This is a genomic window from Salinisphaera sp. (assembly GCF_002729955.1).
Taxonomy (GTDB): Bacteria; Pseudomonadota; Gammaproteobacteria; order Nevskiales; family Salinisphaeraceae; genus Salinisphaera.
In genome coordinates, this window is the sequence record NZ_PBYA01000053.1 from 1 (window position 1) to 55482 (window position 55482).

The following is a 55482-nucleotide window of genomic DNA, read 5'->3' on the forward strand; positions in this document are numbered from 1 at the left end:
CGCCACCGAAGTGTCGAACATGTCCAAGGCCCAGATCCTGCAGCAGGCCGGTACCTCCGTGCTGGCCCAGGCCAACCAGAGCACCCAGGGCGTTCTCTCCCTGCTCCGGTAAATCCTTGGCTAAAAGCCTTCGCTATACGCGAAACACAAAGGGCGCCTGCGGGCGCCCTTTTTTTGCCCTGGTCTATTGCCCTGGCATGAAATTGACTATTTATCAGCGTTAATAGCGCGCGTAGGCATACGTATGTGTATTCGCACAACGATCAAGAAGTCGTTGTAAACAGCTTATAAGGCCGACTGTTTCGGCGCTGGGTTCATTGCGTCAGAAACCCAGGAACAGCATATCCAGCGCAGCTGAAATGGCGTGCTGTTGCTCGGCAAGGCTGCATACCGTCGGGCCTAGCTCGGACTCGGGCACGGCTGCCATGTACTGCGTGGCCATGACCACTTGGGTTCGTTTGATTTCGAACTCGGGATTCAACCTTTCGGCAGGACGCGGCGCCGCGGCTTTCGGCAACAGGGGCACGACCATACGGGTATTCAGGCCGCTGAGAAGATCCGATTGAACGTCCAGCAGATACCCGCTTCCACCTTGGTTTCGGCACACCTCGAAACGCGCCATTAGAACTGGCGATGTCGGGAGAGCGGCAGCCCATTCAATGCAACATATTCGTTGGAGCTATCCAATGCTGCTTGATTGGCCTGAAGCCACCGTTGCTGTTTCGACCGTCTCACCGCTTCAGCAATACCGGCCTCAGCGGATCGCGACATATTTACCCCCAGTGCCTTAGCCTCTTCAAGCAAGGCGCTATCCAAAGATAAGTTCGTCGGTCTTCTCGCGTGCTTGATCGATTCAGTCACGGGCGGCTCCCTACTTCCAACTGATTAGACACCCGCATACTCTACGCGCATGCAATATGCGCATCAATCTTCGCATCGTGCGAGCCTATCCAAAGTATCTAACGGGGCCAAACCCACTCAGAAGACCGCCGATCTGCGCTCGGATCTCGGTGCGGTCCAGAACCGTCTGGACTCGGCGATCAACAACATCTCCACCACCGAAATCAACATCTCGTCGGCCCGTTCGCGCATCACCGATGCCGACTACGCCACCGAAGTGTCGATCATGTCCAAGGCCCAGATCCTGCAGCAGGCCGGTACCTCCGTGCTGGCCCAGGCCAACCAGAGCACTCAGGGCGTGCTCTCCCTGCTCCGCTAAGCAGCGGATCGTCTCGCAGGAGACAAAAAAAGAGGGCGGCCCAGGGCGCCCTCTTTCGTTGCAGCGCGTGAACAGCGCTACACCTGCATGTTCATGATCTCGCGATACGCGCTTACGACACGGTTGCGCACCTGCACGCCCATTTCGAATCCGAGACTGGCCTTCTGCATATCGACCATCACATCGTTGATGCCCACCCCCGGCACGCCACGCTCGAAGGCATGCCCTTGCGCGTGTGCGGCCTGTTTCATGCCGTCGATACGGTCGATCGCTGCGACCAGCGCGTTGGAAAAGTCCACGGCTTCGGCCTTTTCGCCGCTCTTCGCGACCGCCTGGGGACCGGTCTGCACGCCAGGCTGCACGCCGCCCGGGCCGGCCTGATTCGCAGTGGACTGAAGCTGTTGCAACACGCTGTTGAGATTGACTGCGGAGATACTCATTAAGCCCTACCCTCGTGAAATGCGACCGGGGCACGTCGGCCGAATTGGCACGGCGCCCCATTTGACGAATTGCAGAGTAGCGCAGACGCAAGCGATCTAATCCGCTCAATTGCCGCCCAAAAAGTGGGCTTATTCCTCCTTTGATTTTTTCTCAGTGCTGAATAATGGCCTTCGTCCTGCTGGGGCTGCGGCGCACGTGTGCGGCATCATCGGCAGGTGGCAGGGGCCGGGCTCGACTACGACAAGCCGCGGCAATCGCACATCAAGCAACGAGGAAAGAGCATGGCGACAGCGGATACGGCAGTCGCAGCAGCCGAGGCCAAGCCCGGCGTGCTGGAGCAGCTACGCGCAAACCCGCGTCTGCCGTTGATCGTGGGTGTCGCGATCGCCGTGACACTGCTGGTGGCCATGGCGATGTGGTCCATGGGTCCTAGTTACGGCGTATTGTTCTCGAACTTGAACGATCGCGACGGCGGCGAAATCATCGCCAAACTCGAACAGATGCAGGTCCCCTACGAGTTCGCGGGCAATGGCAACACGATCATGGTGCCCACGGACATGATCGACCGCACGCGCCTGACCCTGGCCGGCGAAGGCCTGCCCAACGGCGGCGGCGTGGGCTTCGAGCTGATGGACAACCAGTCCTTCGGCATCAGCCAGTTCGCCGAACACGTCAACTACAAGCGCGCGCTCGAAGGCGAGCTGGCGCGTTCCATCGAAAGCATGGACGCGGTGGCCAAGGCGCGCGTCCATCTGGCCATTCCCGAATCATCGGTGTTCGTGCGCGAGCGCGAAAAGCCGAGCGCCTCGATCGTGCTCGACCTGTATCGCGGCCGCGCTCTGGGCGACGGCCAGGTGACGGCAATCGTCAACCTCGTGGCCAGCAGTGTGACCAACCTGCCCACCGAAGGCGTCACCGTGGTCGACGGCTCCGGGAAACTGCTGTCCAACAACGCGGCCACAGCCGGCAACGCCACCGATGGCTCGCAGCTGGAATACGTCGACCGTATCGAGCGCAGCTATCGCGAACGTATCGAATCCATCCTCGCGCCCATCGTCGGCCGCGACAACATCCGTGCACGCGTGGTCGCCGACGTTGATTTCTCGTCGAACGAGCAGACCGAAGAACTCTATGCCCCGAACGGCGACCCGGCCCAGGCCGCGATCCGCAGCGAACAGCGCAGTGCCACGCGCTCGAACGGCGGCCCGGGGACGGGCGGCGTTCCCGGTGCGCTGAGCAACCAGCCGAGTCCGGAAATCGACTCGCCGATCAATAACAAGACCACCACCACGACCGGCAACAACAACGCGGAAGGCGCCAAGGGCTCCACGGTCAGCAACGCTACCATCAATTACGAGGTGAACCGCACCATTCGCCATACGCGCGAACAGAGTGGCCAGGTCGAACGGCTGTCGGCCGCGGTGGTGGTCAACTACCCGATGCAGGCGAACGCGGACGGCGAGATGCAGCCGATGCCGCTGGCCGAAGAGCAGATGAACCAGATCAAGAGCCTGGTACGCGAGGCGATGGGTTTTTCGGTCGCGCGCGGCGACTCGCTGGAAGTCATCAACATGCCGTTCACCGACCAGCCGGATACCGTGGTCGAACCCGGTATACCGTGGTGGCAGGATCGTCAACTCATCGCCATGGTCGAGACTGCGGTCAAGTATCTGCTGCTCGCCATCGCTGCCTGGATCGTATGGCGTCGGCTGATCAAGCCGCTGCTCGATCAGGTGCCGCGTGCTCCGGTGCGCCTGGCGGATGCGAAAGCCGAAGCCGGCGCCGTGGCCGAGGACTCGGACGAAGGTAATGAAGACCTGCGCGCGGCCATCGAAGCCGGCCGTGGCAAACGCCGCCAACAGGATGCGCTGCTAACCACGACCCGCGAAGCCGCCAAGAACGACCCGAAACTGGTCGCCGCCATCATCAAGAGCTGGATGCATAGCAATGCCTAGACAAATGTTCAACGAAGCCGGCAGCGAGCGCGGTGCCATCCTCATGATGACGCTGGACGAGGACACCGCGGCCGATGTGTTCAAGCATCTGTCCACGCGTGACGCCCAGGAACTGGGCACGCGCATGGCCGGCCTGCGCAATATCTCGAACGAACAGATCACCGAGGTACTCAACGAATTCCACGAGGAATTCGAGCAGGTCAGCGCGGTCAGCATGAACTCGAGCGAACATATCCGCTCGGTGCTGACCAAGGCCATGGGCGCCGAACGCGCGGCCAGCCTTCTCGAGGACATCTTCGACGCCCAGGAAGGCACCGGCATCGATGCGCTCAACATGATGGAGCCGACGGTCGTTGCCGAGATGATTCGCGACGAGCATCCGCAGATCATCGCCACGATCATGGTCCACCTCGAGCGCGCCCAGGCCGCGGAAGTGCTCATGCTCTTCGACGAGCACCTGCGCAACGACGTGGTACTGCGTGTATCGACCTTTTCCGGCGTGCAGCCGGCCGCGCTGCAGGAGCTCACGGAAGTGCTCTCCGGCCTGCTCGACGGCCAGAACCTCAAGCGCAGCAAGATGGGCGGCGTACAGACGGCTGCTGAGATCCTCAATCTGATGAACTCTGCCAACGAGGAAAGCGTGCTCGAGAGCGTGCGCGCCCATGACGACAATCTGGCCCAGAAAATCCTCGATCAGATGTTCGTGTTCGAGGATCTGGCCAGCGCGGACGACCGCACCATCCAGCGCCTGCTCCAGGAAGTCGACCAGAACAGCCTGGTGGTCGCGCTCAAGGGCACGCCGGAAGAGCTGATTTCGCGCTTTACCTCGAACATGGCCAATCGCGCGGCGGAAATGCTGCGCGAAGACATGGAGCTGCGTGGCCCGATTCGCGTGTCCCAGGTCGAGAACGAGCGCAAGGCGATCTTGCAGACGGTGCGCCGTCTGGCCGACGCTGGCGAAATCACCTTGAGCAAGGAAGACGACGAATATGTCTGATCGTTCCAGCGCGCGAAAGGATGCCTGGCGTCCCTGGCAGATGGGCGCGCTGGAACGGCGTATGCCGCGCCGGAATACGGGCGAGGGCGAAGACGCCCCCGCCCGGCGGCGCGAAGACGGCATCAGCTTCGCGCTATTCGAACTGGCCAAGGAAGAAGCCGTCGCCAAGGGCCATGAGGCCGGCTATGCCCAGGGCCTGGAACAGGGCCGTGCCGAAGCCAAGGCCGAGGCCAAGGCAGAGCACGAACAACGCTTGGCCGCCGAACTCGACACCCTGCTCGCGCCCATACGCGAGTTGAGCGAGGCCTATCGAGCGGCCGTGAACAGCCTCAACGACAAGGTTTCCTACGAACTGGTGGAACTCGCGCTCGAAGCCGGGCACCAGCTGGCCGGCCGCGCGCTGCAACTCCAGCCGGAACATATCATCGAGGAGATCGAAGCGTTGATGGCCGAAAACGCAACCATCGGCGGCAAGCCGACGCTGTACGTGAACATCGACGATCATGCGCTGATCGAATCGCATCTGGCACAGACGCTGGATGCCGCCGGCTGGGAACTGCGACCCGACATGGGCCTGGCCCGCGGCGACTGCCGGGTCGAGAGCGAACAGCGCGCCATCGATGCCACCGTGGGCGATCGCTGGAAACGGCTGTTGCACACCGTAGGTCACGGAGAAGACGTATGACCGGCAATCCCAACCCCGTGGCGCAATGGCTCGACGACCTGCGCGAGGCCCGCCAACAGGTCAGCCACCTGTCGCGCACGCGCCAGGGCGGCCGGCTCACCCGCGCCACCGGGCTGGTACTGGAAGCCGTCGGCCTGCAGCTGCCCCTGGGGGCCCACTGTATTGTCGAGATCCGCGGCGGCAGCGATTTCGCGGAGGCCGAGGTGGTGGGCTTCAATCAGGAAAAACTGCTGCTGATGCCGTTTGTCGACACCGCCGAGATGGTGCCGGGCGCGCGCGTGTGGGCCACGCTGCCGCCACCCGGCGCACAGGCGATCGGCAGCAAGCGCGTGCCCGTGGGCGACAGCCTGCTCGGACGCGTGGTCGATGCGCGCGGGCGCGTGCTCGACGGGCGCGGTCCGCTTCACGACCCGGCCCATGCAACGTTGGCAGCCCCGCGTCTGAACCCGCTCGATCGCGAGCCCATCCACGATGTGCTGGATGTGGGCGTGCGCGCGATCAATGCGCTGCTCACCGTCGGGCGCGGTCAGCGCCTGGGGCTGTTCGCGGGTTCGGGCGTGGGCAAGAGCGTGCTGCTGGGCATGATGGCCCGGTTCACCCAGGCCGACGTCATCGTGGTCGGGCTCATCGGTGAGCGCGGGCGCGAGGTCAAGGACTTCATCGACAACATCCTCGGCACCGAAGGCCTCAAACGCGCGGTGGTTGTGGCCGCCCCGGCCGACGACTCCGCCCTGCTACGCCTGCAGGGCGCGGATTATGCGACCCGTCTGGCCGAGGATTTTCGCGAGCGCGGCAAAAACGTGCTGCTGATCATGGATTCGCTGACACGCTATGCCATGGCCCAGCGTGAAATCGCCCTGGCCATCGGCGAGCCGCCGGCGACCAAGGGCTACCCGCCCTCGGTATTCGCCAAACTGCCCAAGCTGGTCGAACGCGCCGGCAACGATGCGCCGGGCAAGGGCTCGATCACGGCCTTCTATACCGTGCTCACCGAAGGCGACGACCAGCAGGACCCGATCGCCGACTCCGCACGTGCCATTCTGGACGGGCATTTCGTGCTTTCGCGCCAGCTCGCCGAATCCGGTCACTACCCGGCCATCGATATCGAAGCCTCGATAAGCCGCGCAATGACCGCGCTTATCGACGAAATACATCTGTCGCGTATCCAGTACTTTAAGCAAATGCTCTCTCGTTACCAGCGCAACCGCGATCTGATCAGCGTGGGCGCCTATGCGAAGGGTAGCGATCCGCTGCTCGACCAGGCCATCGAAATGTATCCGCAGCTCGAGGCCTTTTTGCAGCAATCGATGAACCAACGCGCCGATTTCGAACATGCCAGCCAGCAACTGGCCGAACTGCTACCGCAGAGGACAGCACACTGATATGGCCAAGACTTCCGCACTCGACACGCTCATCGATCTGGCAACCGACGACCGCGACGCGGCCGCCGCCACGCTCGGGCGTCTGCGCCGGGATCATCAGCAGACCGAACAGAAGCTCGAAGCCCTGCTGACCTATCACGCGGAATATCAGCGCCGTCTCGACGACGCCATGGCGATGGGCATGAGCATTGCCACCCTGCAGAACTACCAGCGTTTCATTGCTTCGCTTGAGCGTGCCATCGAGCAGCAACGTGGGGCGGTCAACCAGAGCGAGCGCCGGGTCGAGCATGGCAACGAGGATTGGCGCGACCGCCAGAAACGCCTGAATTCCTATGATGTATTGGCAGTGCGTCGACGCGAGGCCGCCCAGCAGGCCGAGGCCCGCCGCGAGCAGCGCCAGACCGACGAATTCGCCAGCCGCGCGCTCTCTGCCGGCCTTTATCAATAGCGTTCGCCGCGAACGGGTATCGTTTTATGAGTATTCAGCTTCTCACTGCCGTAAAAACCGCGCCGGCCGAGGCCGGTGCCAAGAATGCGGCGTCCGGCGACAAGCCCGAAGGCAAGCTCAGCTTTTCGGCCGTACTGGCCGATCGACGCCAGGCCAACAGCCAGAGCGATAGCGCCGCCGATACGAGCGCTGCGAACACCGCTCGCCGGCCCGGCCAGGCAGCATCCAAGCGCGACGCCGCCCCGGGCGTGCAGGCGCCGCAGCCCCTGATCGATGCCAAGCCGAACGCGCTCAAGGCCGGTTCGCGCATGGGCATCGATGCGCGCACCGCGCCGTTGTCGGATACCTCGAGCGGCGAGTTGCGAGCCACGGGCGGCGGGGAAACGAACAAGGCGCTCACCCAGGCCGGTCGCCAGGGCGACGCGCAACCGCTCGACGCGCGAACCAACGACAAAGCGGCCGCCGACCTGCGCGCGCTCGATCGCGGCCAGGCTGGCGACAAGGCGCTTGTCGCCGAGCCGGCCCTCGATAGCGCACCCGCTCGCGACGGCGAAACGCCGGCCGATAGCGAACGCACGGCCGAAGACGACGCAATCGTGTGTGCCGACATGCGCGGCATCGGTCTGGCCCTGTCGGTCCAGCAGCGTGGTGCAGGGTCGGCGGGCGCGAAGGCCGATACCGGCGCGACGCGTCTGGCGCCGGCTACGGCCGACGTGCAGCTTTCGCTGCAAACGGCCGGTCAGGCCCAGGCAGACACGCCCGCCACCGACGGCCATACCCGCCTGCTGGATGCCCGCGCTCTGCAGGCCGGCGACAAGAACGCCGACAACCCGCTACGATTTGCCGTCGACCGCGACGGGTTGGCCAAACAGGGCGAAGACGCCCTGGCCGGCGACCGGGCCCGCATGGCAGCCGCCGCACAGAATACGTCGACCGATATCCGCAATCCGGCGGCCTGGGCCGCTTTTGCCGGGGACACGTTCCAGCCCGGCCGCGGCACGCGCTTCATGACGGCAGGTAGCGAGGGCGAGTTGTCCGACAAACTCGATCTGAAATCGTTGCCGGCGGCGGCCGCCACCGTTCAAGGTGCCACGAGCACCAGTTTCGCCGTTTCGGCCCAGCCGGGTGCGCTGGCGGCACACGTGCAGGCACCGCTGGGCAGCGAAGCCTGGAAACAGGCGGTCAACCAGCAGGCGCTGCGCCTGACCCATGTCGGCGACGGCGCGGCCGAACTCACGCTCTATCCGCGCGAACTCGGCCAGCTTCACGTATCGCTCAAGATGGGTGAACAGGCCCAGCTGCACTTTACTTCGGCGCATGCGGACGTACGCGCCGCAGTCGAAGCGGCTCTGCCGCAGCTGCGCCATGCCTTTGCCGAAAGCGGTATCAATCTCGGCCAGACGTCGGTGAGCGACCAGGGCGCAAACCCGAATTCGTCGAACAACAATGGCAACGGTCGCTCTCAGGCCGGCGCCGGCGCGGCCGATAGCGGGGACGTTGCGACCACCGAGGCATTGACCGCGCCGGTCGCAGTGACGACGCTGGCCGGACGCACCCTCGACGGCGGCATCGACATTTTCGCCTAGTCCCCCACATGGCGGCCTCTGCCGCCGACCCGTTTTCAAGGATACCCATCGCTCATGGCCACTTCGCCCCCCAACGCTTCCGGCAACAACCGCATGCTCTGGCTCATCATCATGGCGCTGGCGCTTGTCATCGTCACCGGTGCGGCGATCGGCGGCACCTATTTCTTCATGAATGATGGCGACAAGGAAGCCGCCGCCCCGGCCCATGCGCCGGTCGTGCCCAAGCCCGCGCCGGTATTCGTGCAGATCGATCCGTTCACGGCCAACCTCAGCGACCCGCGTGGGCGTATCCTTTACGTGCGCATTGCGGTTAAGGTCGACGACAGCAAGGCCGCAGAAAAGCTCGCCGAACACATGCCCGAAGTCCGCAACCGTATTCTCATGACGATAGCCGATACACAGGCCGACAACCTCAGCAGCGCAAGCGGCAAGCAGTCGCTGGCCGAATCGCTGCAGGTGGCCATCGCCCAGCCCTTCTACGAGGACGAAGACGCCATCGGCGTGCAGGAAGTCCTCTTCACCGACTTCATCGTTCAATAGGCAGCGCTCGTGTCCAACGACGACATGCTTTCGCAGGACGAAATCGATTCGCTGATGCTGGGCGTCAGCGGCGACGATGAACCGTCCGCGAACAGCCAGGATGCCGGCGGCAAGCGAATCCGCGCCTTCGACCCGAACGACCAGCAACGGGTTGTGCACGGGCGTCTGCATGCGTTCGACATCATCAACGAGCGCTTCGCGCGGCGTTTTCGCATGTCGCTGTTCAACCTGATCCGGCGTAACGCGGATATCACGGTCGGCCGCCTCAAGATTCAGAAATACAAGGACTTCACCCGTAATCTGCCGGTGCCGACCAATATCAATCTGATCAGCATCAAGCCGCTGCGCGGCAATGCGCTGGTGGTGTTTCCGCCGAATCTGGTCTATCTGGTGGTCGACAGCCTGTTCGGCGGCGACGGGCGTTTTCTGACCCGTTCCGAAGGGCGTGAATTCACCCATACCGAGCAGCGCATCATCCGGCGGCTCATGTCGCTGGCGCTGGAAAGCTATCAGGAAGGCTGGAAGAGCGTTTACCCGGTGGAGCTGGAATATCAGCGCGCCGAAATGCAGGTGAAGTTCACCAACATCACCAGTAACGACAACGAGCTGGTGATCAGCTCGACCTTTCATGTCGAGGTGGGCGCCTTCGGCAGCGATTTCCAGATCTGCATGCCCTATTCCATGATCGAACCGATCAAGGATCTTCTGTCCGGGCCGCTACAGAAACGCGACCCTGAAGAGGAACGCCAGCGCACGCAGCAGCTGGCCGGCGAGATCAAGCAGAGCAACATCAGGCTGGTGGCCGATTTCACTGAAATCGAAACCACGCTCGGCCGTATCGCCCAGCTGGAAGTCGGCGATGTGCTGCCCATCGAACTGCCCCGTGCCATCACCGCCCGCGTTGACGGCGTACCGGTGCTCGAATGCGACTACGGTCGGCTCAACGACCGCAAGGCGCTACGCGTAACCCGTGTCATCAACCAAGAGGCTTCCAAGTCCAACCAGGGACCGAAAAAATGAACGACGACAAGGCCCAGAGCGGCGCCGACGACGATTGGGCCGCCGCCCTCGCCGAACAGACTGGCGAACAGTCGAACAACGACGGCGACAGCATGGAAGACGTCTGGGGCGATGCCATGGCCGAACAGGCCGAAGTCGAATCCGACAAGGCCGCTTCCTCCAAGGCCACGAGCGCCGGCGACAGCGTGTTCAAGCCGCTGGCCGACGAGGCCAAGGCCGGCACGCCGCGCGAACTCGACATGATCATGGAGATCCCGGTCACCCTGTCGGTGGAGTTGGGCCAGACCCGGTTGACCATCCGCGAACTGCTCGATCTGGCCCAGGGCTCGGTGGTGGAACTCGACGGCCTGGCCGGCGAACCGATGTCGATCCTGGTCAACGGTTATCTCATCGCCCAGGGCGAAGTGGTGGTGGTCGACGAAAAATACGGCATCCGCATTACGGAAATCGTCACCCGCTCGGAACGCATTCATAAACTCAACAAATGAACGACGACGAGACACAACAGACCCTGAACGCGGCACAGGATGCGCCGCGTACCGGTTCTGCCGACTGGCTCCACGGCCAGACCCAGACCGGCGCCGACATGCCGTCCACGGCCGTGCCGCGGGCCAATGGTTCGCTGGGCATGGAAAGCATCGGCCGCACCTCGCTGGGGCTGATCGCGGTCATCGCGCTGATCTTCATCTGTAGTGCCCTGCTCAAGCGTTTCGGCCCCTACCGCAACCGCGGCGGCCGCTCTCTGGACATCATCGCCAGTCAGAGCCTCGGCCCGCGCGAACGCGTGGTGGTGGTGGAAGTGGAAGACACCTGGCTGGTGCTGGGTGTCGCCCCCAATAGCGTCAACAAGCTACACAGCATGCCCGCGGGCGAGCGCGAGGTGGCCGAGCCCGGCAGCGGCCGCACAACAGACGCCAACCCGAGCTTCGGGGAAGCCCTGGCCGAGAATCTGCGCCGCGCCGGTTCGCGCTTCAGCCGTAACGATCGAGGCCGCTGATGGCGCGTTGGCCGATTCGCCTGCTGCTGGCATTGCTGGCGCTGAGCGCAAGCTTTGCCGTGGGCGCCCAGGAACCCGGTTCGCTGCCCGGCGTGGTGGCACGCCCGCTCGAGAATGGCGGCCAGTCGTGGACGCTGTCGGTCCAAACCCTCGTGCTGCTCACGGCCATGGCGTTCCTGCCGGCCGTGCTGCTGATGATGACCGGCTTCACCCGTATCATCATCGTATTGAGCCTGCTGCGCAGCGCGATCGGCACGCCGACCGCGCCGCCCAATCAGGTGCTGCTGGGGCTGGCGCTGTTCTTGACGTTCTTCGTGATGTCGCCGGTATTCGAGCGCATCTACGACGTGGCCTACGAACCGCTGTCGCGCGACGAGATCACCTTCCAGCAGGCGCTGCAGAACGGCGTACAGCCGCTGCGTGAATTCATGCTGCGCCAGACTCGCGAAAGCGATCTGGCCATGTTTGCCAACCTCGGCGATATTCCGCCCATGCAGGGGCCGGAAGACGTACCGTTGCGGCTGTTGCTGCCGGCGTTCGTGACCAGCGAACTGAAAACGGCTTTTCAGGTCGGCTTCATGATCTTCATCCCGTTTCTGATCATCGACCTGGTCGTGGCCAGCGTGCTGATGTCGCTGGGCATGATGATGGTGCCGCCAGCCACCATATCCCTGCCGTTCAAGCTCATGCTGTTCGTGCTGGTGGATGGCTGGACACTGCTGATCGGCTCGCTGGCCGACAGCTTCTTCATGAGCTAGGGGAAAGGCGCACATGAGTCCCGCAACTGTCATGGAACTGGCCTATCAGGGGATGAGAGTCACCCTGCTGATGGCCACGCCCCTGCTGCTGACCGCGCTGCTCGTGGGCCTGGTGGTGAGCCTGTTTCAGGCCGCGACCCAGATCAACGAAATGACGCTGTCGTTCATCCCCAAGATCCTGGCCGTGTTCGCCGTACTCATCGTAGCCGGGCCCTGGATGCTCGGCCTGATTCAGGATTTCACCCGCGATCTGTTTCTGAGCATTCCCGGCCTGATCGGCTAAGCCCCGTCTGCGATGATCGAGTTCACCACGAGCCAGATCACGCCCTGGGTGATGTCGCTGTTCTGGCCGTTCGTGCGCATCCTCGCCTTCGTCGCGGTCGCGCCCATCCTGGGCGAAAACAGCCTGTCACGGGTGGCCAAGGTCGGTGTCGCGGTGCTGCTGGCGTTCATCATCGCGCCCACGCTCCCCCCGCCGCCGGATATACCGCCGGTATCCTATGTCGGCATATGGCTGATCGTGCAACAGATCCTCATCGGCATTGCCATGGGTCTGGTCATGCGCGTGGTGTTCGCGGCGGTGCGCGCCGCGGGCGACTATATCGGCCTGCAGATGGGTCTTGGCTTCGCCTCGTTCTATTCGGCCGCCATGGGCGCCAATATCATGGTGCTGGCCCAGATCCTGAATGTGTTCGCCCTGCTGTTCTTCCTCGCATTCGATGGCCATCTGATGATGATCCGGGTGCTCGCCTTCACCTTCTTCGAGCTGCCCGTGGGGGCCGGTTCGCTCGATGCCGAGGGCTGGTACACGCTGGTGCACTGGGCCGGCACCGTATTCAGCGCCGGCCTGGGGCTCGCGCTGCCGCTGGTCACCGCCCTGCTCACCATCAATATGGCCCTGGGCATTCTCAACCGCGCCTCGCCGCAGCTCTCCATCTTTTCGATCGGTTTCCCGCTCACGCTGCTTTCGGGCATCGTGCTGCTGTTCTTCATGGTGCCCGAACTCGGCGGGCTGTTCGGCCAGATGTTCGCCAACGGCATCGACGCCATGGGTGCCGTACTGAGCGCGCTCGCGGGTAACGGCTAGCCGGGCGAGCACGGGGATTTTGTAACGGCCTCGGGCCTCGGCCAGGCCGTATGGATCGGCACAGGCTCACCAGGCAAGCATCGAGAGTACGGTCGCGCCTGCGCGCCGATGGAGGTAGCGGCCGGCCGGAACGAGTCAGCCAGGGTTTGTCGTTACGCGAGCGCGCACATCGCGTCCGGGCCGGCCCGCATCATTTATAGCGGTCGCATAAAAAAAGCCCGAGGCGTATGCACGCCGCGGGCTGTATACCGACGTTTGTCGATAACTAGATATTGAGGCTGAACATCGACAGCTTCTGAATATCGGTGAACGTCTTCTGAGAGAACTGCAGGGCCACCTGGGCGAGGCTGTAGTCCGAATAGGCCGACATATAGTCGAGATCCTCAAGCTGCGAGCGCGTCATGTCGTAGTTGAGACCGCGCGCCGCGCCGACTGTGTCAAGGGTATCCAGCTCGTTGAGGCGGGAACCCAGCGAAGCGCGTACCGTCAACACGTTGTCGAGCGAGTTCGCGACCTTGCGATGGGCGCTGTTCAAGCCGTTTTCCAGCGCCGCACGCGAGGCCGGTGTATCGGTGCCGGTCTTGAGTACGTCGATCACTTCGGCCAGCGTGTTGAGGATGTTGTTGTCCTCTTCGCGATCGCGGGCAAAGGTGAAACCATCGCCGTCGGCGGGCGTGCCCTTGATGGTCACGCGCATGCTCTCGCCCAGTTCGATCGGCTCGCCGGCGACATAGGGTTGATCCGCCACCAGCGTTTCGCCGGTGGTGGCATTGGCCACGCTATAGCGCACCTCACCGTCGGTTTCGCTGAAGCTGAGCTGGAACTCGTTACCGAAATCGGCGCTGCTCGCATCGGCCACGTTGATCGAACCGAACACGCCGGTGCCCGCATTGCCGCCATCGGCCGTACCCACGTACTGGGCGCTTTCGGTGACGGAGGTAAACACGCGGCTGCCGGTGTCGTTGATCGCCATCATGCGCGAGGCGTCCACACGCAGATTCTGCAGTCCCTCGTCGCCCTGATAGCTCACACGGCCACCGGACTCGACGAACGGCGTTTTGTCGCCGTCGTGACCGGCGAATATAAAGCGCCCGTTGCCGTCCTGTGCGTTGGCACTGCCGAGCATCTGGGCATAAATACCTTCGAGATCGGTCGCGATCGAGTTGCGATCGGCATCGCTGAGCGTGCCGTTGCCGGCCTTGACCAGCTGCGGCGTGACCGCCTGCAGCGCCCGAGTGACCTGGTCAAGCTGGGTCTCCTCCGCCGAGATACTGCGACGGGCCGAGGTCCGACTGGCTTCGAACTGGTCGTTGACCGCACTGGCCTGTGAGACCACGAGCGCCTGCGAAGCGGCGCGCGGGTCATCGGCGGGGGTTACGATCTTCTTGCCACTGGCGAGCTGTTGGCCGATGCCCGCGACCTGACCCTGCTGGCGCAAGATCGACTGCGTGCTCATGCTGTAGATCGAATTGGTGCTCAAGCGCATGACGTGTGCCTTTCAGTTAAAACTAGGCGTAAAACTAGGCGCGGATGCCGAGCAGCGTATCGAACAGGCTTGCCGCCGTTTCGATGACCTTGGCATTCGCTTGATACATTTGCTGGTAATACAGCAGGTTGACGCGCTCTTCATCGAGGTTCACGCCGGATACCGACTGCTGTGCGGTTTCGAGTTCGCTGGTGAGCATCTGCTGGGCGCTGCTGTTGACCTGGAGCGAGCGCGTCTTGTTGCCGATATCGCTCACCAGGCGTGCATAACCGCTGTTGAAACTGCTTTCGCCTTCGATCGCGGTTTCGTCCTGCAGGGCCGCCATGGCCAGCGCATTGCGGTTGTCGCCCGTACCGCCGCCCTGAGCGGCTGCAATCTCGGACGTGCTCTTGACCGCAACTTCCATCTCGGCCGCGGCGCGATCGAGCGGCTTGATGACGAACGCATCGCCATCGGCAACGGCGCCCTGCACCCGCACCTCGACGCCGTCGAACTGCAACGGCGATTCGTCACCGCCGAAAAAGCGCTTGTCGCCGTCGCTCGTGCGCGTCAATGCATAGGAGTTGGTGTCTCCGTTGTATTCCAGCCGGTAGTTGCTGGCACGCACTTCGGCGCTTGCGCCCTCGGTGAACGTTACCTCGAGCGTGGCCGTTCCGTTGTTGTTCGCGTCGCTGAAGCTCACCGGGCTTGCCGTTTCGAAGAACGCGCCACCGGCCTGGCCCTTGTACGTGGTACCGCCCTGGTGGACTTCGTTAATGCGCGCAGAAAGCGTATGCGCAAGCTGGTCCAGACGCTGCTGTGCAGGCTCGAGCGAGTCCTTGCGAAACGCCATCAGGCCGCCGATAGACCCGCCCTTGATGCTGTTCTCCGAGAGTTCGCGCAGCTGACCATTGCCGACATCGAAGGCGATCGCCGAACGGGTCGGATCCGCCGCCGAATCCACCAGCTTGAGCGATTTGGCGCCGTTGGCGTCGACCAGCGGCTGGCCGGCCACCATCACATGGTAGGAATTGCCGTCCTGAACCGAGAGCTTGACGTCGACCAGATCGCCCAGCGCGGAGACCAGCTGGTCGCGCTGGTCCAGCAGATTGTTCGGCGGCTGGCCGGTCTTGGCCTCGGCCTGCACGATCTGCGTATTGAGGTTGGAAATCTGTTCGGCGTAGTTGTTGACCTGGGTGATCCCGCCCTTGAGCTGCGACTCGACGCTTTCGCCCATGTCGGACAGATATTCCGAGAACGCGCGAAACTGCGCGGTCATGCTGTTGGCATCGCCCAGCAGCGACTCGCGCGCGGCGGAGTCCGCCGGGTTGGCCGACAGCGTCTGCAGGCCGCCGAAGAACTTCTGCATCAGCGGTGCCAGGCCGGCTTCGCTATCGCCCAGCAGGTTGTTGATCTGCGAGATCTGGCCCAGGTGGCTGTCCAGCGCGCTGGAGCGGCTCTGTGCATCGTTGAGCTGGCCGGTCAGATACTGCTGATACTGGCGCTCCACGCCCGTGGTGCGGACTCCGCCCCCCTGGCCATTGCCTTCCTGCGACGTGCTCAACCCCACCACTTGCCGGCTGTAACCCGGCGTTCTGACGTTGCTGATGTTGTTGCTGGTCGTGGAAAGCGCGGTCTGCGCTGCTCCCAGGCCACTCAAGCCGATGCCGAATAGATTGGACATGATCGCTCTACAAGTTTGGCATGCGCACCGACGGTGCTCTCATACCTGGAAATAACGGCCGAAGCGCGAAAAAGTTAAACCCCTCAAGCGCCCGTGTGGCCTAGGGCGTGTCGTCATAAGATAAGGCGGCGCATCGGCGGCCAAGCCGCGGCAAGACAAGGCATCGCGAGCGTCGCGTGGTTGTTCCACGTAAGCGAGCGATAACGATGGATTGCCGGGGCTTGGCCGTCGACCCGTCGGGTTGCCCGCGCCGGACGCGCCATGCGGCGTTGCGGGCCTTGACCGTGGCGCGCCACGCTCGGCGGCCCGCGCCTTGCCTGACACGCCCGGCGCGGGCAATGCGACGTCATATCTCATGACGACACGCCCTAGAAAAGACGGCTCAGATCAGCGCCTTCGGCCCGGGCGAACTGCGCGGGTTCAGAGGCGGGCGCCGGCATATCCGCCGGCAACGTCTTCATGATCGAAACCAGCTTGTTGGCATAGGCAGGATCAGTGGCATAACCGCAGTTCTGCAGCGCCCGCGCGGCGTGTTCGGCCGTGGGTGCATCCACCACCGGCTTGTAGCGCGGCGACTGGGTCAGAAGGCGGGCGTAATCCGAGAATGCCTGCTCGTAGGAGTCGTAGGCACGGAATTCGGCCTGCGTGGTATAGCGCTTCGAGCCGGCATATTCGGTGGTCGTTACGCGGGCGGCATCGCCGTCCCAGCCGGTGGCCTTGATATTGAATACGTTGAAGCTCGGACGGCCGTCGGCACGTGTGATTTCGTGTTTGCCCCAGCCGGTTTCCAGGGCGGCCTGGGCAAGAATCAGACGTTTCGGAATGCCGGTTTCGCGGGCGGCGACCGCAGCCGCGGATTCCATGCGATCCAGAAAATCGTTCACGTGATCCGGCAATACGGCACGGCGTACAGTTTCCGAGGCCGAGACTGAAGCCGAGGCCTGAGTGTCGGCCACACTGCGGCGCGGCGATACCGCCTCGTTCACGGCCGCCTGCAACGGCGGACGCGGAAATTCCTTGCGCGCCAGATCGTCCGCCGGAGCCTTATCGGCCCGACGTGCTTCGACCGGATCCGAGGCCCGCAGCGGCTGCGGCGTGGCGTTCGGAATCGAGGCCAGGAAGGAATCCACCGAATCCGCGGGCGCGGCCGAGGCACTGCCCTTGCCCTGCAGCTGCTGGGTCAACATGTCGGCCAGACCGATGCCGCGCTGCGACAGCGTCTGTGCCCATTGCTGATCCATGAGCGACTGATACATTTCCGAGCGCTGGCTGTTGAGCAGGCCGCTCTGCGGAATCGCGTCGCGCATCTGCTTGAGCATTTTCTGCAGAAAAACGGCCTCGAACTGCTTGGCGGCCTCCTTGATGCCTTCATCCGGCGAGTTGCGCGCCGAATACTTGAGCTTGGAGACGCCATTCATGCTCAGGGCGAAATCGCCGGTGTTGCCTGCGCCCGTCATCTAGATGATCTCCAGCTCGGCATTCAGGGCGCCCGCGGATTTGAGCGCCTCCAGAATGGCCATCAGATCGGTCGGCGTGGCGCCCAGGCGGTTGAGAGCATCCACCACCTGACGCAGCGACGCACTCTCGCTAATGGTATGCAGCGTGCCGCTGCCTTCCTGCACGGAGATATCGGCATTGGGCACGACCGCCGTCTGTCCGCCCGACAAGGCATTCGGCTGGCTGACGATCGGGTTCGAGTCGATGACCACCGACAGGCTGCCGTGGGCGATCGCGGCGCTGTTGAGCGTGACGTTGCGATTCATCACCACCGAACCGGTACGCGAGTTGATGACCACTCGCGGCACATCCTGGCCCGGCGTGACGTCCAGATCCTGTACACGGGCGAGAAACGCGACCTTGGCGCCCTCGTCCACCGGCGCGCGCAGTGTGATCGTGCGGGAGTTCTTGGCGGTGGCCACATCGGAGCCGAAGGCCTGATTGATGGCGTTCATCGTCCGCAGCGCGGTGTTGAAGTCGGCGCGCTTGAGCGCGAGATCGATTTCGCCGCCCATGGCCAGCTGCGTGGGTACGGTGCGCTCGATGGTCGCGCCTTCCGGGATACGACCGGCGCCGGTCTGGTTGACCTGCACGCTGCTGCCGCCCGCGCTGGCGCTGATGCCGGGGGCCAGGATATTGCCCTGGGCCAGCGCATAGATATTGCCATCTGCGCCCTTCAGGGGCGTCATCAGCAGGGTACCGCCGCTCAGGCTCTTGGCGTTACCCACCGAGGAGACGGTGACATCCAGCTGCTGGCCGGTACCCGCGAACGGGGGCAGTTCCGCGGTGACCATTACCGCAGCCACATTCTTGAGCTGCATGTTGGTCCCGGGCGGCACGGTCACGCCGAGCTGGGTGAGCATGTTCTTGAGCGCCTGACCCGTGAACGGGGTCTGCGTGGTCTGGTCGCCGGTATTGCCCAGACCCACGACGAGGCCGTAGCCGACCAGCGGGTTCGAGCGTACGCCGCTGAAGGTGGCGATATCGCCCAGGCGAGCCGCCTGAGCCGTGCCGACCATCAACAGCGCGCCGGCAAGCGCCAGCAGCAAGCGTTTGCAGTGGCCGATCTGGATCATGTCTTGTCTCGCTCGTGGAAGATGGAACAAACGATTCGTCAAACGCTTACAGCGGCGACAGGTTCAGGAACACGCGCTGCAGCCAGCCCATGCGCTGAGCCTCGTCGATATAGCCATCGCCGTAGTATTCGAGCCGGGCATTGGCCACCTGGGTCGAAACCACGGTGCTGTCGGCCGAGACCGTGCGCGGATTGACCACGCCCGAGAACAGGATGTATTCCACGCCCTGGTTGATGCCGATACGCTTTTCGCCGGCCACCTGCAGATTGCCGTTGGGCAGCACGTCCATCACGGTCACGGTGATCGTGCCGGTGAAGTTGTTGGAAGCATTCGCGCCGCCGCTGCCGTTGAAGCTGTTGGCGCCGGAAATATCGGTGCCCTGGGCTTCCAGCAGGCTTTGCAGTGCTTCCGGAATCTGGGTGGGCGTGAACTCGACCGAGCCGTTGCGGCTGGCCTTGGCCGCCGAACTTTTGGAGGCGCTTACCGCCTCGTCGAGCACGATGGTGAGAATATCGCCAACCTGGGTCGGACGCCGGTCTTCGAACAGCGGCTTGGTATAGCTGGCGCGGAAGATGGAGCCGTCCGCCGGCGGCGCCGGCGGCAGCTGCGGCGGTGCCGTGGTCGGACCTTCGACCACGTTCTTGCGCGGCAGCTGGGCACAGGCCGACAGCACGCCCAGCGCCGCCACGATGGCGACCAGACGTAGAATCCGCGAAGGCAGGCGCGTGCTAGACATTGTCGGCTCGTTACAGCTGGGCCAGACGCTGGAGCATCTGGTCGGAGGTTTCGACCGCCTTGGAGTTGATCTCGTAGGCGCGCTGGGTGGCGATCATGTTCACCATTTCCTCGACCACGTTCACGTTCGAGGTTTCCACGAACTTGTGCCGCAGCAGACCCGTGCCATTGAGGCCCGGAATGCTGTCGTTGCGCGGGCCCGAGGCCGTGGTTTCACGATAGAGGTTGTCGCCGATGCTCTGCAGACCGGTCGGGTTGATGAACGTGGTCAGCTGCATCTGGCCGACCTGAACGTTCTCGGCCGTGCCCGGCTGGGTCACCGACACGGTGCCGTCGGTGGCCACGCTGATCGACAGCGCGTTTTCCGGGATGGTGATCGCCGGCTCGACCGGAAAGCCGGTGGCGGTGACCAGCTGACCGTTCTGGTCGATCTGGAACGAGCCGTCACGCGTGTAGGCATTGGTGCCGTCGGGCATCTGCACGGCAAAGAAACCGCGGCCGTCGATGGCGACATCCTTGGAATTGCCGGTCTGCTCGAGGTTGCCCTGCGAGTGCAGGCGCTCGTTGGCCACCGGCTGCACGCCGGAGCCGATCTGCAGGCCGGAGGGCAGGTTGGTCTGTACCGACGACAGGGCGCCCGGCTGGCGCATGTCCTGGTAGAGCAGATCCTGAAAAACCGCGCGCGAGCGCTTGAAGCCGTTGGTCGACACGTTCGCCAGGTTGTTGGCGATGGTGTCGAGTTTGACCTGCTGGGATTCCAGACCGGTCTTGGCAATCCAGAGTGAGCGAATCATGCGTTTTCCCTCGTTGCGCCGGGCGGCGTGCCCGTGCGCGATTCGTATCTAAAAAAACCTAGCTCAGCGAGAGCAGCTTGTTGGCGCTCTGATCGTTTTCGTCGATGCTGCTGATCATCTTCATCTGCATCTCGAAGCGACGCGCGTTTTCGATCATCGACACCATGGCTTCCGTGGGGTCGACGTTGCTGGACTCGATCGCGCCACTGACCACGCGGACCGTGTCGTCAGCAGCGAACGGCGCGCCGGGCGTGCCGTCTTCGTTGTTACGCGGATGGAACAGATTGTCCCCGCCGCGTGCGATCTGATCGGCTTCCGGATTGACCAGCTTCAGGCGACCGATCTCGGCAATGGCATCGGGCTGATCGCCCGCACCGATGGCCGAAATCGTGCCATCCGGCGCGATCGTCACCTGGGCCCCGAGAGGCAGCACCAGCGGCGCACCGAACTCGCTGAGCACCACGTTGCCGTTGCTGCGCAGCAGGCCGGTGGAATCCATCTGCAGCCCGCCGGCGCGGGTATAGGCTTCCTCACCGTTCTGATCCTGTACCGCAAGCCAGCCGTCACCGTCGATGGCCACGTCGAGACTACGGCCGGTGTTGGTCATGTCCCCGGGGGTCAGATCGGCCCCCGGGGTGGTGCTGGCCGTGATCGCCCGCGTTGCCAGACCGTCGCCGTTGACCGGCACCGCCCGAAACATCGACAGCTGGCCACGAAAACCCGGGGTCGAGGCGTTGGCCATGTTGTTGGCCACGACGGCCTGGCGTTCCAGGGTCTGGGTAGCGCCGCTGAGAGCGGTATAAATCAGTCGATCCATGGCGTGACGTCCGGCGGTTGAAGCGGGCTAACGATCAGCTGCGACTAGCGCAGGTTGACCGCGGTCTGCAGGACCTGATCCTGCGTCTTGATGGTCTGCGCGTTGGCCTGGTAATTGCGCTGCGCGATGATCATCTCCACGAGCTGCTGGGACAGATCCACGTTGGAAGCCTCGAGGGTCGAACCCAGCAGGCTGCCGAACTGACCGGTACCGGCCACACCCAGACCGGCCTGGCCGGAAGCTGCGGTTTCCACCCAGGCATTGCCGCCCACCGGGGACAGACCCTGCTCGTTACGGAAGCTGGCCAGCGCGATCTGGCCGAGGTTGATGGCCTGACCGTTGGAGTAGCTGCCACGGATCATGCCGTCCTTGCCGACGTTGATCGCGGTCAGGTCACCCGACACATAGCCGTTCTGCTGCGGCGTGCTGGCCGAGAACTCCTGAGCGGTCTGCGAGGAGCCGCCGAAATCGAAGGTGAAGTCCATCGGCGCCGAACCGTTCTGCGCGTTCAGGCTATAGGCCACCGACGAGGCGCCCAGCGTATCGGCCTTGTTCTGCTGGCCGGCTTCGACCAGGTTGCCGTTGGCGTTGAAGCTCAGGGTGCTGGCCGGCAGGTTCTGCACATAACGGATCTGGCCGCCCGAGAAGCTGCCGTCCGGATTGGCGCTGGCGCCCGAAACATAGGCGGTGTAGTTGTTGCCATCCTCACTGAAGTTATAGCGGCCGTTGCCGCCCGCCACCGGGTCGAAGCCGTTGTAGGTTTCGTTGGCATCGACCGTACGCGGCAGGTTGGACTCATCGCCCAGCGCCATTTCGCCGTTCACGCTCCAGCTGTTGGACGCGGTCTTGGTGAAGAACAGGTTCACGCTATGCGCGTTGCCCAGCGAATCGAACACGGTATTGGGCGTGCTCCAGTTGTAGCTTTCGGCGTTGTCCGCATTGAACGGGCCCGCCTTGGTTTCGGCGCCGGCATCCAGCGCGGTGGCCAGCGAGGCTTGCGTGGTGGCCTTGGCATTCATGCGCTCGGTCGGGATGACCAGGGGCACCGGGTTGCCGCCGGCTTCCACGGTCGGCTCGGCCGCCGGGTTGTTGAAGTTGGTCACGTTGTAACCGGTCAGCAGCGCACCCTGGGCGTTGGCGATATTGCCGTCCTTGGTCTGCTGGAATTCGCCGTTACGCGAATACAGCGTCTGGGCACCGTCGGTCAGACGGAAGAAACCGCCGCCGTCGATCGCGATGTCGAGGTTACGGCCGGTGTTGTTGAGCGCACCGCCGGCGAAGTTCTGGGTGACGCCGGATACGGTGGCGCCCAGGCCGGTCTTGGCACCGGCATAGATGTCGGCGAATTCGCTGCGACCGGACTTGAAGCCCACGGTCTGCGAGTTGGCGATGTTGTTACCGATACTGCTCAGGCTGCTGTTGGCCGCGTTGAGACCGCTGACCCCTTGCGAAAAACTCATGGTGCTTCCCTCGTGGTTCGAGTGTTGAGTATTGCCCGATCACGGGCGTGATGATTGGTCGATTAGCGTGCGTTTACGCCCGCAATTCGTGATACCTGGAACTAGATGATCTGGCGGATGGCGTCGAGATCGACCAGGCCCTTGTGCGGGCCGAGATCGAGCTTGGCGCCGTTATCGCCGGCGACCACGCCACTGACATAGCCGGTCGACAACGGCTCGACCTTCACCGCCTCGCCGTTGGGCCCGACGGCCTCGATGGCAAAGCGGTAGTTACCCTTGGTCACGACGTTGCCGGAGGTATCCGTGCCATCCCAGGAGAACGACTGCGTACCGGCCGGCTGGTCCTTGTAGGAGGATTCGTGCACCACGGCGCCGCTGCCATCGGTGATGATGAGCTTGACCTGACTTGCCGGGCCGTCCAGGTCCATGCCGAACGGCAGCGACGAGCCCTGCTCGCCCACGCTGATGTCGTTGCCCGGCACCAGCACGCCGCGCCCGATCAGGGCACTGGCCTGGAGCTGCTGCGACTTGCCGATCTGGCCATTGATCGCGGCCAGGGTGTCGTTGAGGTCGTTGATGCCGCTCACGGTGTTGATCTGCGCGATCTGCGAGGTCACCTGCGAGTTATCCATCGGATTGAGCGGGTCCTGGTTCTGCATTTGTGCAACCAGCAGCGTCATGAACTGTTCGCTCATGTCTTTCGCGCGGGTGCGCGACGCCGAGGTATTGGCGCTCGCGCCGCTCGACGCATTCAAGGAACCCAGAATATCGGTAGCCATAGTGATTGGACCTTGTTGTTATTCGCCCAGCGACAACGTCCGAAGCGCCAGCTCTTTGCCGGTATTGAGCACTTCGATGTTGGCCTGGTAGGAACGCGACGACGAGATCATGTTGATCATTTCGTCGGTGGGATTGACGTTGGGCATTTCGACATAACCCTTGTCGTCGGCCAGGGCATGACCCGGGTTGTATTCCTGACGAAAAGGCGCATCGCTTTCGATGACGTTGGACACACGCACACCGCCGATGCCTTCGGCGCTGCCGGCATTGAGTTCGAACATGACCTGCTTGGCGCGATACGGCTCGCCGTTCGGCCCGGCCACGCTGTCGGCGTTGGCCATGTTGCTGGCCGCCACGTTCATGCGCTGGGCCTGGGCGGTCAGCGCCGAACCCGCGGTGTTGAAAAGATTGGAAATCGACATTCTTATCCCTCGTGGTTAGACGCTGATCAGCGCTCGGGCTGCATGGCGGCGCGCAGACCCTTGATCTGCGAGCCGAGGATCTGGAGGTTGGCGCGGTAGTGAACAGCGTTGTTCATGAATTCGACGCGCTCGACGTCCATATCCACGGTGTTGCCGTCCAGGCTCGGCTGGGCCGCATTGCGATAGGCCAGCTGGGTGCCATCCAGGCTGCCGGGGCTGGCCGCGCTCATATGCCCTGCCGAGGTGGTCTTCAACGCCACGGCCGGGGTGGCGTTATTGCCGGCGCTCCCGAGTACGCGGTCGAGTTCTGCCCGGAAATCGAAGTCCCGTGCCTTGTAACCGGGCGTATCGGAATTGGCGATATTCGCCGACAGCACGTCCTGGCGCTTGTCGCGCAGATCGAGTGCCTGTTTATAGAAACTCAGCGATGCTTCGAGTCGATCGAGCATGGTGGCTGCTCCCCTCATGGCCTGCAGATGGTTTTGCGAGGCTCATACTAAGAGGGCCTACGGCAAGGCCATGAGCAGAACAGGCACCAATTTGGGCTCTAATTCACCGGATGGTACGAACACGGCCGTCCGTAGAATTCGCCAACACAGGATCACCGCCCATACGAGCCACGACCGCATGAACCCGGCCCCGACCCGTCGCAACGCAGGCATTGCACTACGGCTTTTCGCCGTGGCGCTGTTCGGCTGTGTGGCGTGGACGGCCCAGGCCGACGATACGGCCATGCAGCAGCTGCTCACCGAATACCTGCGCAGCCAGGCGCCGGCATCGGGCCAGGTCGATGTTTCGGTCACCATGCCCGCGGTTGCCATGCCCGCATGCAACAGCCCGCGGCCGTTTCTGCCCGGGCGCAACCCGCGCATTGCCGGCAATATCACGGTCGGCGTGCAATGCCCGGGCGATCGTCCGGCCACGCGCTATTTTCAGGCACGCGTGAATGTGATCTCCGACTACTACGTGGCCGCGCGCGATCTCATGCCCGGCGATGTGCTCGGCATGAACGATATTCGGCGCGAACAGGGCGACCTGTCTCGCCTGCCCGGTAATGTCGCGACCCAGCCCGAGGCGCTGCTCGGCATGTCGGTCAGTCGGCGCGTGGCGGCCGGGCGCGTGCTCAGCGAATCCACGGTGCATGCACCGGTCGCGATCAAGCGCGGCGAGCTGGTACGCGTGGTGGCCGTGGGACCGGGCTTTTCGATTACGACCGAGGGCAAGGCCCTCAACGCCGCGCCGCTGGGCGGCGACGTGCGCGTGAGTACACGGGAGGGTTCGATTGTCATCGGCCGGAGCACGAACGAGAATACGGTAACGATCACGCGTTGATCCGTTGCGCGCGATATCGAGTTTTCGGATTAAAGAAATAAATCCGAGCGCCGATGTTTGCGCCATGGCACGCACAATCGTTCCCGGTAGGAACGTTCGAGGAATACAGCCGTGAATATCGACCCGACCCAGAACACACCGCGTATCGTCAGCACCGAGGTGCGCGACATCAAGAAAGCCGACGAGGCCAAACCCGGCGCCCAGGCGCCTGCCGCGTCGGCCCGTTTTCAGGCCTCCGGCATTTCGGATGCCTCGCAGGATATCGACATGGCCCGCGTGAACGAAATTCGTGACGCGATCAGCCAGGGCAAGCTCGAGATCCGTTCCGACAAGATCGCCGACGGCCTGATTGCCAGCGCCCAGGCATTGGTTTCCGGTAAGTCATAACAGGACAACATCATGAACGACCCCTTCGCGATCAATCTGCAACAGCATCACGACGCCCTGGGTGAGTTCATGACCGTGCTCGACAAGGAGCAGGCGTTGTTCACCGAGGCGCCGGTCGCCGTCGACGCGCTGTCGCGGCTGACCGAGCGCAAGGCTGCCCAGGCCAAAACGCTTGAGCAGCTCGACGGTCAGCGTCGGGCGATGCTGGCCGAGCGCGGCTACGATACCGGCCGCGAAGGCGCAAGCGAACTGGCCGCGTCGCTGGGCTGCGACGCCATCTGGCAGGCGCTGCTGGAACGTATCGAAGCGGCTCGTACGCAAAACCAGATCAACGGCCTGGCCATCGGCACCCGGCTGGATCACACCAACCGTACGCTGAGCTTCCTCCAGCGTGAGACGGGCCAGACGCTGTACGGGCCGAACGGGCGCACCCGCGCCTACGGCCCGAACCATAGCCTGCGCAACGGCGTCTAGGAAAGCTCTGCACAACCTGTCGCGGTCGCGCCGGCGTGCTTTGCGTGTGGCTGGCGAGCAAATGTGCGCGTAGCGTGCCAAAGCCAATAACAAGCGCTCGCCAGCGCGCCTTGACAAAGACCAGGCGCGCGCAAAGCCGGCGGCCCGAAGGGGTTCGGCCTCACAGACGCCGCGACTGCGTTGTGGAGCTTGACCTGCACATGAGGCAGGCGCTGCGCTCGCACGCCTTGCCGCATCGTCTGCGAGGACTCGAACGCGAACCGCGAGAGGTTACGCAAAGCTTCCCTAGCCGACGTTGCATTTTCAGCCGGGCAACGCAATGCCCGGCCCGGCTGCTATTCGCAGCCGCCTCGCCCGACTAACCCTGTACTACCTCTCGCGGATCGAGCTCGCATGCTCGAATGCGTCGATACAGCGCGTTCGAGCACAGTGCTTGACGCATTGGCACGCCCCGCTCCGCAAAGCGGTAGCGGCGCGTTTGACGCCGAACCGCTCGCGGGCCGCGGCTTAGCACGCGGCACTACCGCGCCAGGCCGTGCAGAGCCTGCCTAGCGGAAGTTGACCATCAGACTGAGCGCCCTGCCCTCGAGGGGCGCACGCGCCGCGGGCGGGCCATCGAGCAGAAACTCGAACCGGAACGCGGTCGCGACCGGCAGGCCGGCGAACGCCATGCTCTGCCCCTGCGCATTCGCGGCATCGATACAGCGACCGCCCCCGCAAAGCCGTACCCTGAGCTCACGCGGCCGCCAGCCGGCAAAGCCGTAGCGCCATTCGACACGCGTGATCGCCTCGCCTGCCAGCGGCGTATCCCGGTCCGGCGATAGCCGGTCGCTTTCATAGCGAAGCCCCTGCTGGCGCAGGGTGGGCGTCTGGCTTTCTGCAATCCAGCGCCCGGCCGCCTGGGCCGGCAGGCATGCGCCGGCGACCAGCAGCGCCAGGAGCAGCACGCCACGGCGTTTCGCGCGCATGCGGCCGCGCCTAGCGCCCGCCGATGAGCATGTTCACCCGCACGCTGCGATCGTCGGGGATTTCGTTTTGCGACAGCACCACGAGCTGACGCATGCGACGCCGCAGAAAACGGGTGAGCAACGGCCGCAGCTCGTGTTGAACCACAAGCACCGGCGGCAGGCCCCGTTCTTCCTGACGCGCGACGGAATTCTCGACCTGCTGGACGAGCGTGTCCGCCAGTCCCGGCTCCATGCCACCGCCGTTGTGCAGTGCCTGCATGAGCATCTGTTCGAGCTTGGCGTCGAGCGTCATGACTTCCAGCTGCGGGGCCGCCCCATACCAGTGCTGCACGATCGAACGGCCGAGCGCCATACGCACCATGGCCGTGAGTTCGTTGACGTCCTGGGTATGGCTGGCGTTGCCGGCCAGCACATCCAGAATACGACGCATATCGCGGATCGAGACATCCTCTTCGAGCAGGTTCTGCAGAATGCTCGTGATCGTGCTCAGGGGCACCAGCTTCGGCACCACGTCGTCGACGAGCGCCGCATTGTCGGTCTTGACCCGGTCGAGCAACGACTGGGTCTCGCTGCGCCCGAGCATGTCGCTGGCGTGCTGGGCGAGCAGATGATTGATATGCGTCGCGATCACCGTCGATGCATCGACCACGGTAAAGCCCTGCATCTCGGCCTGTTCACGATGGCCGTCCTCGATCCATACCGCCGGCAGGCCGAAGGCCGGATCGGTGCCGGCACGGCCTTCCAGCGTGCCGTGGGCCTGGCCGGGATCGATCGCCAGCCACTGGCCGGGATAGGCCTCGCCACGGCCGATCTCGACGCCGTTGAGGGCCAGGCTGTAGCTGTGCGGCTGGAATTCCAGGTTGTCGCGAATATGCACCACAGGCGGCAGGAAGCCGACTTCCTGGGCAAATTTCTTGCGCACGCCCTTGATGCGCTTGAGCAGCTCGCCGTCCTGATGCGCGTCCACGAGCGGGATCAAGCGGTAGCCCACCTCAAGACTCAAGGGATCGACCAGCTGGACATCGTCCCAGCTCGCCTCCTTGGTCTCGGCCGGAACCGGCGCGGCCGGGGCCTGCTGCTCGGCCTGGGCCTGGGCTTCGCGCGCCTGCTTTTGCAGGTACCAGCCCAGCCCGCCCAGCAGCGCGGTGAAGAACAGAAACACCAGGTTCGGCATACCCGGCACCAGGCCCAGCATGCCGAGCACGCCGGCCGACAGATACAGCACCTGCGGGTTAGTGAACAGCTGGGCCAGCATCTGCTGGCCGACATCCTGATCGGTGCTCACGCGCGACACGGTCACGCCGGCCGCGGTGGAGATCACCAGCGCCGGCACCTGGGCGACCAGGCCGTCGCCGATGGTCAAAAGCGTATAGGTACGGGCCGCCTCGCTGGCCGACAGACTGTGTTCGCCCATGCCGATGATCAGCCCGCCTATGAGGTTGATGACCATGATCAGGATGCCGGCGATGGCGTCACCGCGAACGAACTTGCTGGCACCGTCCATGGAGCCGAAGAAGTCGGCTTCCTGGGCGATCTCCTGGCGGCGCTCCTTGGCCTGCTGTTCGTTGATGAGGCCGGCGTTGAGATCGGCGTCGATGGCCATCTGCTTGCCGGGCATGGCATCGAGGGTGAAGCGCGCGCCGACCTCGGCGATACGCCCCGCGCCCTTGGTGATGACCATGAAGTTGATCACGATCAGAATGCCGAACACGACCAGGCCCACGGCGAAGTTGCCGCCCACGAGGAACTGGCCGAAGGCTTCGATGACCTGGCCGGCCGCACCCGCGCCGGAATGGCCGTTCATGAGCACCACGCGGGTCGAGGCCACGTTGAGCGACAGCCGCAGCAGCGTTGCGAACAGCAGCACGGTGGGAAAGGCAGCGAAATCCAGCGGCTTCTGGGTGAACATGGCGACCAGCAGCACCATGATCGAGAGCGCGATATTGAAGGTGAAGAACAGATCCAGCACGAACGGCGGCAGCGGCAGGATCATCATCGCCATGATCATGATGATCAGAACCGGCCCGGCCAGCATCTTGTACTGGCCGGCGCCGCCTGCCCCGAGGCGGCCGAACATGGTGTTTAAAGCGTTCATGCGTTGCTGTCTTCCTCGTCCGGGTCAAGCCCCGGCGGCACGGCGATCGCCGTGGGTTTGACCGGCGGCACACCGCCGCCCTGTTGATAGCGTTTGAGCTGGAATACCCAGGCCAGCACTTCCGCCACCGCGGTATACAGCGCGGCCGGAATTTCCGTATCCAGGTCGCCGTGGCGATACAGCGCGCGTGCCAGCGGCGGTGACTCAAGCAAGGGTACGCCGGATTCCGCCCCCAGTTCACGAATCTTGGCTGCAACATTATCAGCGCCCTTGGCCACCACGCGCGGCGCGTTCATCTCGCCGTCGCGATAGGACAGGGCCACCGCATAATGGGTCGGGTTGGTCACGATGACGTCGGCGGTGGGCACTTCGCTCATCATGCGCCCGCGGGCCATCGCCTGCTGCTGCTGACGAATCTTGGCCTTGAGCTGCGGATCGCCCTCGGACTCCTTGTGTTCGTCCTTGATCTCCTGGCGGCTCATGCGCAGCTTCTTGTGGTGGCTCCACAGCTGGTAGGGCACGTCGATACCCACCACCACCGTGAATGCCAGCAGCATCAGCGCGCAACAGGTCACGATCAGGGTCAGCGCATGCAGCAGCGCGCCGCGCCCCTGTTCCTGGGCCAGTGCGAGCAGCTGGTCGAGATGGGTATAGACGAACCAGACCGCCACCGCGCCGATCAGCACGGACTTGGCGATCGCCTTGACGAGTTCGATCACGCCCTGGGAGGAAAAGACACGGCCCAGGCCCTTGATCGGGTCGAGCTTCTTGGCATCGAACTTGATGGACTTGGCCGAGAACAGCCAGCCGCCGAGCAGCGTGGGTGCCAGCAGTGCCACCACCACCAGAGGCAGGGTAATCGGGGCGAGCGCGCCGAGGGTGGTCAACACCTGGGCCCATTGATGATCGAGCAGGCGGCTGCTGTCCATGGCCATGGCCGCATCGAAGCGCATGCTCGCCTGCATGACGGTCATCATCTGCTCGCCCATCCAGCCGGACATCAGCCAGAGGCTGGCCAGCCCGACGCACAGCAGCAGGAAAGTCGCCAGTTCGCGCGAACGCGGAACCTGGCCGTCCTCGCGCGCCTTTTCCAGGCGCCGCGGGGTTGCCGGTTCTGTTTTTTCGGCATCGCTTTCGTTGGACATGCGCTACTCGAGGGGCCGCTGCCCGTCAGAGCGGGCAACAGCCGAAGTTTCGAGTAGGCATTATGCAAAGCGCGCGCGCGATGCGATTGCGCGAACAGCGGCGTTAATGCGCGCTTATCGTCGGATGCTGGCGGTCGCGGGCGCCCTCGCGCCCGCCTTGATCAGAAACCGAGGCTGTCCAGCAGGTCGTCGACCTGGGCCTGATCGGTCACGATTTCAGTATTGCCTTCGGTCTGGATCTGCGGGCCGTTGAGCAACGAGGCGTTCTCGCCGCTCTTCTCGCGCATCTCGGCCTCGCGCCCACGCACGCGATCCTCCGGCAGATACTGCAACAGCACGTCGATGAGCTGCTTTTCGATATCGCGGATGACGACCACGAGTTTCTTGATCACCTGGCCGGTCAGATCCTGAAAATCCTGAGCCATCATGATGTCGTGCAGCTGGCCGCTGGTCGCCTGCGTCTGTTCCGGCACCCACTGCAGGTAGCTGCGGGTATCGCGCACGAGTTCGCGCGCGTCGGCCAGTTCGATCGGCGACTCGAACCACGACTGCCAGCGCTCGTCGAGCTTGACCGCACGGTTTTCTATTTCGCTTTGCAGCGGCTGTGCGACTTCGATCGACGACAGCGCGGTTTCTGCCGCCTGTTCGGTCATGGTGGCGATGTAGTTGAGCCGATCACGCGCATCCGGGATGGCGTCGGCCGCTTTTTCCACTTCGCGATCCAGACCCAGCTCGCGCATGCTTTCGTTGAGCGCGCGTGTCAGGTGACCGATACGATCGATCAGCTCCTCGGCCTGCTCGGGGGCGGCCTTCTCGGCCGAATTACTGTGTTCCATGATGCTGCCTTCTCCTGCCCGTCGGGCACGCGCTTACATGCCGAGTTTGTCGAAGATCCGCTCGAGTTTTTCTTCCAGGGTGGCCGCCGAGAACGGCTTGACCACATAGCCACTGGCGCCTGCCTGGGCCGCGGCGACGATGTTTTCCTTCTTCGCTTCGGCGGTGACCATCAGTACCGGCAGATGCTTGAGCGTATCACTGGCGCGAATACGCTTGAGCATCTCCAGCCCGTCCAGGTTGGGCATGTTCCAGTCGGATACCACGAACTGGAATTTGCCGGTGTTGAGTTTTTCCAGTGCCTCGGCGCCATCTTCGGCTTCTTCGACATTGTTGTAGCCCAATTCCTTGAGCAGGTTGCGCACGATGCGGCGCATCGTGGAAAAGTCGTCGACGACGAGGAAGTTGAGGTTCTTGTCCGCCATGGCGATATCTCGGTTTGTTACTGGCCTGTGGGTGTGGGAGCGATGGTGATGGGCCTGGCCCATGCTAGGTTCTAGATGCGCAAAGCGCGACTTTCCGGGCCGCCGAGCAGCGCCAGCGCATGCCGCGCCATTTCGTCGATCGGCACGACCGCCTGGGCTGCGCCGATGGCGATGGCCTCGCGGGGCATGCCGAAGACCACGCAGCTGGCTTCGTCCTGGGCGAGCGTGGCCGCACCGGCCTCGCGCATGCGCAGAAGCCCCTGGGCGCCGTCCTTGCCCATGCCGGTCATGAGGATGCCGATCGCGTTGCGCCCGGCGTGTTTGGCGGCCGAGTCGAACAGGACATCGACCGAGGGCCGATGGCGGTTGACCGGGGGCCCGGCTTCAAGGGCGACGACATAGTTCGCGCCGCTGCGCGCCAGGCGTAAGTGATTCTCGCCGCCGGGGGCGATATAGGCACGTCCGGGCAGCACCCGTTCGCCATGTTCGGCTTCCTTGACCTGGATACGGCACAGCGAATCCATGCGCTTGGCGAACGAGGCGGTGAATCCACCCGGCATATGCTGGGTGATCAGGATCGCCGGCGCATCGGCAGGCAGGGGCTCGAGAAATTCCCGAATGGCTTCCGTACCGCCGGTGGAGGCGCCCACGATGAACAGCTTCTCGCTGGAAACCCGAGGCGCGGTCAACGGCTGCGCGCCGGCAGGCCGGCTGGTGGGCCGACGCAGGGTCGCACGGGCAGCACCCCGGATCTTTTCCACGATTTCATGGCCGCTCTGAACCAGCCCGCGGCTGAGATCGAGTTTGGGCTTGGTCACGAAATCGACCGCCCCCAGCTCCAGCGCCTGCAAGGTGATATCGGAACCGCGGGCGGTCAGCGACGAAAGCATGATGACCGGCATGGGCCGCAGACGCATGAGCTTGCCGAGAAAATCCAGCCCGTCCATGCGCGGCATTTCCACGTCCAGCGTCAGCACGTCGGGGTTGTGCTGTTTGATCAGCTCGCGAGCGACGAGCGGATCCGGGGCGGTGGCCACCATTTCCATATCGTCTTCGTTATTGACGATTTCGGTCACGAGTTTGCGAATGAGCGCCGAATCGTCGACGCACAGCACGCGGATGGGGCGTTGAGCAGTCGTGGTCACGAGGCCGTCTCCTTGCGCCCAGTCTGGGTCGAGCCCTGCGCAGGGGCAACCCGGGCCGCGACCGGCAGCACCGGCACGAGCCTGTTGGCCAACAACACATCCTGCTGAACCATGCGGCGCTCGCCGCCGCGCAGGCGACGCAGCTGTACCCGACCGGTAGCCGGGAAATAATGCACCTGGCGTGCACAGTCGCCCTTGAGCTCCTGGGAGAGCACGGCGATACCGCAGTCGTCCAGGTACTCGAGAATGAATGCGGAATTGGCCTCGCCCACGCGTGCGCCCTGCACGCCGCTCATGAGCATGGCGCCGCCGAACACCTTCGCTTCGATACGCTCGCGGCGCGCGCCCTGGCGGTAGAGCGCCTCCAGCAGTGTATCCATGGCGTAGTCGCCATAGCGCATGGATCGCGCCTCGGCGGCGTTCACTTCAGCGCCCGCCGTGGGCAGCATGAAGTGGTTGAGCCCGCCGACGCCGGCAACCGGGTCGCGCAGACAGGCGGCCACGCAGGAGCCGAGCACCGTGGTCAGCACCACGTCTTCGCGGCTGATGGCGTATTCGTTGGGCAGCACGCGGATCGCGTCCATGCCGTGGCGCTGGTCGAAATAGGTATGCGTCGATCCCTTGTGAATCGACTGGCCCGTCAGACGCGCGCTCATGCGGACACCTTGGTCGCACGCAGCCCCTTGCCGAGGGCACGCTCGTAGACGGTATGGCTGCGCAGACGCAACGACTGGGTGATGTTGGAGAAGTTCTCGGAGTGGCCGGCAAACAGCAGGCCGTCCTCGCGCAGCAGCCCGGCGAAACGCTCCAGCAGGCGTGCCTGGGTGGCCTTGTCGAAATAGATCATCAGATTCCGACAGAAGATCACATCGAGCGGACCTTCGATATTCCAGTTCGCATCGAGCAGGTTGAGCGCACGAAAGGTGATGTTCTGGCTCAGGCTCGGCTGTACGCGCACCATGCCGGCGCGCTCGCCCGTGCCCTTGAGAAAGAACCGCTGCAGCCGCTCGGGGGTCATCTTGCTGACGTCGCTCATCGAATAGATGCCGCGGCGTGCGACTTCGATGGCACGGGTGTCGATATCGGTGGCGAGAATGCTCGGCGCACGCGCGCCGGTGCCCATGGCCTCGGCCAGCGTGATGGCAATGGAGTACGGCTCTTCGCCGGTGGATGCCGCACAGGTCCATACCTTGAGCGGCTCCTTACGTGCGTTCGCATGCGCCGCCAGCAAGGGGAAATGATGGGCTTCGCGAAAGAACGACGTCAGGTTGGTCGTCAACGCGTTGACGAACTGTTCCCACTCGGGATGATTCGCATCGGCCTGAAGCATCGCCAGATAGTCGCGAAAACGCGTATGGCCGAGCACGCGTACACGCTTGGCCAGCCGGCTGTAGACCATTTCGGTCTTGTGAGGGGCCAGTGAAATACCCGCGCGCGCATGAATGAGCTTGCGCACGCACTCGAAGTCCTCTGGGGTGAGTAGTAAATCACGTTCGGTCTGAACAGCCAGCACGGGCGTGCCTCCTTGCGATACATGGCCTGCATGAATCACCCGACGAAAACATGTGGCATCGACGGATGAGCAGGCCTGTAGCTAGGATCGACCGACAGCGGTTTTTCTTTAATGCGCTATTCATTCAAAAGGTTAGGAAATAAAAAAAGCGCCACGCCGAGACGGCGCAGCGCTTTGCAGCGATGCCATGAATAAACCGGCTTTACACGAGGTCGCGTTCAGGCGATGGCCTCGACCTCTTCGACGATCGCCAGTTCGCTGCTGCTCATCATGCGATCGATATCCACGAGGATGAGCATGCGATCGTCGACGCTACCCAGGCCGAGCACATGGTCGGTTGCCGCGGCCACGCCGAAATCCGGTGCGGGCTTGATCTGCTCGGGGCTGAGCGTGAGCACATCGGATACGCTGTCGACGACCACGCCGACGACCCGCTCGCCGACGTTGAGTACGATCACGACGGTGTGCTGATCGTAGGCGGCATTTTCCAGACCGAACTTGATGCGTGCATCGATGATCGGAACGATACTGCCGCGCAGGTTGGTCACGCCCTTGACGAACTCGGGCACGTTGGCGATGCGTGTGACCTGGTTGTAGCCGCGGATTTCCTGCACCTTGAGGATATCCACGCCGTATTCTTCGCCACCGAGAGCGAAAACCAGGACTTCCATGTCCGCAGCCGCATCACGCGCTGCGTCGTTAGCAATGACTTCAGCCATGTCGTTTACTCCGTGTAACGTCATGTATGTATGGGATCAGGCCAGCGCTGCCCGCTGTACCTGGGTTTCGCTCTGACGCCCTGCGCGAGACAGCGCAACCACGTCGAGAATCAGGGCGACACTGCCGTCGCCGAGGATGGTGGCGGCCGAAATGCCGACCACCTTGCGGTAGTTGGTTTCCAGATTCTTGACCACCACCTGGCGCTGACCGAGCAGCTCGTCGACGAGCAGCGTGAAATAACGGCCCTCGCTTTCGATCACCATGACGATGCCGCGCAGCACATCGGACTGGGCGTTATCGATATCGAATACGCGATGCATCTCCACCAGCGGCAGATATTCGCCGCGTACGTAGACCAGCTGCTTGTCCTGGGCAACGCGCTTGAGTTGGTCGGCCTGGACCTGCATGGATTCCTTGATCGCGCCGAGGGGCATGATGAACACTTCCTCACCCACGCGAATGAGCATGCCGTCCATGATCGCCAGCGTCAGCGGCAGTACGATGCGAATGGTGGTGCCCTGGCCAAACGTGGAACGAATATCCACGTGGCCGCCGAGCTCCTGAATATTGCGCTTGACCACGTCCATGCCGACGCCGCGTCCGGACACGTCGGTCACCGCTTCCGCGGTGGAGAAACCGGGCGCGAAGATCAGCTGCCAGACTTCGTCATCGCTCATCGAATCGCTGACCGCGAGCCCGTTCTGGCGGGCCTTGGCCAGAATGCGCTCACGGTTGAGGCCGGCGCCGTCATCGGAAATATCGATGAGAATGCTGCCGCCCTGGTGTTGGGCGGCCAGCGTCAACGTGCCGGCCGCGGGTTTGCCGGCCGCCTTGCGCCGTTCGGGCGTTTCGATGCCGTGGTCGAGACTGTTGCGCACCAGATGGGTCATCGGATCCATGATCCGTTCGATCAGGCCCTTGTCGAGCTCGGTCGATTCACCCTCGGTGACCAGATTGATTTCCTTGCCGAGCTTGCTGCTGAGGTCGCGCACCAGGCGCGGGAAACGATTGAAGGCATAGTCCATGGGCATCATGCGCACGGACATCACGGCTTCCTGCAAGTCGCGCGCATTGCGCTGGAGCTGATTGAGCCCTTCCAGCAGGGCCCCGTGGGCCTCGGTGTCCAGGCCGCCGATGGTCTGTTCGAGCATCGACTGGGTAATGACCAGCTCACCCACGAGGTTGATGATTTCGTCGACCTTCTCGGTCGATACGCGCAGCGAACTGGACTCGGCCGACGACTTGCCGGTGGCCTTGGGCTTGCTCGCCGCAGCGGTCGCGGCCACCGGCGCAGCCTCGGCCGGCGCCGTCGCTTTTTCCTGTGTCCGGTTGTCCTGGGGCCTGTGCTCGCGTTCGGCCGCAACCGCCTCGCTGACGGCCTGGGCCACGACATCCTCGGCCCCGGCCCCGTCCGCCGCGGTATTGCCGGCCGGCTCTGCCTGGGCAGCGCCGAAGCTCAGCTGATCGGCATCGACCACGAAGCACAGCACCGATTCGATATCGTCGGAGGCGGCCGGCTGGGCCAGCGTCACCGTCAACGTATCGCCTTCATAGGCCTGGCTTTCGATGTCGCCGAACAGACCGAGTTCTTCGACGAGGGTCGAACACTTGTCTTCTGCGATACCGCTGATCATCACCGTCCGGATCATGCCCTCGGGCAGGGCCACCGGCGCGGGTTTGGCCGGCTTGGCAGCGGGCTTGTCGCCGGCGGGCGCGGCCAGCGCGGCGCTGCCCTGCTCGTCGAGCGTTCGCAGACGCTGGGCCATGTCTTCGTAAGCCTGCTGGTCGGGCTCTTCCGAGGCCCGATAGGCATCGATCTGGCCGGCGAGCACGTCGCGGCACTCTAGGAAGAGATCGATCGCGGTACGGTCGAGCACCAGCTCGCCATGGCGCGCGCGATCGAGCAGATTTTCCAGCAGATGCGTGGTTTCCTGCAGATGCGTGAAGCCGAAGGTACCGGCGCCGCCCTTGATTGAATGGGCCGCACGAAAGATTGCGTTGAGGTCTTCGCTATCAGGCGCATCGATATCGAGATTGATCAGCAAACGCTCCATCTCGTCGAGCAGCTCGTCCGCCTCATCGAAAAAGGTCTGATAGAACTCGGCGATATCTAGTGTCATGCTTGATTATTCCGCTTGCACTGGTGAGCGAACTGTCGTAAGGAAATATCGTTCGATCGAGGGCCGGCTTTAGGCCTTGATCGGATATAAGTGGCAATTCGTTGCCATTCAGCTCGATTGCCCCTCAACTTCAGCCTTATCCGCACCGGCCTTGACCACACTGGCCGGGGTCGGCGTTTGCGAGTCGGCGGACAGCGTTGCACCCACCGGCAGGCTCTCTTCTTCCAAGCGATGCTGGGCGTGCTCGTTGAGTACCAGAATGCTGATCCGCCGATTGGCAGGCGCGGCCGGTGAGTCGACGCCAGGCCGGCTCGCGGTCGCTGCCGCACCAATGACGCGTACGAGTTTTTCGGCCTGCATGCCGCCCTGGATGAGCGCACGCCGCGCCGCGTTGGCCCGGTCGGTCGACAGCTCCCAGTTGCTGTAAAGGCGATCGCCCGAGGCAAAGCGCAGGTCGTCGGTGTGTCCGGTCAATGTGATCGGGTTGGGAAACTCGTTGAGCTTGGGCGCGATCTTCGACAGCAGCGAACGGATATAGGGCGCCGGTTCCGCGCTGCCCAGCTCGAACATCGGCCGACGGTTGTCGTCGCTGATCTGAATCAGCAGCCCGTCCTCGACCACCTTGAGGCTGAGCTGCGAACTCAGATCGTCCAGGGCAGGATCGGAATGAATCATCGATTCCAGGCTGTTCTGCAGATCGCGCAGCGGCCGATGGCTGGGGCGGTAGTTGGTCGCATTCGGCGACGTCAGCGACACCTCGCCTTCCGAATGCATGGGGTCGTCGCCGCCGCCGGGGATGGCGCTGTTGCTGGCCGAGGCCTTGTCGCCCCCCATCATCGCCACCTTGAGCGGCGTACGGAAATACTCACCGACTTCCTTGCGTTCCGAGGCGCTCAGCCCTGACAGCAGCCACATGACCAGAAAGAACGCCATCATCGCCGTCATGAAATCGGCGTAAGCGATCTTCCAGGCGCCATGGGAGCCATGATTCGCCGCTTTCTTGCGGCGGATGACGATCGGCCGTTTATGCGGATCGCTCACGACGACGAGGCCTGGGCAGAGCCGCCGCTCTTGACGCTGCGCACATGCTCTTCAAGCTCGCTGAAGGACGGACGCTCGGTCGAGAACAGGGCCTTGCGGCCGAACTCGATCGACAGCGGCGGCGCATAACCGTTGAGGTTGGCGAGCAGCGTCACCTTGACGCTCTGCATGATCTTGACGACTTCCTCCACCTGCGAACGCACCCGCGCCGCCAGCGGACTGACAAAGCCATAAGCCAGCAGAATACCCAGGAACGTGCCCACCATGGCATGGGCGATCAGCGGGCCGATTTCAGAAGGATCGAGCGCGGCCGAACCCAGGGCGTGCACCACGCCCATGACCGCGGCCACGATACCGAAGGCCGGCAACGAGTCGCCCATGGCCGCCAGGCCGTGGGCCGGGATCTCGGCCTCGTGCTGGAAGGTCTCGATCTCGTGGTCCATCAACGCTTCGATTTCGAAGGCGTCCATGTTGCCGCTGATCATCAGGCGCAGGTAATCGGTCAGAAAGTCCATCACCAGCTTGTCTTCGACCAGCTTGGGATAGGCCGAAAACAGCGTGCTCTCGCTCGGGTTCTCGATATCCTGCTCGAGCGACATCATGCCGGACTGGCGCGCCTTGGCCAGCAGCAGATAGAGCAGGGTCATCAGATCGACGCAGATCTCCTTGGAGTACTGCGAACCACGCATCAGGCGTGGCAGCGTGCGCATCGTCGCGCCAATGCCCTTGCCATTGTTGGCCGCAACGAACGCGCCGATACCGGCGCCGAAGATGATGACGAGCTCGGCGGGCTGATACAGCGCGCCCATATGCCCGCCCACCATGGCGTATCCGCCGAGCACGGATCCGATGACGATGACGTAACCCACGAGTATTAGCACTGTCGCCTTCCCTGACTGGATATGGCCGTAAATACGGACCGGCAATCTCTAGGAAGTGTTAGCGGCCGACAGGCTGCGAGCTTGAATGAACCGATGCCACGAACTGGCACCAATAGCGCGGGCTTATCCCTTGGACGCGCGCTTTTTCGCCTTCTTGAGCGTCTTGCCGGCCCGCGACGGCGGCTGACAGATACCGCAGATGAAGTCCTGGTCCAGGCTATAGGCGCGGTTGACGAACTTGCCCTTGCAGCGGTTGCACACCGACAGCATCATCATGTCGCTTTCGAAAAAACGCACCAGCATCCAGGCCCGGGTGAGGCTCAGTACCGGTTTGCCATCCTCCTGCAACGGCGTCTGCTCGTTGTAGAGCCGATAGGCGTTGACCACGGCCTCCATGCGACTGCGTTCCTCGCGCCGGCGCAGATAGCGATAGGTGTTATAGAACAGCGAAGAATGGATGTTCGGCAGCCAGGTCACATACCAGTCGGTCGAGAACGGCAGCATGCCCTTCGGCGGCGAGACACCGTGGATTTCCTTGTACAGATTGATCAACCGTCGCCGGCTGATATCGGTTTCGGTCTGCAGCACCTGAAGACGCGCGCCCAGTTCGATCAGCTCGATGGCCAAGCCGATCTGCTTGGCTTCGTCTATGACGCTTTTGCTCGTAGTGCTCATGCGGCTCGTGATTACCCTTCGCCGCTACCGCTTTTGCGCTCGGCTTCGCGATCGGCTTCACGGCGCGGCTGCTTGCGCCGGGCGGGCACGTCGCCACTTTCAGCCGCCACCGGATCGCGGCGATCGCCGCCCTCGCGACGTTCGCCGCCGCGCCGATCGCTTTTGCGCTTGTTCTGCGACGACAAGAGGATGCCGGCATGCAGCCGCCGCATCTCGTCATCACGCGGCGCATTGACCAGCGCAAACAACTGCTCGGCGCTATCCAGCGAAAAATGGCAGAGAAGCTGGTTGCAACGGGCCAGCTTGGCCAGGTCGGCGACCGGGATCTGGCTGAGCAGATCCGCCATGTCTTCGTCGATCTTGAGCCGGAACATGGCCAGCTCTCGATCCGTATTGATCAAACGCTGCATCAGAATCAGATAGGACAGATTCAGATCGCGAACATCATCGAGTAGATGATCAACACTCATTCATGCCTCCCCTCAGAAGCGCCGTGCTGCACAAAGCGGCCTCTTGAATTGTGGGCGAATCGCCTGCTTTAAACGGCCGTCCTCTACGTGTGCGCCCTGCCTTTTCGCACCGACCTTGGATTATGTCCGTGAAACTTTCCACGTTTCAAATGTGAAAACGCACATTTCCCGGTTAAATATTCCCAAACACCATGATCAAAATGCTACAGGGCGCTGCAAAAAGCAAAGACGTACAGCGTCGATCTGTCGCCATTAGGCGACAGCCCATTATTCCATATTGAATTGTGTACGGGTAAGACGAGCACAAAACGGTCGTCTATGACGCGACCTGCGCTGAGTTCTACGCGTTCGCTTCGGCTGCGGTTTCCAGCCGGTATACCCAGGCCAGCAGCTCCGCGACGGCGAGATACAGCTCGGGCGGGATACGATCGTCGAGATCGACGCGCATGAGCAGACGCACCAGTTCGGGCGAACGGTGCACATGCAAACCGTGCTTTTGCGCGCGGTCCATGATGGCCTGGGCGATGTCGCCATAGCCCTTGGCCACGACGCGCGGTGCGTCGTCGTTTTCGCCGTAACGCAGGGCGACGACGCTGGCCCGGTCGTCGTCCATGCCGGACCGATCCAGTGCGCTCATGCCGGATTCGCCTCCAGCAACTCGACATAGGCACGGGTGAATCCGGCCTGTTCGAAGCGCTCCTTCAATTCGCCGGTGGCCGGCGAAACCGCAGCAGCGCCCCGATCGCTCGATGCATAGGCATAGACTTCGATACCGCCACCCGCAAGATTGAGTGCGACTTCGATCATGCCGAGGTGGGGCAGGTCGAGGCTCAGACGGGTCGAGAACGACGGTTGATCATCGGCGGCGTCGGGCTTGCCCCGGCCTGCGGCCCCGTCTTCGTTGTTTTCGTGAATCTCCCAACGCATGTCCACGCCCGGCCAAGCCGCGCCATGCCAGCGAAACACCGGATTGCTGAGCACGTCGAGCTGTTGCCGTACGACCGAGAACAGCCGCTCATCGACGACATCGCCGCGGCCGCCGTCGCTTCGCGACTGGGCGCCCTGCTCGAAGGCCCCGGGCGCCAACAGTGCGGTAGCGGACGACTGGGCCAGGGCCTGGCGCATACCCTGCGCCGGCGCGCGGTTCGACGACTGCGCGGACTCATTCGCGGCCGAGCCGGCCGCGGGCTTTTGATTCTGCGGTTCCTGGAGCAGCTCCGACAGCGGGCGCTGGCCCTCGAACCACTTGCTCAGATGCGATTCGTAGAACAGGCCGCTGTGTGCGACCTGCTGCCCCAGAATGGAGGCGAGAATAGGCGTGGCCGGCACGCGTGCAGCCCCGAACAGGGCGGCCGCATGCGCTGGCGTGGTATGGGCAACCGGCGCATCTCGGCGGGCCAGCAACGATGCGATCAGCCCGCCTTCGCGGCTGAGCTGGGCACGCGCGGATTCCCCCGTCTGGCCCGCACCCGCTTCGGGCCGGGCCGCCGGCAGGTAACGTGCGCTCTGGCTGATTTCACGCGTGGCCGGCCTGTCGGCTGCCGGGCGTGAACCCGGCCCGCCTGCCGCGGCCTCGTCGGCCGGCGCACCGCGCCCCCGCAGGCCGTCCGACGCCGTACCCGGCGTGGGTCGATCGAAACCGTCGGTTCTTACGCTGGCCACGGGGTCGACCGGCCCGAGCGGAACATTCACCCGCGCACCGGTAAACCGCGCCATGTCCGCACGGCGCCCGAGCACCTGCGGCAACAGCGTATCGAGCATCGGCGTGATCGTGCTCACAGCAGCATCATCGCTTGAACGTTAGAACCGGCACGACCGGCGCTAGCCGATCGCGGCCTTTTCGTAGGCGTTCTTGACCCGCCGCTGCGAGCGCGCCTGACAGATGGCGCCGGACAGTTCGTCCATACGCTGCTGCAGGCGATCGCGCAGCTCCTGTTCACTGGCCGCAATCTGGATCAGCACGGCACGCTTGGCTTCACGAAAGGCTTCGTTGACGTTCACGTCGTACTCGATATTCATCAGCGTTTCCACCTGGCATAGGTGTTCGCTTTTCATTTCGACCAGATCTTCCCACTCGCCGGCGACCGCGATCTCGATCATCCGCTTGTTGAGTTCCAGAAGGGCGGCGTAGCCGGCGACGATGTCCTGTTGCTGCTGATTCATGGTCTCAGGCCTGCTGTAGCGAAGGGGCGGATTGGACGGCGGCGATCGAGGGCATGGCCGGGGCGGTGCCGATCTGCTTCCATGCCGAACCAATGTCATCGAGCAGTGTGTCCACGTGCGCGATCTTCGAGGCATCGCTATCGATATTGGCACGGATCAAGGTACGGGTCATATAGTCGTAAAGCGAATCCAGGCGCTCGGCAATCTCGCCGCCGCGCTCGATGTCCAGCGCCGCGCGCAGGCCCAGTTCGATGATATCGATGGCCTTGGACAACGCCTGGCCCTTGCCGGCCGAGTCGTTCTGGGAGATCGCCCACTGCGCACGCCCGAGAGCGCTGCGCGCGCCGTCGAACAGCAGTACGATCAACTGGTGCGGGCTGGCACTCATGGCGTCGGTTTCGACGCCGAGTTTCTTGTATGCACTTGCCGCGCGATTTGCGTAAGAAGCCATGAGCGTTCCTTGCTATTAATGCCTAATCGCTCGATTTGTTGAGCGATGCGAATTGCTGGGTGAGGTAATTGCTGGTCGAGTTGATCGACGCCATGATCGAGTCGAGCTGCACGAACTGCTTCTGATAGCGCGCGATGGTGGAATCGATCGACTCCTGTTCGCGTTCCATGCTTTCAGTAAGATTGTCGATACGGGTTTTCATGCCGTTGCTGGCCGATTGCAGCAGCCCCTGTTCGCCGGCGACGGCATCCAGCGTGGATACCAGCACCTTGGACAGGCCGCCGCTTTCGTCCTTGCCGGCCAGCAGCTGACCGACATCGGCGAGGTTGTTCGCCAGCGCCTTGTCGAGCTTTTCGTCGTCGATCTTCATGGTGCCGTCGCGCTGCAGGCTGACACCGATTTCAGCCAGGCTGGAAAAGGCACCGCCGCTGATCGCCGTATTCAGTGCGCCGCGCACCCGCGTTTCTGCGGTACGCGCGGTCGAATCACCGAGCAGGACGCCGCTGATCTCTTTTTCACTGTCAAAGGCCGTGAGCTTGTCGGACAGCGTATTGACGCTGTTATAAGCCTTGACGAACCGATCCAGCGCCGCCTTCACCGAGTCCGTATCGCGGGTGGCGGTCAGCGACTGGGGCTCGCTGGTGGTCTTGCTCAGGGTGAGGGTCACGCCTTCGATGGCTTCCTCGACCCGGTTCGTCTGGCTGACGATCTCGATGCCGTTCACCGAAAGCTTGGCGTCACGCGCGGCCACGGTCTGGTTCATCGCACCGCTGCCGGCCGTGCTGTCGTAGTTGAGCAGGTCGCCCAGCGGCGTGGAACCGTCGCCATTGTTTTCGGCCACGCTCACCGAGATCTGCGAGGCAGTGCCCGTGGTGTTGGAGGACAGCACCAGCCGGTAGGGGGTGCCGCTGCCGTCGTTGACGATCGACGCATTGACGCCGATATCCGCGGCGTTGATCGCATCGCGGATGCCGGACAGGCTGCTGTCGGCGTCGGCCAGATCGATATCGACCGTTTCGCTGACGTTGCCGGCCCCATCGCCGAGCGAAAGGGTGATCTTGCCGCCGCTGCCGATCTTGTCGTCCACGCCGGCCTGGCCCGCGCTGACCAGCGACTGGCTGCGTGCCAGCTGCTGGACTTCGATGCTGTAACTGCCCGGATCGGCTTTTTCGTTGGCAACCGCCTTGAAGGCATCGCTATCGGTGGTGGTCTTCACGCCCTCGTAGAGGCTTGCCTTGCCCAGCGCTTCGGCGGCGGTCTGGAAATTGGCCAGCGAGCTCTGAAGGGTGCCGTAGGCAGACAGCTTGGTGTTGTAGCTGCTTGCCTGTCGCTGCAACGGAACCAGGCGCTGCTGCTCGGAGCTGCGCAGCCCGTCGAGCAACGAGCTCAGATCCAGTCCGGAGCCGATTCCGAGTGACGATGTAATAGCCATGGCGTACCTGCGAATAACACGTGCTCGATACAACGAGCTGGGTTGCAGAGCCTATCGGCGACGGCGGCCCAATCCTTTAACGTATGAGCCGCCTTGTGAAACTTTTTTTGCCGCGCCCGCCCGCAGGCCGACGAAACAAGGCTTTCAGGGCGTGGTGGACCAGCGCCGGCCGCCTTCGACGGCCTTCTGGCCCTCGGGGCACTCGACCTGGCGTGTCGAATAGGTACGCCCGCTTTCGCCTTCGCAGCGAGTGGGCCGATCGGGCTGGCCGTCGTAGCCGTTCAGCTGATAGTTGTCCGGCCAGTAGTTGGACGGCCAGTGCTCGGTTTCCGGCTGCACATAGATATGCACGCCTGCATCCGAATCGTCGTGCTTATAGCGCGGATGCGGCGCATAGCCGTGGGCGCCCGTTCGCGGCTGCGCGGCTTGCGGCTGAGCGGACTGCGCCCATAGCGGCGACAGACCGAAGAGCGTCAGCCCGAGAATCAGCGCACCCGCGCCGGTAGCGATTGGATTGAGACGTTTCATCCCGGGATTAACGGCTGCGTGGTTTCATTCTTGAGCCGACCTGCCTCGGCTGTCAGGGTTCGTCGCCCGAGCGATCGCGCCGGTCGGTGGAATCCTGCTTTTCACGCCATTCTTCGAGGCTTTCGCTGTGTTTTTTCGGGCCCGGCGCAAACAGGCCCGAGAGGGCGCGACCGACGTTGCGATTGAATGCACGCACGTTGTCGTAGATGCCATCGGCGCTGTGCTGCGAGCCGAGCCAGCCCGATATCGTGCGATGTGCCGTCTGCAGCCCCACTGTGCCGGTATCCACGACCTGCTCGACGCTTTCCTGGCGACGACGGAAGCGATTTCGCGCGCTCACCAGCAGGCCGGCATCACCATAGCCGGCGGCCAGCACCCGAAAACGTTCACGGGTGTCGGCAATGGCCATGTTCAGCCGTACCGCCGCGACGATCACGGCCACGAAGGCGATGGCTACGGCGGCGATGACGATCATGAGCCGGTGGGATGAAAGATATCCAGATGCGCTTCGACCCCCTGGGCAGCCAGCTGCTGCTTCATTTCGCGCGCGACGATCTCGTAGACCCGTCGCCGAATCATGCGCGGGGCCACGCCCACCAGCGCCGCGCCCCAGCGTGACCGCGCCCGGGCCAGGGTCATGGGGTTGATCACCTCTACGATGATGCGACTGCCGCTGACCTCGGCGAGCACCCCGGCCAGTTCCTCGTTGGCGTGTTCGAGATCGTGCGCGAGCTGCGCGATCTCGGCGTTGAGCGCATCGAGCCGACGATAGGCACGCCAGAGCAGATAGCCCGTGGCTGCCAGAGCGAGCGCGAATACGATGCTGATACCGACTGCAAGCGTCATGGACCGTGTTCCTGACCGTGCCAATAGTCGATGTCAGTGTGACGCCATCCATCGCGCCATGGCAACTGTCGTGCGCCGCAGCACTCGGTACACTGGCGGTATTGGCTTTTCGTGGGATACAACCATGACGACAACGCCCGAAGCCCGGGATCTCGAAGGCTGCCGGATCGGCGTGCCCGAGTCGCGCCAGCTCGACCTGTTCGCCGACATGCTCGAACGTCGCGGCGCGCAGACGCTGCGCTGCCCGCTGGTGGATATCCGCGACACGCCGGACCAGGCGCACGTGCGGCGCTGGCTCGACGACGTGATCGACAACGGCCTGGACGAGATGATCTGGCTGACCGGCGAAGGCCTGCGCCGTCTGCGCGACTTTGCCGAGCGCGACGGTCAGGCGCGACTGACGGCGTTTGTCGAACGACTCGGTCAGGCCCGCGCCATCACCCGCGGGCCCAAACCCGTACGCGAGTTGCGCGCGCTCAAGCTGCGCAGCGATGTAGCCGCCACCCAGCCGACCACGGCCGGGGTGATCGAAGCGCTGGCCGATGCCGATCTGGCCGGCCATCGCGTCGGGGTCCAGCTGTATGGCACCGACCCGAACACCCCGCTCATGGATTTTCTTGGCGACAAGCAGGCCGAGGTCAAGGCGGTGGCGCCCTATGTCTATGCCGACGAGACCGAAACGCCGCAGGTGCTGGCCTTCATCGAGCGCATCGTGGCCGGCGAAGTGGACGCAGTGGCATTCACCAGTTCGCCGCAGATCAAGCGGCTCTACAAGGTCGCCCGGGCCCACGAGCAGGCCGAGGCGCTCACGCGCGCCCTGAATGGGCTCTGCGTAGCCGCCGTCGGGCCGCTCGTGGGCGAACGCCTCGAAGCCGAAGGCGTGCAGGTCACGCTCATGCCCGAAAGCAACTATTTCATGAAGCCGCTGGTGCGCGCGATGGTGGCCCACTTCAAGCCGGCATGAGCGAGTAAGATCGCGTTTCGCCCACTACTCAACGCTTCCCATGGCCAAGAAAAGATCCGCCCTGCCCGTTGCCTGCGCCCTCGGTCTACTGGCCCTGCTGCCGTTCGTCGCGGGCCTCTATCATGCCTACAGCGGCTACTCGCTGGATGCCCGCACCGCATTGCGCTGGCTGCTGCCCTATCTGGCCACCATCGTGGCCTTCATCGGCGGCGTGCAATGGGGGCGCATGCTCTCCGCCGGGCGCGCCTCGGGGCTGGACATGACGCTGGCCGTTCTGCCGGCCATCATTGCCTGGGGCGCGCTGCTCACGGCGGCCCCCTGGCGGGCCATCCTGCTGATCGCGGCTTTGCTGTTCGCCTGGCTGATCGACGAACACGGCGCCCGGCGCGGCTGGCAGAGCCGGGGTTTTCTGCAGCTGCGCCGGCTGCTCACGCTCGTGGTGACGTTCTGCGTGGTCGCGATCGCCTGGCGCGTCGCCCGTGGCTGACACGGCCCTGGCGCCGCTGGCAATCACCGAGCATACGCTCGCAGCCAACGACGGCGGCTGTTGCCGTGTGACCACGGTACGCGCCGAAGGCGTCGCGGCCCGTGCGCCGGTGGTGCTGGTATCGGGCATGTTCACCGGCCGGCGCTTCTGGCTTTCGGACAAGCAGATCGGCCTGGCCGCCTATCTCGCCCGGCGCGGCTACGCGGCCTTCATCGTTCAGCGCCGGGGGCTGTCCGACTCCCCGCCCTGTAGCGCCCGTGCCGGGCTGATCGACCATGTGAAATACGATCTGCCCGCCGTACAAGCCCATATCAACGCGCGACATCGCCAGCCTGCATTCTGGATCGGCCACTCCTTCGGCGGCGTCATGTGTGCGCTTGCCTGCGCGCGTTATCTGGATACGGACAGCATCGCGGGGCTGGTACTTTTCGCCAGCCAGTTCGAGGTCGGCAAACGCATGCTGGACTGGCCCGCCAACCGCATCACCCGGGGTCTGGCTCGCCTACTGGGTTATTTTCCTGCCCGCGCGGCGGGCCTGGGCCCGGAGAATGAACCGAGTGCGGCCTTGCTGGATGCGACCCACTGGGTCGAGACCGGGCGCCGAAACGCCTATCTACGTGACACCCTGAGCCGTATCACCCAGCCGGTGCTCGCCGTGTCGGGGACGGCCGACCGGGTCGACCCCAGCGCAGGATGCCGACGTTTCGTTGGGCATTTTTCGAGTACCGACACCCGGTTCGAGCAGGCCGGTATCGCCACCGGCTACAGCATCGATTTCGACCATCCCGGCGTCGTGGTGAGCAAGCCCGCCCAGGCCGAAATCTGGCCGCTCGTGGCCGACTGGCTGGACGCACGTACAGACATGAAAAAGCCGGCCTGAAAACAGGCCGGCTCAAGGTCATCCCTGCGGATGGCAGCGGCGCTCAGGCGCCGATCAGGCTCTGGCCGCAGACGCGCAGCACGTTGCCCGAAATACCGCCGGCGCCCGGCGTCGACAGGAAGGTGATCGCTTCGGCCACGTCCCGGGGCGTACCGCCCTGCGACAGCGACGACAGACGACGGCCGCCTTCGCGTACGCCAAACGGCATTTCGGCGGTCATGCGGGTTTCGATGAAGCCCGGCGCCACGGCGTTGACGGTGACGCCACGATCGCGATCGGTGGCACCGCGGCGTTCCACGAAACCGATCAGGCCGGCCTTGGTCGCGCCGTAGTTGGTCTGGCCGCGGTTGCCGGCGATACCGCCGATCGAGCACAGGCAGATCACGCGGCCGTGCTCGTTGATGACGTTTTCGTCGTTGAGCAGCGCATCGACCTTGATGATGGCCTGCAGGTTGATGCTCATCACCATGTCCCAGTAGTGATCGGGCATGTTGGCCAGCGTCTTGTCGCGGGTCACGCCGGCGTTATGGACGACGATATCCACGCCGCCGAATTTGCTCTGCAGGAAATCGGCGATCTGGCGCGGCGCATCGTCTGCGGTGATGTCCAGCGGCAGGGCCGTGCCGCCGAAGCCGGCCACCGTTTCCTCAAGCGTTTCCTGATCCTGGGGGATATCCAGGCACACCACGCTCGCGCCTTCACGTGCCAGACGCTCGGCAGTGGCCGCACCGATACCGCGGGCACCGCCGGTGACCAGCGCGACCTTGTTCTTGAGCGGCTGGGTGTCGGGCACGGCGTCGGGCATGCGCCCGGCCTTGGTCACCGTCAGCGGCTGGCCGTCGACAAAGGTGCTGTAGTCCGAAAGCAGGAAGCGCAGCGGCGTGGCCACGCGATCTTCCGCGCCCGGCTCGACATAGAGCATGTTCGCGGTCGACCCGAGCTGGCCGATTTCCTTGGCCAGCGAGCGCACGAAGCCTTCCACGGCGCGTGCTGCGGCAGCGGCGGAGACACTCTCCATCGCAGACGGCAGGCTCGACAGCACCACGATACGGGCGTTGCGCGTGAGCTTGCGTGCGACCGGGTGGAAGAAGTCGTAGAGCGCGTTGAGTTCGGCGACATCGGCCATGTTCGTGGCATCGAAAACCAGCGCATCGAACTTGTCTTCATCGCCCGGGGTGGGCTTGTCCGCGCGCTGCACGTTGGCGCCCGCGGCTTCCAGCGTGGTACCGATGCTCGCGATTACGCTCGCGTTGGCCGTGGCACCGGTCAGAATCTTCTCGTTGTCGAGAAAGCGCTCCTGGTAGGCGCCTTCGTCACGCGCGAGCTCCGTTGGGGTCGGCAGGCCCAGCGTCTTGATGACATTACGAACCGTCGAGTTCGACGACGCCCGGACTAGAAAATCACTCATTTCGACTCCTCGATTGATTGGCGCTGACTCGGCCCAGAGCCGGTCATCGTGCACCGCAACATGATTAGGTTTAGGGCACCCGCTTGTCAAAACAAGTCGCATAACGCCTTATTTTTGGCAAAAACGGGCGTGCAGACAGAGGCGGGTTGCGCGCTGGCAGCGATCGCGTTTTCAAGCGGTCCGGCCTGCGTATTGCCACCCCTTGATGTAGCATCGGGTGAGCATCGATTTTTCGAGCGCGTAGATCGCGCCCGCAATGCGCCGGCGCACGGCGCACGAGGCTTGCAGCCCCATGAATCGCGACGACGATCGCCTGCCGCTGGATTCGCGTACCCAGGCCGTGGTCGATGGCCTGCCCCCGGATGAACGTGAACACCTGCAGGCGCTGATCAGAAAAGCGGCCCGTCACCAGCGCACTCTGCTCGAAACCGCGCTCGACGAAGCCGTGGGCATGGTGCCCTCACCGCTGCGAAAACGCGTGCAGAAACTGTTTTTGGGCTCCTCATGAGAAACCTGGCCACCCAGGCGGAACTGGTCAAACTCGCGCGCATTCTGCAAACCGAAACCGGCGAACTCGAACATCTGGACTACCTCGAGGCCGAACGGCTGCGCACACTGCGTGAAGGCATCACCGAGGCGCTTTTCGAAAAATTCCGGCCGACCTTCACCGGCTTCGCCCGCCTGTCCTCGATCGTGCCGTTGGCGATGAGCGCGCGCATAGCCGAGCGGGTGCTCGGCCCGTTGTTGGCGGGGCGTATTGCCGGCGAGATGCCGCCGGACAAGGCAATCGATATGGCCGGGCGACTGTCGGACGATTTTCTTGCCGATACCTGCCTGCATATCGATCCGGTGCGCGCAAAGCCCATCATCGCCGGCTTTCCCGTGGATCGGGCCATCGCGATCACACGCGTGCTCCTTGCACGCGGCGAGACCATCACCATGAGCCGGTTCGTGGACGTGCTGCCCGAACACACCCTGTTCGCGGCGACCGACGCCATCGAGAATGAAAGCGATCTGCTCGAGATCGGTTTTTTCGTCGAGAACAGCGCCCAGCTGGATCGCGTGATCGAACATCTGAACAGCGACCGCCGCGAGGCCATCGTGGCCGCGGCGGCCAGCGAGCAGCTCTGGCCGGAAGTGCTCGCCACGCTGCTGCGCATCGGCCAGGACGCTCGCCTTGCGATGGCCGAACTGGCCATGGCCCAGGATGCGGCCATACTCGACTCGCTCATTCGCGCAGCCGCCCAGGACGATCTGTGGCCCGCGCTTTTGCAGATCGCCGACGAAATGCCGAGCAGCGTCATCGGCACGCTCGCCCGCGAACCGGCCTTTGCCGACGCAGGCGTGATCCGCAGCGTCATCGACTCGGTGATCGCCAACGACCTTTGGGCCCGGTTTCGCAACCAGACCCCGGCCATGGGCGCCGAGCGCCTCGCCCGCGTGCTGGAGGTGGCCGCCAACGAGCGCAAGCCCTTCCTCTGGGAGCTGGACCGGCGCCTCAAAGCGGACGACGCCGATCGCGCGGCCCTGGCCGAGGCCGTTGAACGGCTTTCTGGCGAAACGCGACAACGCGCGCAGGCCGCCTGCGACAAGGGTCTGCTCGCCGACACGCTTGCCGCAGCCGGTTCCAGCAATCCAGGCAGCTCGCGCTGAATCGCCGGGCGCTGGCCGCGCTGGCCTGTCCCGAAGCCCAACCATAGCGCCGGCGCGCATGCAGGCCGCTTACCGGCCTAGCCGTATTCGGCTTCGACCTTGTCCACTTCGGCGATGTATTCCTGCATCGCCTCTTCGCTGCTCTTGCCTTTCATATCGGCCCAGGCCTGCCATTTGTAGCGGGCAATCGGGTTGAGCATACCCGGCTTTTTGCCCTGGACGTCACCATCGGTCGCCTGCCGATAGAGCGCATACATCTTGAGCTTGTAGTCGTTTGAAGGCTTGAAACCACCGTCTTCGGGGGCATTGCGCACTTTTTCGACGGCTTCCTGAAAACGGCTTTCCAGATCGGACATAGAGACAAGACTCCTGTTTTCGGATTAATGCGTGACCGGTGCCAGACGCGGTGCCAGCCACTCATGGATCGCGGCATAGACATCGTCGTGATGCACCAGCGCGAAGTGGTTCATTCCGTAGAAGATGCGCCCATCCTGATCGCGGGGGTTAAACCGCCGATCCGGCGCATCGGCATGGCCGACCGCGCTCGACACGGGCACGAGCAGATCGCCGAACCAGCGGCCGACCGGATCGTCGCCGCGTCGTCCCAGGGTCGCCGCGACCAGAAAATGGCCGACGTGATCAGGCGAGGCGAGCGCCTCGGGCGGTGTGGGCCGGGCCTGCGTATCCTGCTGCCAGTCTTCGTCGCGAAGATAGCCCAGACTGAGATCCTTTACCCCCGCACTACGGATTTCGCCGAGCACGGACAGGGGCCGCGTATACGACAGCCGTGTGAGCGTGTGGGTGACCTGGCGACCGAGACGCTCGAGCGGTGCGCCAAGATGCGGCGAGCCCAGCAGCACCAGGTCGGCAAGCGTATCGACCCAGTCATGGCCCGCCTGCTCGGCGTAGTGGCAGGCGCTGCGCGCGACCAGCCCGCCCATACTGTGGCCGACGATGGTCAGCCGCTCGATCGCGGTCGGATAATGGGTGTGCAGCGCCTGCAGCAGCGCCGCGAAATCGCGCCCGTTCTGGGAAATATGACGGCCGCTGTTGTAGCGAAGACGCAGCGCCGTATAGCCGAAATCGCGCGTCAGGCGCTGGCCGAAGTCGTCGCGACCGGCCTGGCGCCATTGCTGGTCGTTCATGCCCAGACCGTGTACCAGAATCACCACACGTGAACTGGGTTCGGGCAAGGCAGCGCGCAGGCCGGCCGCACTGGCCTCTATTTCGCGCCCGGCATCGTCGACGAGCGTCATGGTGAGCGCGAGCTCGTTGTCGCTGCGTTCGAGATAATCGCCGAATGCGCCGTTGAGCGCGCTGTGAACGCCCAGGGCGAGGCGCTGCGGCATGTCTCGTTTGCGCCCGGGCACCAGCGTTTCGGCCAGCCCGGCCATCTGGCGCACACCAAAGAAGCTAAGCCGCCCGATATCGCGTACGCGCCCGTAGACGAAATCGCTGCCGCGGCCAATCGGACGGGCCGGCGGAGCCAGGCGGCTGACGGTGCGGGTTACGGCCTGATGGATACCGTTGACGATATTCACCGAGCCGACGAACGCATCCGAGGCCATGGACAGACCGCCACGCAGCCAGACGCCGCGATCGGCAGCGGTGCGCGGCGCCAGGGGTTGATGCACCATCTCTGTCGCGCGTGATGCTTGTCTTGTCGTTTTCGGATCAGCCATACAGGTCAACCTCGACATTGCCAGGACAAGGTACTCAAGAGCTGGCCGAGCGCGAGCAGATGGCCACCGAGAATGGCCTTGCCGGTCACCAGCAGCGATACGGCGATATCGCGATCCGGATCGGCCCAGCCGAGTATGTTCATGAACCCCAGGTGGCCGTAGGCGCTACCCGTCATCGGCCCGTACAGGCCGAACGGGTTGACGCCCAGCATCAGCCCCTCGCTGTAACGCATGGGAATCTTGAGCGTGTGGTCATAGCGCAGGCGCACCGCGGGCTTGACCGCGCGTCGGATCGTGGCCTGCTGCATGACCTGACGGCCTTCATAGCGGCCGCCGTCCAGCAGCATCTGATAGAAGCGCGACAATTCTTCCGCCGTCGAATAGAGGTTGCCGGCGGGAACCACGGCATCCATGAAGTAATCGCGATTGGAAATATCGACCACTTCCGAGAAATCGGCCGACAGCGCCTGTTTGGCAAGCATGGAAATCGGAAACCGCACCGGCTGACCGGCGACATAGTTTCTTGCCACCCGCGGGCGCGAACGGCCATCCAGCCCGTAGGTGAAATAGCGCATGCCCAGGGGCTGGCGAAAACGCGTATCCAGATAGTCGGTGAAGGACATACCGGTTACACGCCGAATGATCTCGGCCAGAATGAAGCCGCCGGTTATCGCGTGATAGGCCAGGCGCTTGCCGCCGTTTTCCGCCGGCGCGGCGCAAATCAGTTCGATACAGCGCTCCCAGTCGAGCAAGGTCTCCGGGCCATCGGCCGGGTCCACGTCGAACATGGGGAATCCGCCCTGATGCGAAAGCACCTGGGCGATGGTCGTACGGTCCTTGCCGCCGCCGGTGAACTCGGGCAGGTAATACGACACCCGATTGTCCAGATCGACACCGCCCTCTTCGGCAAGCTTGTGCATCAGCATGGCGGTGACCGCCTTGCTGGCCGAGAACAGACAGATCGGGGTATCGGGCTCGGCCAGACGCGCGTGCGGCCCGCGGCTTTCGCCGGGGCCGCCGCCTTGTGCATAGCCAATGGATCGATTCAGCACGATCCGCCCGCGCCGACGAAGACAGAAAGTCACCGCCGGAAAAGCGCCCGTCCGGTAGAGCGCTTCCACGCTCGACCAGATGGAATCGACCGCGCCTGCCGTCAGCCCGACACGCTGGGGCGCGACTTCGGCGGCGGCATCCACACCCGTGATCCGGGCAAGACTGCCGTCGCCGACGTCGACCAGCCGGGCGCCGAGCAAGCTCCGCGTCATGAGGCGATACGCAAATCCGCCGGCCGGCCCTCTTCACGGCGCGCCTTTTCAGACAGCGGGTTTGCCAGGTATTCCTTGCTGAAGTCGTCGGTCAGCAGCACGTCGTAGCGCAGGCGATCGTATTCGCGAATCTGCTCGGCCTGATCGGCCGACAGCAGCTGCTTGGACACCGCGCTTTCGAGCTGCTGCTCGACGGTTTCGCCTTCGATCTCGCCGTGCTTCACGCCGCGCAGGAAATCGCTGTAGAAGCTGTCGACTTCATGGAGTTTCTCGAAGGCGTTCATCAGACGACCCGTCGGATCATTCTCGTCACGACCGATGTAGAGGTCATAGCTCATGCGCTTACCGAACGGCGTATCCAGCTTCATGTTGAGCATCATGTCGCAAACCGCGGCATTCATCGAGTCGGTCGGGCCGGAGAAACGACGACCGCTGGGCAATGCGACGAGCTTGAGCACCGGACGCGCGCCCTTGATCGGGTAGTTGCGCACGAACTCGTGGAACGCGTTCTCGATCTCGTGCAGGTGGTATTCCATCGCCCAGGTGGCATGCACCTTGTCTTCTTCGGTGCCGCCGTTGACCTCGTAGCCCTTGAGCGTGGCCGAAGCCATGTAGAGATGGCTGAGCACATCACCCAGACGCGCCGAGGTCGATTCCTTGAGCTTCAGGGCGCCGCCGAGCGTGCCCATGGACAGATCGGCGCAGAAGGCCAGCGCGGCCGAGAAACGCTCGAGATGACGGTAGTAACCGCTCATGGCGTTGTCGACCGGCGCCTTGGCCAGACGCGCGCCGGTGATGCCGAGGGTGAATGCACGCACGGCCCGGTTCACGGAATAGCCGATATGCGAGAACAGCAGGCGATCGAACTCCTGCAGCCCGGCGTTGAAGTCCGGGTTGTGGGCCGCTTCCATCTCGCTATAGACATAGGGATGGCAGCGAATCGCGCCCTGGCCGAAGACCATCAGGCTGCGCGTCATGATGTTCGCGCCCTCGACGGTGATGGCCACCGGCAGTGCCTGGTAGGCCGCTGCCAGATAGTTGCGCGGACCCATGATGATGCCGCGACCGGAATGGATATCCATCGAGTGGGTAATGACCGTACGCATCATCTCGGTGGAGTGATACTTGATCATCGCCGTGACCACGCTCGGCGTGCAGTGATCCACGCCCGACGCGGTGAGGTTACGCACGTTCTCCAGGATGTAGGCATAGCCGCCGATCACGCCCAGACCTTCACGCACACCTTCGAAGTTGCCGATCTCGGTGCCGAACTGGCGACGGATACGCGAGTAGGCGGCGGTGATGCCGTACATGCCCTTGCCGGTGGCCGTGGATAGCGCCGGCAGCGAAATACCGCGGCCAGCCGACAGGCATTCGACCAGCATGCGCCAGCCCTTGCCGGCCTTGTCCGGCCCGCCGATGATCGAATCGATCGGCACGAATACGTCTTCGCCCTGAATCGGGCCGTTCATGAACGTCGCACCCGGGAAGTGGCGACGACCGATCTTCACACCGGGCGTATCGGTGGCCAACAGCGCACAGGTAATGCCGTAATCGACCGTGTCGGGATCACCCAGCAGGCCGTCCGGATCCTTGAGCTTGAAGGCCAGACCCATCATGGTGGCGACCGGCGCGAGGGTGATGTAGCGCTTG

General features: G+C 63.7%; 62 protein-coding genes and 2 pseudogenes (1 of these 64 only partly in view). 23 read left to right on the forward strand and 41 right to left on the reverse strand.

What is annotated here, in order from left to right; translation table 11 throughout:
• The coding region (locus CMN27_RS14595; RefSeq protein WP_366515465.1) for a flagellin at nt 1-112 on the forward strand (112 nt) is incomplete at its 5' end.
• Nucleotides 113-322: 210 nt separating this feature from the next.
• On the opposite strand, the gene CMN27_RS14600 is transcribed toward CMN27_RS14595, so the two are convergent.
• On the reverse strand, nt 323-622 hold the full coding sequence (locus tag CMN27_RS14600) for a CcdB family protein (protein WP_293627589.1): 300 nt from the start codon (nt 620-622) through the stop codon (nt 323-325).
• Complete coding sequence (locus CMN27_RS14605) at nt 622-861, reverse strand: type II toxin-antitoxin system CcdA family antitoxin (protein WP_293627591.1); 240 nt, start codon at nt 859-861, stop codon at nt 622-624. Before CMN27_RS14605 ends, CMN27_RS14600 begins: the two co-directional genes overlap by 1 nt.
• A gap of 130 nt (nt 862-991) precedes the next feature.
• On the opposite strand from CMN27_RS14605, the pseudogene CMN27_RS14610 reads away from it, so the two are divergent.
• A pseudogene (locus CMN27_RS14610) lies at nt 992-1219 on the forward strand (flagellin); the annotation flags it as partial.
• A gap of 77 nt (nt 1220-1296) precedes the next feature.
• Here the strand turns inward: CMN27_RS14610 and fliE are convergent.
• Nucleotides 1297-1659, reverse strand: a complete 363-nt coding sequence (gene fliE / locus CMN27_RS14615) for a flagellar hook-basal body complex protein FliE (RefSeq protein WP_293627595.1) — start codon at nt 1657-1659, stop codon at nt 1297-1299.
• Between the two features lie 282 nt (nt 1660-1941).
• Here fliE and fliF point away from each other — a divergent pair, with 282 nt between their 5' ends.
• The 13 genes and pseudogenes from fliF (at nt 1942) to fliR (ending at nt 13115) form a co-directional block, all read left to right on the forward strand.
• A complete protein-coding gene (gene fliF, locus CMN27_RS14620; RefSeq protein ID WP_293627597.1) occupies nt 1942-3615 on the forward strand; it encodes a flagellar basal-body MS-ring/collar protein FliF in 1674 nt (557 codons plus the stop codon).
• 4 nt (nt 3616-3619) lie between these two features.
• Complete coding sequence (gene fliG / locus CMN27_RS14625; protein ID WP_366515466.1) at nt 3620-4612, forward strand: flagellar motor switch protein FliG; 993 nt, start codon at nt 3620-3622, stop codon at nt 4610-4612.
• Nucleotides 4605-5297 carry a FliH/SctL family protein gene (locus tag CMN27_RS14630; protein WP_293627601.1) on the forward strand — a complete coding sequence of 231 codons (693 nt, stop codon included), beginning with the start codon at nt 4605-4607 and terminating at the stop codon, nt 5295-5297. Before fliG ends, CMN27_RS14630 begins: the two co-directional genes overlap by 8 nt.
• Nucleotides 5294-6679 carry a flagellar protein export ATPase FliI gene (gene fliI / locus CMN27_RS14635; protein WP_293627603.1) on the forward strand — a complete coding sequence of 462 codons (1386 nt, stop codon included), beginning with the start codon at nt 5294-5296 and terminating at the stop codon, nt 6677-6679. Before CMN27_RS14630 ends, fliI begins: the two co-directional genes overlap by 4 nt.
• A gap of 1 nt (nt 6680) precedes the next feature.
• Nucleotides 6681-7127, forward strand: a complete 447-nt coding sequence (fliJ, locus tag CMN27_RS14640) for a flagellar export protein FliJ (protein ID WP_293627605.1) — start codon at nt 6681-6683, stop codon at nt 7125-7127.
• 26 nt (nt 7128-7153) lie between these two features.
• On the forward strand, nt 7154-8713 hold the full coding sequence (locus CMN27_RS14645) for a flagellar hook-length control protein FliK (protein ID WP_293627607.1): 1560 nt from the start codon (nt 7154-7156) through the stop codon (nt 8711-8713).
• A gap of 54 nt (nt 8714-8767) precedes the next feature.
• Nucleotides 8768-9253, forward strand: coding sequence for a flagellar basal body-associated protein FliL (gene fliL, locus CMN27_RS14650; protein WP_293627609.1), 486 nt, complete (start codon nt 8768-8770; stop codon nt 9251-9253).
• A 9-nt stretch (nt 9254-9262) separates the two neighbouring features.
• Nucleotides 9263-10273 (forward strand): flagellar motor switch protein FliM, encoded by a 1011-nt coding sequence (gene fliM, locus CMN27_RS14655; RefSeq protein WP_293627611.1) that lies wholly within the window; start codon nt 9263-9265, stop codon nt 10271-10273.
• Nucleotides 10270-10761, forward strand: a complete 492-nt coding sequence (gene fliN, locus CMN27_RS14660; RefSeq protein WP_366515464.1) for a flagellar motor switch protein FliN — start codon at nt 10270-10272, stop codon at nt 10759-10761. Before fliM ends, fliN begins: the two co-directional genes overlap by 4 nt.
• Nucleotides 10758-11270 (forward strand): flagellar biosynthetic protein FliO, encoded by a 513-nt coding sequence (gene fliO / locus CMN27_RS14665; RefSeq protein ID WP_293627613.1) that lies wholly within the window; start codon nt 10758-10760, stop codon nt 11268-11270. The genes fliN and fliO overlap by 4 nt, the downstream gene beginning before the upstream one ends.
• 83 nt (nt 11271-11353) lie before the next feature.
• Nucleotides 11354-12028: pseudogene (gene fliP / locus CMN27_RS14670) on the forward strand (flagellar type III secretion system pore protein FliP); the annotation flags it as partial.
• Between the two features lie 13 nt (nt 12029-12041).
• Nucleotides 12042-12311 carry a flagellar biosynthesis protein FliQ gene (gene fliQ / locus CMN27_RS14675; RefSeq protein WP_293627615.1) on the forward strand — a complete coding sequence of 90 codons (270 nt, stop codon included), beginning with the start codon at nt 12042-12044 and terminating at the stop codon, nt 12309-12311.
• A gap of 12 nt (nt 12312-12323) precedes the next feature.
• The gene (fliR, locus tag CMN27_RS14680) at nt 12324-13115 is read left to right on the forward strand and encodes a flagellar biosynthetic protein FliR (protein ID WP_293627617.1); all 792 of its coding nucleotides are present in this window, start codon (nt 12324-12326) and stop codon (nt 13113-13115) included.
• Between the two features lie 265 nt (nt 13116-13380).
• On the opposite strand, the gene flgL is transcribed toward fliR, so the two are convergent.
• The 11 genes from flgL to flgB all read right to left on the reverse strand — a co-directional run bounded on the left by flgL (nt 13381) and on the right by flgB (nt 24294).
• Complete coding sequence (gene flgL, locus CMN27_RS14685; RefSeq protein ID WP_293627619.1) at nt 13381-14601, reverse strand: flagellar hook-associated protein FlgL; 1221 nt, start codon at nt 14599-14601, stop codon at nt 13381-13383.
• 34 nt (nt 14602-14635) lie between these two features.
• On the reverse strand, nt 14636-16264 hold the full coding sequence (flgK, locus tag CMN27_RS14690; RefSeq protein WP_293627621.1) for a flagellar hook-associated protein FlgK: 1629 nt from the start codon (nt 16262-16264) through the stop codon (nt 14636-14638).
• A 368-nt stretch (nt 16265-16632) separates the two neighbouring features.
• On the reverse strand, nt 16633-17721 hold the full coding sequence (gene flgJ, locus CMN27_RS14695) for a flagellar assembly peptidoglycan hydrolase FlgJ (protein WP_293627623.1): 1089 nt from the start codon (nt 17719-17721) through the stop codon (nt 16633-16635).
• Nucleotides 17722-18837 carry a flagellar basal body P-ring protein FlgI gene (locus CMN27_RS14700; RefSeq protein ID WP_293627625.1) on the reverse strand — a complete coding sequence of 372 codons (1116 nt, stop codon included), beginning with the start codon at nt 18835-18837 and terminating at the stop codon, nt 17722-17724.
• A 46-nt stretch (nt 18838-18883) separates the two neighbouring features.
• Entirely contained in the window at nt 18884-19573 is a 690-nt protein-coding gene (locus CMN27_RS14705; RefSeq protein WP_293627627.1) for a flagellar basal body L-ring protein FlgH, read from the reverse strand.
• Nucleotides 19574-19583: 10 nt separating this feature from the next.
• The gene (flgG, locus tag CMN27_RS14710) at nt 19584-20366 is read right to left on the reverse strand and encodes a flagellar basal-body rod protein FlgG (RefSeq protein ID WP_293627629.1); all 783 of its coding nucleotides are present in this window, start codon (nt 20364-20366) and stop codon (nt 19584-19586) included.
• Nucleotides 20367-20424: 58 nt separating this feature from the next.
• A complete protein-coding gene (flgF, locus tag CMN27_RS14715) occupies nt 20425-21183 on the reverse strand; it encodes a flagellar basal-body rod protein FlgF (RefSeq protein ID WP_293627631.1) in 759 nt (252 codons plus the stop codon).
• A 44-nt stretch (nt 21184-21227) separates the two neighbouring features.
• Nucleotides 21228-22643, reverse strand: a complete 1416-nt coding sequence (flgE, locus tag CMN27_RS14720) for a flagellar hook protein FlgE (protein WP_293627633.1) — start codon at nt 22641-22643, stop codon at nt 21228-21230.
• A gap of 101 nt (nt 22644-22744) precedes the next feature.
• A complete protein-coding gene (locus CMN27_RS14725; RefSeq protein ID WP_293627635.1) occupies nt 22745-23422 on the reverse strand; it encodes a flagellar hook assembly protein FlgD in 678 nt (225 codons plus the stop codon).
• 18 nt (nt 23423-23440) lie between these two features.
• On the reverse strand, nt 23441-23845 hold the full coding sequence (gene flgC, locus CMN27_RS14730) for a flagellar basal body rod protein FlgC (RefSeq protein ID WP_293627637.1): 405 nt from the start codon (nt 23843-23845) through the stop codon (nt 23441-23443).
• Nucleotides 23846-23871: 26 nt separating this feature from the next.
• Nucleotides 23872-24294: a flagellar basal body rod protein FlgB gene (gene flgB, locus CMN27_RS14735; RefSeq protein WP_293627639.1), complete on the reverse strand. Its 423-nt coding sequence runs from the start codon at nt 24292-24294 to the stop codon at nt 23872-23874.
• A 178-nt stretch (nt 24295-24472) separates the two neighbouring features.
• Between flgB and flgA the strand changes: the two genes are divergently transcribed.
• The 3 genes from flgA to CMN27_RS14750 all read left to right on the forward strand — a co-directional run bounded on the left by flgA (nt 24473) and on the right by CMN27_RS14750 (nt 26038).
• Nucleotides 24473-25177, forward strand: coding sequence for a flagellar basal body P-ring formation chaperone FlgA (gene flgA, locus CMN27_RS14740; RefSeq protein WP_293627641.1), 705 nt, complete (start codon nt 24473-24475; stop codon nt 25175-25177).
• Between the two features lie 111 nt (nt 25178-25288).
• Nucleotides 25289-25564, forward strand: coding sequence for a flagellar biosynthesis anti-sigma factor FlgM (gene flgM / locus CMN27_RS14745; RefSeq protein WP_293627643.1), 276 nt, complete (start codon nt 25289-25291; stop codon nt 25562-25564).
• A gap of 12 nt (nt 25565-25576) precedes the next feature.
• Nucleotides 25577-26038, forward strand: a complete 462-nt coding sequence (locus tag CMN27_RS14750) for a flagella synthesis protein FlgN (protein WP_293627645.1) — start codon at nt 25577-25579, stop codon at nt 26036-26038.
• Between the two features lie 548 nt (nt 26039-26586).
• On the opposite strand, the gene CMN27_RS14755 is transcribed toward CMN27_RS14750, so the two are convergent.
• From CMN27_RS14755 to CMN27_RS14860, 22 genes are all read right to left on the reverse strand, one after another.
• On the reverse strand, nt 26587-27006 hold the full coding sequence (locus CMN27_RS14755; protein ID WP_293627647.1) for a flagellar protein FlhE: 420 nt from the start codon (nt 27004-27006) through the stop codon (nt 26587-26589).
• Between the two features lie 10 nt (nt 27007-27016).
• Nucleotides 27017-29101, reverse strand: coding sequence for a flagellar biosynthesis protein FlhA (gene flhA, locus CMN27_RS14760; protein WP_293627649.1), 2085 nt, complete (start codon nt 29099-29101; stop codon nt 27017-27019).
• Entirely contained in the window at nt 29098-30246 is a 1149-nt protein-coding gene (flhB, locus tag CMN27_RS14765) for a flagellar biosynthesis protein FlhB (protein ID WP_293627651.1), read from the reverse strand. Before flhB ends, flhA begins: the two co-directional genes overlap by 4 nt.
• A gap of 161 nt (nt 30247-30407) precedes the next feature.
• The gene (cheZ, locus tag CMN27_RS14770; protein WP_293627653.1) at nt 30408-31082 is read right to left on the reverse strand and encodes a protein phosphatase CheZ; all 675 of its coding nucleotides are present in this window, start codon (nt 31080-31082) and stop codon (nt 30408-30410) included.
• 33 nt (nt 31083-31115) lie between these two features.
• Nucleotides 31116-31505: a chemotaxis response regulator CheY gene (gene cheY / locus CMN27_RS14775; protein ID WP_293627655.1), complete on the reverse strand. Its 390-nt coding sequence runs from the start codon at nt 31503-31505 to the stop codon at nt 31116-31118.
• 71 nt (nt 31506-31576) lie between these two features.
• Complete coding sequence (locus CMN27_RS14780; RefSeq protein WP_293627657.1) at nt 31577-32650, reverse strand: chemotaxis response regulator protein-glutamate methylesterase; 1074 nt, start codon at nt 32648-32650, stop codon at nt 31577-31579.
• Nucleotides 32647-33306, reverse strand: coding sequence for a hypothetical protein (locus CMN27_RS14785; RefSeq protein WP_293627659.1), 660 nt, complete (start codon nt 33304-33306; stop codon nt 32647-32649). Before CMN27_RS14785 ends, CMN27_RS14780 begins: the two co-directional genes overlap by 4 nt.
• Entirely contained in the window at nt 33303-34163 is an 861-nt protein-coding gene (locus tag CMN27_RS14790) for a CheR family methyltransferase (RefSeq protein WP_293627661.1), read from the reverse strand. Before CMN27_RS14790 ends, CMN27_RS14785 begins: the two co-directional genes overlap by 4 nt.
• 218 nt (nt 34164-34381) lie before the next feature.
• A complete protein-coding gene (locus CMN27_RS14795) occupies nt 34382-34882 on the reverse strand; it encodes a chemotaxis protein CheW (protein ID WP_293627663.1) in 501 nt (166 codons plus the stop codon).
• 36 nt (nt 34883-34918) lie between these two features.
• Entirely contained in the window at nt 34919-37003 is a 2085-nt protein-coding gene (gene cheA, locus CMN27_RS14800) for a chemotaxis protein CheA (protein ID WP_293627665.1), read from the reverse strand.
• Nucleotides 37004-37111: 108 nt separating this feature from the next.
• Complete coding sequence (gene motB / locus CMN27_RS14805) at nt 37112-38044, reverse strand: flagellar motor protein MotB (RefSeq protein ID WP_293627667.1); 933 nt, start codon at nt 38042-38044, stop codon at nt 37112-37114.
• A complete protein-coding gene (gene motA, locus CMN27_RS14810) occupies nt 38041-38925 on the reverse strand; it encodes a flagellar motor stator protein MotA (RefSeq protein WP_293627669.1) in 885 nt (294 codons plus the stop codon). Before motA ends, motB begins: the two co-directional genes overlap by 4 nt.
• A 123-nt stretch (nt 38926-39048) precedes the next feature.
• Entirely contained in the window at nt 39049-39600 is a 552-nt protein-coding gene (gene flhC, locus CMN27_RS14815) for a flagellar transcriptional regulator FlhC (protein WP_293627670.1), read from the reverse strand.
• An 11-nt stretch (nt 39601-39611) separates the two neighbouring features.
• A complete protein-coding gene (gene flhD / locus CMN27_RS14820) occupies nt 39612-40070 on the reverse strand; it encodes a flagellar transcriptional regulator FlhD (protein ID WP_293627671.1) in 459 nt (152 codons plus the stop codon).
• A 340-nt stretch (nt 40071-40410) separates the two neighbouring features.
• Nucleotides 40411-40707 (reverse strand): EscU/YscU/HrcU family type III secretion system export apparatus switch protein, encoded by a 297-nt coding sequence (locus CMN27_RS14825; protein ID WP_293627672.1) that lies wholly within the window; start codon nt 40705-40707, stop codon nt 40411-40413.
• Entirely contained in the window at nt 40704-41849 is a 1146-nt protein-coding gene (locus CMN27_RS14830) for a flagellar hook-length control protein FliK (protein WP_293627674.1), read from the reverse strand. Before CMN27_RS14830 ends, CMN27_RS14825 begins: the two co-directional genes overlap by 4 nt.
• A 42-nt stretch (nt 41850-41891) precedes the next feature.
• Entirely contained in the window at nt 41892-42233 is a 342-nt protein-coding gene (gene fliT, locus CMN27_RS14835) for a flagellar protein FliT (RefSeq protein WP_293627676.1), read from the reverse strand.
• Between the two features lie 4 nt (nt 42234-42237).
• The gene (gene fliS / locus CMN27_RS14840; protein ID WP_293627678.1) at nt 42238-42684 is read right to left on the reverse strand and encodes a flagellar export chaperone FliS; all 447 of its coding nucleotides are present in this window, start codon (nt 42682-42684) and stop codon (nt 42238-42240) included.
• Between the two features lie 22 nt (nt 42685-42706).
• Nucleotides 42707-44116: a flagellar filament capping protein FliD gene (gene fliD / locus CMN27_RS14845; protein WP_293627680.1), complete on the reverse strand. Its 1410-nt coding sequence runs from the start codon at nt 44114-44116 to the stop codon at nt 42707-42709.
• A gap of 144 nt (nt 44117-44260) precedes the next feature.
• A complete protein-coding gene (locus tag CMN27_RS14850; RefSeq protein WP_293627682.1) occupies nt 44261-44644 on the reverse strand; it encodes a hypothetical protein in 384 nt (127 codons plus the stop codon).
• A 52-nt stretch (nt 44645-44696) separates the two neighbouring features.
• Nucleotides 44697-45119 (reverse strand): hypothetical protein, encoded by a 423-nt coding sequence (locus CMN27_RS14855; protein ID WP_293627684.1) that lies wholly within the window; start codon nt 45117-45119, stop codon nt 44697-44699.
• A complete protein-coding gene (locus CMN27_RS14860; RefSeq protein ID WP_293627686.1) occupies nt 45116-45490 on the reverse strand; it encodes a hypothetical protein in 375 nt (124 codons plus the stop codon). Before CMN27_RS14860 ends, CMN27_RS14855 begins: the two co-directional genes overlap by 4 nt.
• Before the next feature lie 124 nt (nt 45491-45614).
• Here CMN27_RS14860 and CMN27_RS14865 point away from each other — a divergent pair, with 124 nt between their 5' ends.
• Genes CMN27_RS14865 through CMN27_RS14875 form a run of 3 tightly spaced genes read left to right on the forward strand, consistent with a single transcriptional unit; the run spans nt 45615 to nt 47821 of the window.
• Nucleotides 45615-46454, forward strand: a complete 840-nt coding sequence (locus CMN27_RS14865; RefSeq protein ID WP_293627688.1) for a uroporphyrinogen-III synthase — start codon at nt 45615-45617, stop codon at nt 46452-46454.
• A gap of 40 nt (nt 46455-46494) precedes the next feature.
• On the forward strand, nt 46495-46941 hold the full coding sequence (locus CMN27_RS14870) for a DUF3429 domain-containing protein (protein WP_293627690.1): 447 nt from the start codon (nt 46495-46497) through the stop codon (nt 46939-46941).
• Entirely contained in the window at nt 46934-47821 is an 888-nt protein-coding gene (locus CMN27_RS14875) for an alpha/beta fold hydrolase (protein WP_293627692.1), read from the forward strand. The genes CMN27_RS14870 and CMN27_RS14875 overlap by 8 nt, the downstream gene beginning before the upstream one ends.
• Nucleotides 47822-47864: 43 nt before the next feature.
• On the opposite strand, the gene CMN27_RS14880 is transcribed toward CMN27_RS14875, so the two are convergent.
• Complete coding sequence (locus CMN27_RS14880) at nt 47865-49229, reverse strand: 3-oxoacyl-ACP reductase (protein ID WP_293627694.1); 1365 nt, start codon at nt 49227-49229, stop codon at nt 47865-47867.
• Between the two features lie 292 nt (nt 49230-49521).
• On the opposite strand from CMN27_RS14880, the gene CMN27_RS14885 reads away from it, so the two are divergent.
• Nucleotides 49522-49737 carry a hypothetical protein gene (locus CMN27_RS14885; RefSeq protein WP_293627696.1) on the forward strand — a complete coding sequence of 72 codons (216 nt, stop codon included), beginning with the start codon at nt 49522-49524 and terminating at the stop codon, nt 49735-49737.
• Nucleotides 49734-50882, forward strand: a complete 1149-nt coding sequence (locus tag CMN27_RS14890) for a hypothetical protein (RefSeq protein WP_293627698.1) — start codon at nt 49734-49736, stop codon at nt 50880-50882. The genes CMN27_RS14885 and CMN27_RS14890 overlap by 4 nt, the downstream gene beginning before the upstream one ends.
• Nucleotides 50883-50959: 77 nt before the next feature.
• Here CMN27_RS14890 and CMN27_RS14895 read toward each other — a convergent pair whose 3' ends face one another.
• The 4 genes in view from CMN27_RS14895 to CMN27_RS14910 are tightly spaced (at most 50 nt apart) and all read right to left on the reverse strand, a layout consistent with a single transcriptional unit that may run on beyond the window.
• On the reverse strand, nt 50960-51238 hold the full coding sequence (locus CMN27_RS14895) for an acyl-CoA-binding protein (protein ID WP_293627700.1): 279 nt from the start codon (nt 51236-51238) through the stop codon (nt 50960-50962).
• Between the two features lie 24 nt (nt 51239-51262).
• Nucleotides 51263-52519 carry an alpha/beta fold hydrolase gene (locus tag CMN27_RS14900; RefSeq protein WP_293627702.1) on the reverse strand — a complete coding sequence of 419 codons (1257 nt, stop codon included), beginning with the start codon at nt 52517-52519 and terminating at the stop codon, nt 51263-51265.
• Nucleotides 52520-52569: 50 nt separating this feature from the next.
• Nucleotides 52570-53829 (reverse strand): serine hydrolase domain-containing protein, encoded by a 1260-nt coding sequence (locus CMN27_RS14905; RefSeq protein WP_293627704.1) that lies wholly within the window; start codon nt 53827-53829, stop codon nt 52570-52572.
• On the reverse strand, nt 53826-55482 hold the 3' portion of the coding sequence (locus CMN27_RS14910) for an acyl-CoA dehydrogenase (protein ID WP_293627705.1). 842 nt of this gene lie beyond the right edge of the window; the window shows 1657 of its 2499 coding nt (coding positions 843-2499); the start codon falls outside the window, past its right edge; it ends in the stop codon at nt 53826-53828. The genes CMN27_RS14905 and CMN27_RS14910 overlap by 4 nt, the downstream gene beginning before the upstream one ends.

Excerpts from the sequence above, each read along its gene's own strand:
- flgC (WP_293627637.1), bottom strand. The coding sequence starts at position 23,845 with ATGTCGATTTCCAATCTTTTCAACACCGCGGGTTCGGCGCTGACCGCC.
- CMN27_RS14645 (WP_293627607.1), top strand. The coding sequence starts at position 7,154 with ATGAGTATTCAGCTTCTCACTGCCGTAAAAACCGCGCCGGCCGAGGCC.
- CMN27_RS14725 (WP_293627635.1), bottom strand. The coding sequence starts at position 23,422 with ATGGCTACCGATATTCTGGGTTCCTTGAATGCGTCGAGCGGCGCGAGC.
- fliN (WP_366515464.1), top strand. The coding sequence starts at position 10,270 with ATGAACGACGACAAGGCCCAGAGCGGCGCCGACGACGATTGGGCCGCC.
- flgJ (WP_293627623.1), bottom strand. The coding sequence starts at position 17,721 with ATGACGGGCGCAGGCAACACCGGCGATTTCGCCCTGAGCATGAATGGC.
- CMN27_RS14865 (WP_293627688.1), top strand. The coding sequence starts at position 45,615 with ATGACGACAACGCCCGAAGCCCGGGATCTCGAAGGCTGCCGGATCGGC.
- flgL (WP_293627619.1), bottom strand. The coding sequence starts at position 14,601 with ATGCGCTTGAGCACCAATTCGATCTACAGCATGAGCACGCAGTCGATC.
- flgG (WP_293627629.1), bottom strand. The coding sequence starts at position 20,366 with ATGATTCGCTCACTCTGGATTGCCAAGACCGGTCTGGAATCCCAGCAG.
- flgK (WP_293627621.1), bottom strand. The coding sequence starts at position 16,264 with ATGTCCAATCTATTCGGCATCGGCTTGAGTGGCCTGGGAGCAGCGCAG.
- CMN27_RS14795 (WP_293627663.1), bottom strand. The coding sequence starts at position 34,882 with ATGGCTGAAGTCATTGCTAACGACGCAGCGCGTGATGCGGCTGCGGAC.
- flgE (WP_293627633.1), bottom strand. The coding sequence starts at position 22,643 with ATGAGTTTTTCGCAAGGGGTCAGCGGTCTCAACGCGGCCAACAGCAGC.
- CMN27_RS14905 (WP_293627704.1), bottom strand. The coding sequence starts at position 53,829 with ATGACGCGGAGCTTGCTCGGCGCCCGGCTGGTCGACGTCGGCGACGGC.
- CMN27_RS14895 (WP_293627700.1), bottom strand. The coding sequence starts at position 51,238 with ATGTCCGATCTGGAAAGCCGTTTTCAGGAAGCCGTCGAAAAAGTGCGC.
- fliE (WP_293627595.1), bottom strand. The coding sequence starts at position 1,659 with ATGAGTATCTCCGCAGTCAATCTCAACAGCGTGTTGCAACAGCTTCAG.
- CMN27_RS14885 (WP_293627696.1), top strand. The coding sequence starts at position 49,522 with ATGAATCGCGACGACGATCGCCTGCCGCTGGATTCGCGTACCCAGGCC.
- flhB (WP_293627651.1), bottom strand. The coding sequence starts at position 30,246 with ATGTCCAACGAAAGCGATGCCGAAAAAACAGAACCGGCAACCCCGCGG.
- flhD (WP_293627671.1), bottom strand. The coding sequence starts at position 40,070 with ATGAGTGTTGATCATCTACTCGATGATGTTCGCGATCTGAATCTGTCC.
- cheZ (WP_293627653.1), bottom strand. The coding sequence starts at position 31,082 with ATGGAACACAGTAATTCGGCCGAGAAGGCCGCCCCCGAGCAGGCCGAG.
- fliG (WP_366515466.1), top strand. The coding sequence starts at position 3,620 with ATGTTCAACGAAGCCGGCAGCGAGCGCGGTGCCATCCTCATGATGACG.
- CMN27_RS14750 (WP_293627645.1), top strand. The coding sequence starts at position 25,577 with ATGAACGACCCCTTCGCGATCAATCTGCAACAGCATCACGACGCCCTG.
- fliQ (WP_293627615.1), top strand. The coding sequence starts at position 12,042 with ATGAGTCCCGCAACTGTCATGGAACTGGCCTATCAGGGGATGAGAGTC.
- flgF (WP_293627631.1), bottom strand. The coding sequence starts at position 21,183 with ATGGATCGACTGATTTATACCGCTCTCAGCGGCGCTACCCAGACCCTG.
- CMN27_RS14880 (WP_293627694.1), bottom strand. The coding sequence starts at position 49,229 with ATGAGTGATTTTCTAGTCCGGGCGTCGTCGAACTCGACGGTTCGTAAT.
- fliI (WP_293627603.1), top strand. The coding sequence starts at position 5,294 with ATGACCGGCAATCCCAACCCCGTGGCGCAATGGCTCGACGACCTGCGC.
- cheA (WP_293627665.1), bottom strand. The coding sequence starts at position 37,003 with ATGACACTAGATATCGCCGAGTTCTATCAGACCTTTTTCGATGAGGCG.
- fliR (WP_293627617.1), top strand. The coding sequence starts at position 12,324 with ATGATCGAGTTCACCACGAGCCAGATCACGCCCTGGGTGATGTCGCTG.
- CMN27_RS14890 (WP_293627698.1), top strand. The coding sequence starts at position 49,734 with ATGAGAAACCTGGCCACCCAGGCGGAACTGGTCAAACTCGCGCGCATT.
- CMN27_RS14900 (WP_293627702.1), bottom strand. The coding sequence starts at position 52,519 with ATGGTGCATCAACCCCTGGCGCCGCGCACCGCTGCCGATCGCGGCGTC.
- CMN27_RS14700 (WP_293627625.1), bottom strand. The coding sequence starts at position 18,837 with ATGATCCAGATCGGCCACTGCAAACGCTTGCTGCTGGCGCTTGCCGGC.
- flhC (WP_293627670.1), bottom strand. The coding sequence starts at position 39,600 with ATGAGCACTACGAGCAAAAGCGTCATAGACGAAGCCAAGCAGATCGGC.
- CMN27_RS14600 (WP_293627589.1), bottom strand. The coding sequence starts at position 622 with ATGGCGCGTTTCGAGGTGTGCCGAAACCAAGGTGGAAGCGGGTATCTG.
- cheY (WP_293627655.1), bottom strand. The coding sequence starts at position 31,505 with ATGGCGGACAAGAACCTCAACTTCCTCGTCGTCGACGACTTTTCCACG.
- fliD (WP_293627680.1), bottom strand. The coding sequence starts at position 44,116 with ATGGCTATTACATCGTCACTCGGAATCGGCTCCGGACTGGATCTGAGC.
- fliJ (WP_293627605.1), top strand. The coding sequence starts at position 6,681 with ATGGCCAAGACTTCCGCACTCGACACGCTCATCGATCTGGCAACCGAC.
- flgB (WP_293627639.1), bottom strand. The coding sequence starts at position 24,294 with ATGCTCGATCGACTCGAAGCATCGCTGAGTTTCTATAAACAGGCACTC.
- fliT (WP_293627676.1), bottom strand. The coding sequence starts at position 42,233 with ATGAATCAGCAGCAACAGGACATCGTCGCCGGCTACGCCGCCCTTCTG.
- CMN27_RS14785 (WP_293627659.1), bottom strand. The coding sequence starts at position 33,306 with ATGAGCGCGCGTCTGACGGGCCAGTCGATTCACAAGGGATCGACGCAT.
- fliF (WP_293627597.1), top strand. The coding sequence starts at position 1,942 with ATGGCGACAGCGGATACGGCAGTCGCAGCAGCCGAGGCCAAGCCCGGC.
- CMN27_RS14825 (WP_293627672.1), bottom strand. The coding sequence starts at position 40,707 with ATGAGCGCACTGGATCGGTCCGGCATGGACGACGACCGGGCCAGCGTC.
- flhA (WP_293627649.1), bottom strand. The coding sequence starts at position 29,101 with ATGAACGCTTTAAACACCATGTTCGGCCGCCTCGGGGCAGGCGGCGCC.
- CMN27_RS14755 (WP_293627647.1), bottom strand. The coding sequence starts at position 27,006 with ATGCGCGCGAAACGCCGTGGCGTGCTGCTCCTGGCGCTGCTGGTCGCC.
- CMN27_RS14855 (WP_293627684.1), bottom strand. The coding sequence starts at position 45,119 with ATGATCGTCATCGCCGCCGTAGCCATCGCCTTCGTGGCCGTGATCGTC.
- flgA (WP_293627641.1), top strand. The coding sequence starts at position 24,473 with ATGAACCCGGCCCCGACCCGTCGCAACGCAGGCATTGCACTACGGCTT.
- CMN27_RS14850 (WP_293627682.1), bottom strand. The coding sequence starts at position 44,644 with ATGAAACGTCTCAATCCAATCGCTACCGGCGCGGGTGCGCTGATTCTC.
- CMN27_RS14630 (WP_293627601.1), top strand. The coding sequence starts at position 4,605 with ATGTCTGATCGTTCCAGCGCGCGAAAGGATGCCTGGCGTCCCTGGCAG.
- CMN27_RS14870 (WP_293627690.1), top strand. The coding sequence starts at position 46,495 with ATGGCCAAGAAAAGATCCGCCCTGCCCGTTGCCTGCGCCCTCGGTCTA.
- CMN27_RS14860 (WP_293627686.1), bottom strand. The coding sequence starts at position 45,490 with ATGACGCTTGCAGTCGGTATCAGCATCGTATTCGCGCTCGCTCTGGCA.
- fliS (WP_293627678.1), bottom strand. The coding sequence starts at position 42,684 with ATGGCTTCTTACGCAAATCGCGCGGCAAGTGCATACAAGAAACTCGGC.
- fliO (WP_293627613.1), top strand. The coding sequence starts at position 10,758 with ATGAACGACGACGAGACACAACAGACCCTGAACGCGGCACAGGATGCG.
- CMN27_RS14705 (WP_293627627.1), bottom strand. The coding sequence starts at position 19,573 with ATGTCTAGCACGCGCCTGCCTTCGCGGATTCTACGTCTGGTCGCCATC.
- fliL (WP_293627609.1), top strand. The coding sequence starts at position 8,768 with ATGGCCACTTCGCCCCCCAACGCTTCCGGCAACAACCGCATGCTCTGG.